This is a genomic window from Caulobacter vibrioides OR37, from assembly GCF_000372645.1.
GTDB lineage: Bacteria > Pseudomonadota > Alphaproteobacteria > Caulobacterales > Caulobacteraceae > Caulobacter > Caulobacter vibrioides_E.
Map to the genome: position 1 here is coordinate 1 of NZ_APMP01000022.1, position 57,671 is coordinate 57,671.

The 57,671-nt window shown below is 65.2% G+C and carries 48 protein-coding genes; 29 read left to right on the forward strand and 19 right to left on the reverse strand.

The features are described 5' to 3' along the window. Positions 1 to 114 precede the first annotated feature (114 nt). Entirely contained in the window at positions 115 to 1,206 is a 1,092-nt protein-coding gene (locus OR37_RS14960; protein WP_004621619.1) for a glycosyltransferase family 4 protein, read from the reverse strand. Next, positions 1,206 to 2,039: a UDP-2,3-diacylglucosamine diphosphatase gene (locus OR37_RS14965; RefSeq protein ID WP_004621621.1), complete on the reverse strand. Its 834-nt coding sequence runs from the start codon at positions 2,037 to 2,039 to the stop codon at positions 1,206 to 1,208. Before OR37_RS14965 ends, OR37_RS14960 begins: the two co-directional genes overlap by 1 nt. A gap of 261 nt (positions 2,040 to 2,300) precedes the next feature. Here OR37_RS14965 and OR37_RS14970 point away from each other — a divergent pair, with 261 nt between their 5' ends. After that, positions 2,301 to 2,930, forward strand: coding sequence for a TetR/AcrR family transcriptional regulator (locus OR37_RS14970; protein WP_004621624.1), 630 nt, complete (start codon positions 2,301 to 2,303; stop codon positions 2,928 to 2,930). Between the two features lie 3 nt (positions 2,931 to 2,933). Here OR37_RS14970 and OR37_RS14975 read toward each other — a convergent pair whose 3' ends face one another. After that, a complete protein-coding gene (locus OR37_RS14975) occupies positions 2,934 to 4,046 on the reverse strand; it encodes a pyridoxal phosphate-dependent aminotransferase (protein ID WP_004621626.1) in 1,113 nt (370 codons plus the stop codon). A 109-nt stretch (positions 4,047 to 4,155) separates the two neighbouring features. Next, entirely contained in the window at positions 4,156 to 4,623 is a 468-nt protein-coding gene (locus OR37_RS14980; RefSeq protein ID WP_004621628.1) for an Lrp/AsnC family transcriptional regulator, read from the reverse strand. 122 nt (positions 4,624 to 4,745) lie between these two features. Between OR37_RS14980 and OR37_RS21865 the strand changes: the two genes are divergently transcribed. The 5 genes from OR37_RS21865 to OR37_RS15005 all read left to right on the forward strand — a co-directional run bounded on the left by OR37_RS21865 (position 4,746) and on the right by OR37_RS15005 (position 10,695). Further along, on the forward strand, positions 4,746 to 4,991 hold the full coding sequence (locus OR37_RS21865) for a DUF6356 family protein (RefSeq protein ID WP_004621631.1): 246 nt from the start codon (positions 4,746 to 4,748) through the stop codon (positions 4,989 to 4,991). Continuing rightward, positions 4,988 to 6,001 (forward strand): putative sulfate exporter family transporter, encoded by a 1,014-nt coding sequence (locus tag OR37_RS14990; RefSeq protein ID WP_004621632.1) that lies wholly within the window; start codon positions 4,988 to 4,990, stop codon positions 5,999 to 6,001. The genes OR37_RS21865 and OR37_RS14990 overlap by 4 nt, the downstream gene beginning before the upstream one ends. 66 nt (positions 6,002 to 6,067) lie before the next feature. Then, entirely contained in the window at positions 6,068 to 7,522 is a 1,455-nt protein-coding gene (locus tag OR37_RS14995) for an amino acid permease (protein ID WP_004621634.1), read from the forward strand. Positions 7,523 to 7,620: 98 nt separating this feature from the next. Then, on the forward strand, positions 7,621 to 8,769 hold the full coding sequence (locus OR37_RS15000) for an acyl-CoA dehydrogenase family protein (RefSeq protein WP_004621636.1): 1,149 nt from the start codon (positions 7,621 to 7,623) through the stop codon (positions 8,767 to 8,769). 303 nt (positions 8,770 to 9,072) lie between these two features. Continuing rightward, positions 9,073 to 10,695, forward strand: coding sequence for a globin-coupled sensor protein (locus tag OR37_RS15005; protein ID WP_004621638.1), 1,623 nt, complete (start codon positions 9,073 to 9,075; stop codon positions 10,693 to 10,695). 107 nt (positions 10,696 to 10,802) lie between these two features. Here the strand turns inward: OR37_RS15005 and OR37_RS15010 are convergent, their stop codons facing one another. Further along, on the reverse strand, positions 10,803 to 11,114 hold the full coding sequence (locus OR37_RS15010) for a hypothetical protein (protein WP_004621640.1): 312 nt from the start codon (positions 11,112 to 11,114) through the stop codon (positions 10,803 to 10,805). Between the two features lie 345 nt (positions 11,115 to 11,459). Between OR37_RS15010 and OR37_RS15015 the strand changes: the two genes are divergently transcribed. From OR37_RS15015 to OR37_RS15075, 13 genes are all read left to right on the forward strand, one after another. After that, positions 11,460 to 13,430 carry a methyl-accepting chemotaxis protein gene (locus tag OR37_RS15015; RefSeq protein WP_004621643.1) on the forward strand — a complete coding sequence of 657 codons (1,971 nt, stop codon included), beginning with the start codon at positions 11,460 to 11,462 and terminating at the stop codon, positions 13,428 to 13,430. Then, on the forward strand, positions 13,427 to 13,714 hold the full coding sequence (locus OR37_RS15020; protein ID WP_081612963.1) for an STAS domain-containing protein: 288 nt from the start codon (positions 13,427 to 13,429) through the stop codon (positions 13,712 to 13,714). The genes OR37_RS15015 and OR37_RS15020 overlap by 4 nt, the downstream gene beginning before the upstream one ends. Further along, positions 13,711 to 14,076: a response regulator gene (locus OR37_RS15025; protein WP_004621646.1), complete on the forward strand. Its 366-nt coding sequence runs from the start codon at positions 13,711 to 13,713 to the stop codon at positions 14,074 to 14,076. The genes OR37_RS15020 and OR37_RS15025 overlap by 4 nt, the downstream gene beginning before the upstream one ends. Before the next feature lie 70 nt (positions 14,077 to 14,146). Then, on the forward strand, positions 14,147 to 16,417 hold the full coding sequence (locus OR37_RS15030; protein WP_004621648.1) for a chemotaxis protein CheA: 2,271 nt from the start codon (positions 14,147 to 14,149) through the stop codon (positions 16,415 to 16,417). A 3-nt stretch (positions 16,418 to 16,420) separates the two neighbouring features. Next, positions 16,421 to 16,888 (forward strand): chemotaxis protein CheW, encoded by a 468-nt coding sequence (locus OR37_RS15035; RefSeq protein ID WP_004621649.1) that lies wholly within the window; start codon positions 16,421 to 16,423, stop codon positions 16,886 to 16,888. Then, positions 16,888 to 17,769 carry a CheR family methyltransferase gene (locus OR37_RS15040; RefSeq protein WP_004621652.1) on the forward strand — a complete coding sequence of 294 codons (882 nt, stop codon included), beginning with the start codon at positions 16,888 to 16,890 and terminating at the stop codon, positions 17,767 to 17,769. Before OR37_RS15035 ends, OR37_RS15040 begins: the two co-directional genes overlap by 1 nt. Continuing rightward, entirely contained in the window at positions 17,769 to 18,803 is a 1,035-nt protein-coding gene (locus tag OR37_RS15045) for a protein-glutamate methylesterase/protein-glutamine glutaminase (protein WP_004621655.1), read from the forward strand. Before OR37_RS15040 ends, OR37_RS15045 begins: the two co-directional genes overlap by 1 nt. Before the next feature lie 4 nt (positions 18,804 to 18,807). Then, entirely contained in the window at positions 18,808 to 19,197 is a 390-nt protein-coding gene (locus tag OR37_RS15050) for a response regulator (protein ID WP_004621657.1), read from the forward strand. After that, positions 19,194 to 19,757, forward strand: a complete 564-nt coding sequence (locus OR37_RS15055; protein WP_004621659.1) for a chemotaxis protein CheD — start codon at positions 19,194 to 19,196, stop codon at positions 19,755 to 19,757. Before OR37_RS15050 ends, OR37_RS15055 begins: the two co-directional genes overlap by 4 nt. A gap of 5 nt (positions 19,758 to 19,762) precedes the next feature. Continuing rightward, positions 19,763 to 20,146, forward strand: coding sequence for a hypothetical protein (locus OR37_RS15060; protein WP_004621662.1), 384 nt, complete (start codon positions 19,763 to 19,765; stop codon positions 20,144 to 20,146). Positions 20,147 to 20,151: 5 nt separating this feature from the next. Then, the gene (locus tag OR37_RS15065; RefSeq protein WP_004621664.1) at positions 20,152 to 20,754 is read left to right on the forward strand and encodes a response regulator; all 603 of its coding nucleotides are present in this window, start codon (positions 20,152 to 20,154) and stop codon (positions 20,752 to 20,754) included. Continuing rightward, positions 20,751 to 21,221, forward strand: a complete 471-nt coding sequence (locus tag OR37_RS15070) for a hypothetical protein (protein WP_004621666.1) — start codon at positions 20,751 to 20,753, stop codon at positions 21,219 to 21,221. Before OR37_RS15065 ends, OR37_RS15070 begins: the two co-directional genes overlap by 4 nt. Positions 21,222 to 21,498: 277 nt before the next feature. Next, on the forward strand, positions 21,499 to 24,594 hold the full coding sequence (locus OR37_RS15075) for a TonB-dependent receptor (RefSeq protein WP_004621667.1): 3,096 nt from the start codon (positions 21,499 to 21,501) through the stop codon (positions 24,592 to 24,594). 87 nt (positions 24,595 to 24,681) lie between these two features. Here the strand turns inward: OR37_RS15075 and nagA are convergent, their stop codons facing one another. The 4 genes from nagA to OR37_RS21870 form a co-directional block, all read right to left on the reverse strand. After that, entirely contained in the window at positions 24,682 to 25,818 is a 1,137-nt protein-coding gene (gene nagA, locus OR37_RS15080) for an N-acetylglucosamine-6-phosphate deacetylase (RefSeq protein WP_004621669.1), read from the reverse strand. Continuing rightward, positions 25,818 to 26,891 (reverse strand): SIS domain-containing protein, encoded by a 1,074-nt coding sequence (locus tag OR37_RS15085; protein ID WP_035017508.1) that lies wholly within the window; start codon positions 26,889 to 26,891, stop codon positions 25,818 to 25,820. The genes nagA and OR37_RS15085 overlap by 1 nt, the downstream gene beginning before the upstream one ends. Positions 26,892 to 26,934: 43 nt before the next feature. Continuing rightward, a complete protein-coding gene (locus OR37_RS15090) occupies positions 26,935 to 27,678 on the reverse strand; it encodes a GntR family transcriptional regulator (RefSeq protein WP_004621673.1) in 744 nt (247 codons plus the stop codon). A 64-nt stretch (positions 27,679 to 27,742) separates the two neighbouring features. Next, on the reverse strand, positions 27,743 to 27,811 hold the full coding sequence (locus tag OR37_RS21870; RefSeq protein ID WP_106404392.1) for a hypothetical protein: 69 nt from the start codon (positions 27,809 to 27,811) through the stop codon (positions 27,743 to 27,745). 127 nt (positions 27,812 to 27,938) lie between these two features. On the opposite strand from OR37_RS21870, the gene OR37_RS15095 reads away from it, so the two are divergent. The 6 genes from OR37_RS15095 to OR37_RS15120 all read left to right on the forward strand — a co-directional run bounded on the left by OR37_RS15095 (position 27,939) and on the right by OR37_RS15120 (position 39,926). After that, positions 27,939 to 30,710 carry a TonB-dependent receptor gene (locus tag OR37_RS15095; RefSeq protein WP_004621675.1) on the forward strand — a complete coding sequence of 924 codons (2,772 nt, stop codon included), beginning with the start codon at positions 27,939 to 27,941 and terminating at the stop codon, positions 30,708 to 30,710. A gap of 240 nt (positions 30,711 to 30,950) precedes the next feature. Next, positions 30,951 to 33,245, forward strand: a complete 2,295-nt coding sequence (locus OR37_RS15100; RefSeq protein ID WP_035017502.1) for a beta-N-acetylhexosaminidase — start codon at positions 30,951 to 30,953, stop codon at positions 33,243 to 33,245. 13 nt (positions 33,246 to 33,258) lie between these two features. Continuing rightward, complete coding sequence (gene ptsP, locus OR37_RS15105; RefSeq protein WP_004621679.1) at positions 33,259 to 35,772, forward strand: phosphoenolpyruvate--protein phosphotransferase; 2,514 nt, start codon at positions 33,259 to 33,261, stop codon at positions 35,770 to 35,772. 23 nt (positions 35,773 to 35,795) lie between these two features. Then, entirely contained in the window at positions 35,796 to 37,589 is a 1,794-nt protein-coding gene (nagE, locus tag OR37_RS15110; protein ID WP_035017509.1) for an N-acetylglucosamine-specific PTS transporter subunit IIBC, read from the forward strand. Positions 37,590 to 37,620: 31 nt separating this feature from the next. Beyond that, positions 37,621 to 39,213, forward strand: coding sequence for a tryptophan halogenase family protein (locus OR37_RS15115; RefSeq protein WP_004621683.1), 1,593 nt, complete (start codon positions 37,621 to 37,623; stop codon positions 39,211 to 39,213). Then, positions 39,210 to 39,926: a DUF6445 family protein gene (locus tag OR37_RS15120; protein WP_004621686.1), complete on the forward strand. Its 717-nt coding sequence runs from the start codon at positions 39,210 to 39,212 to the stop codon at positions 39,924 to 39,926. Before OR37_RS15115 ends, OR37_RS15120 begins: the two co-directional genes overlap by 4 nt. Before the next feature lie 9 nt (positions 39,927 to 39,935). Here the strand turns inward: OR37_RS15120 and OR37_RS15125 are convergent, their stop codons facing one another. Then, the gene (locus OR37_RS15125) at positions 39,936 to 41,126 is read right to left on the reverse strand and encodes a DUF1501 domain-containing protein (RefSeq protein ID WP_004621689.1); all 1,191 of its coding nucleotides are present in this window, start codon (positions 41,124 to 41,126) and stop codon (positions 39,936 to 39,938) included. Between the two features lie 10 nt (positions 41,127 to 41,136). Further along, on the reverse strand, positions 41,137 to 42,648 hold the full coding sequence (locus OR37_RS15130) for a DUF1800 domain-containing protein (protein ID WP_004621690.1): 1,512 nt from the start codon (positions 42,646 to 42,648) through the stop codon (positions 41,137 to 41,139). Positions 42,649 to 43,248: 600 nt separating this feature from the next. On the opposite strand from OR37_RS15130, the gene OR37_RS15135 reads away from it, so the two are divergent. Further along, the gene (locus OR37_RS15135) at positions 43,249 to 44,559 is read left to right on the forward strand and encodes a WcaI family glycosyltransferase (RefSeq protein ID WP_081612960.1); all 1,311 of its coding nucleotides are present in this window, start codon (positions 43,249 to 43,251) and stop codon (positions 44,557 to 44,559) included. A 1-nt stretch (position 44,560) separates the two neighbouring features. On the opposite strand, the gene OR37_RS15140 is transcribed toward OR37_RS15135, so the two are convergent. Further along, entirely contained in the window at positions 44,561 to 45,673 is a 1,113-nt protein-coding gene (locus OR37_RS15140; protein ID WP_004621694.1) for a glycosyltransferase family 4 protein, read from the reverse strand. A 7-nt stretch (positions 45,674 to 45,680) separates the two neighbouring features. Then, the gene (locus tag OR37_RS15145) at positions 45,681 to 46,619 is read right to left on the reverse strand and encodes a glycosyltransferase (RefSeq protein WP_004621696.1); all 939 of its coding nucleotides are present in this window, start codon (positions 46,617 to 46,619) and stop codon (positions 45,681 to 45,683) included. A gap of 375 nt (positions 46,620 to 46,994) precedes the next feature. On the opposite strand from OR37_RS15145, the gene OR37_RS15150 reads away from it, so the two are divergent. Both OR37_RS15150 and OR37_RS15155 read left to right on the forward strand, forming a co-directional pair. Then, a complete protein-coding gene (locus OR37_RS15150) occupies positions 46,995 to 48,047 on the forward strand; it encodes a hypothetical protein (protein WP_131368832.1) in 1,053 nt (350 codons plus the stop codon). Continuing rightward, positions 48,044 to 49,390 (forward strand): lipopolysaccharide biosynthesis protein, encoded by a 1,347-nt coding sequence (locus OR37_RS15155; protein ID WP_004621699.1) that lies wholly within the window; start codon positions 48,044 to 48,046, stop codon positions 49,388 to 49,390. The genes OR37_RS15150 and OR37_RS15155 overlap by 4 nt, the downstream gene beginning before the upstream one ends. A 65-nt stretch (positions 49,391 to 49,455) precedes the next feature. On the opposite strand, the gene OR37_RS21695 is transcribed toward OR37_RS15155, so the two are convergent. Continuing rightward, positions 49,456 to 50,547 (reverse strand): hypothetical protein, encoded by a 1,092-nt coding sequence (locus OR37_RS21695; protein WP_131368833.1) that lies wholly within the window; start codon positions 50,545 to 50,547, stop codon positions 49,456 to 49,458. A 151-nt stretch (positions 50,548 to 50,698) separates the two neighbouring features. Here OR37_RS21695 and OR37_RS21700 point away from each other — a divergent pair, with 151 nt between their 5' ends. Further along, a complete protein-coding gene (locus OR37_RS21700) occupies positions 50,699 to 50,881 on the forward strand; it encodes a hypothetical protein (protein ID WP_131368834.1) in 183 nt (60 codons plus the stop codon). On the opposite strand, the gene fcl is transcribed toward OR37_RS21700, so the two are convergent. The 5 genes from fcl to OR37_RS21130 all read right to left on the reverse strand — a co-directional run bounded on the left by fcl (position 50,873) and on the right by OR37_RS21130 (position 57,290). Further along, a complete protein-coding gene (fcl, locus tag OR37_RS15160; RefSeq protein ID WP_004621701.1) occupies positions 50,873 to 51,820 on the reverse strand; it encodes a GDP-L-fucose synthase in 948 nt (315 codons plus the stop codon). The genes OR37_RS21700 and fcl overlap by 9 nt on opposite strands. A 9-nt stretch (positions 51,821 to 51,829) precedes the next feature. Beyond that, the gene (locus tag OR37_RS21120) at positions 51,830 to 52,717 is read right to left on the reverse strand and encodes a beta-1,6-N-acetylglucosaminyltransferase (protein WP_004621702.1); all 888 of its coding nucleotides are present in this window, start codon (positions 52,715 to 52,717) and stop codon (positions 51,830 to 51,832) included. Between the two features lie 42 nt (positions 52,718 to 52,759). Further along, positions 52,760 to 53,836, reverse strand: coding sequence for a GDP-mannose 4,6-dehydratase (gene gmd / locus OR37_RS15165; protein WP_004621703.1), 1,077 nt, complete (start codon positions 53,834 to 53,836; stop codon positions 52,760 to 52,762). A 336-nt stretch (positions 53,837 to 54,172) separates the two neighbouring features. After that, positions 54,173 to 55,273: a glycosyltransferase gene (locus OR37_RS21125; RefSeq protein WP_131368835.1), complete on the reverse strand. Its 1,101-nt coding sequence runs from the start codon at positions 55,271 to 55,273 to the stop codon at positions 54,173 to 54,175. Positions 55,274 to 55,706: 433 nt separating this feature from the next. Next, positions 55,707 to 57,290 carry an endo-1,3-alpha-glucanase family glycosylhydrolase gene (locus tag OR37_RS21130; protein WP_165570622.1) on the reverse strand — a complete coding sequence of 528 codons (1,584 nt, stop codon included), beginning with the start codon at positions 57,288 to 57,290 and terminating at the stop codon, positions 55,707 to 55,709. Positions 57,291 to 57,671 lie beyond the last annotated feature (381 nt).

Sequence of the window (57,671 nt, forward strand, 5' to 3'; positions counted from 1 at the left end):
CAAGCCCTACGGTCTCCGGGGTCGCCCGGCCGCTCCGTCGCCTCCCCATAGACCTTCAGCGGCTGGCCGCGTGAAGCGGCGAAGCCGTGCTTTTGTTGAAACGCGAACCGTCCTTTACGCCGCCGTCTTCTTCCGAAGCCGCGCCAGCCGGCGCAGGCGGCGCCAGAAGCGGGTCTTTTCGGGTTCGGGGTAGGGCTGCAGGTTGCGGAAGAATTCCTCGGCGCAGGCGCGCCACGAGAACTTCTCGGCGAACTTGCGGACCACGACGCGGTCGAGGTCCAGGCAGGCCAGGCAGGCTTCCTTCAGGCCGTCGGTCTGGCCCGGGGCAAGGACGCCGGCGTTCGAGCCTGGGATGATGTCCACCGGACCCGGGGCCGAGAAGGCCGCCACCGGCACGCCGGCGGCCATCGCCTCCAGGATCACCAGGCCGAAGGTGTCGGTCAGGGACGGGAAGCAGAAGACGTCCGCGCCGCCGAAATAGCGCGCCAGCTCGTCGCCGAACTTGGCCCCCAGGAACTTCACCTCGGGATATTTCTCGGCCAGTTCCTCGCGCTGGGGACCGTCGCCGATAACGACCTTGGTGCCCGGCAGGTCGAGGCTGGCGAAGGCCTCGATGTTCTTCTCGACGGCCACGCGGCCGACATTGAGGAAGATCGGGCGCGCCAGGCCCTCGAACGGATCGGGATCGCCCGGCTGGCGCGGCTTGAAGATGTCGGTGTCGACGCCGCGCGACCATGGGGAGAGGTTGCGGAAGCCGTGCTTGGCCAGCTCGTCGCGCATGGTGGGCGTGGCCACCATCAGACGGCCCGACGGCTTGTGGAACCAGCGCATGTAGGTGTAGCCGGCCGCCAGCGGCAGCGGCAGGCGGGCCGAGACATATTCGGGGAACTTGGTGTGGTAGCTGGTCGTGAACGGCAGCTTCCACTCCAGGCAGATCCGGCGGGCGGCCAGACCGATGGGGCCCTCGGTGGCGATGTGGATCGCCTCGGGCTCGAACGACTTGAAGCGCTCCTGCACCGGCTCATAGGCGCCGATGGCCAGCTTGATCTCGGGATAGGTGGGCAGCGGGAAGGTCGGGAACTGTTCGGGGCTGACGACATCGACCTCGTGGCCCATGGCGCGCAATTCCTCGACCACCCGGGTCAGGGTGCGGACCACCCCGTTGACTTGAGGTTCCCAGGCGTCGGTAGCAAGCAGAATGCGCATCAGGCGGCGGCCGGCTCCGGCAACGGCTCTTCGGCGGCGGACTTGCCCAGCGACCGGGCGCGGTCGATCACCGACCACGACCGCTCCTTGGCCCATTCCAGGATCTCGAGCTTGCCGTCGGCGTGCTCGACCAGGGCCGTGCAGCTTTCCACCCAGTCGCCGTCATTGACATAGGCGATGCCGTCGATGTCGCGCATCTCGGCCTTGTGGATGTGACCGCAGATCACGCCGTCGACGCCGCGGCGACGCGCTTCGTCCGCCACGGCGGCCTCGAAGTTCTCGATGAACTGCAAAGCGTTCTTCACCTTGACCTTCAGATACGCCGAAAGGCTCCAGTAGCCGAACCCCAGGCGGCGACGCGCGCGATTCACCAGAGTGTTCAGCATGAGGATGGTTCTATAGGACCAATCTCCGAGGAAGGCGAGCCACTTGGCGTGCTGCACGACGCCGTCGAACTCGTCGCCATGAACGACCAGGTAGCGCTTGCCGTCGGCGGCCTCGTGGATCACGTCGCGGGCCACGATCACGCCGCCGAAGTGCGTGCCGCAGAAGTCGCGGACGCGGTCGTCGTGATTGCCGGGCACGTAGATGACCTCGGCGCCCTTGCGGGCCATGCGCAGGATCTTCTGGACCACGTCGTTGTGGGCCTGGGGCCAGTACCAGCCGCTGCGCAGCTTCCAGCCGTCGATGATGTCGCCGACCAGATACAGCTTGTCGCACTCGATGTGGCGGATGAAGTCCAGCAGCAACTCGGCCTGGCAGCCACGCGTGCCCAGGTGCAGGTCGCTGATGAAGACGGAGCGGTAGCGGCGAACGGCGACGTCGGCGCTCATGGTCGAACCCCCGTTGAGGCGCCGCGAGATCGTTCCGTCCCCGGATCGGAAGATGGCGGCCAACGGCGAGCGATTAAGCTGATTGCGTGTCGCTTTGATGAAATGTCGACCTGGCCTTTTACCCGTTGTTTACCCGCGGCCGGTCGGGAATTGCTCAATTTCAGCGCATACGTCAAAAGGCGCGCGCTTGCGGCGCCGCTTTCGCCGCCGGCGCGGTTACGGACTGTTGCGGTGCAGCATCCCTCGCACTAGATCACCCCGATGGACGCCGCTCGCCTCGCCAAGGACACGCCGAAGTCGCAGAAGACGCGCGCGCGGATTCTGGACTGCGCGATGCGCCTGATCGCCGAGATCGGCTATCACGCGGCCACCAATCCGGCGATCGCCGACGCCGCCGGCCTGACGCGCGGCGCGATGCTTTATCACTTCCCGACCCGCGAGGCCCTGGTCGAGGCCGCCGTCGCCCATATCCAGGCCGAGCGCTCGACCCTGTTCCGCGCCGCCGCCGAGAACCTGCCGGCCGGCGCCGACGTCACCGAGCACGCGATCGACAGCTATTGGGACCTGCTGCACTCGGTGCCCTTCCAGGCCTTCGCCGAGCTGGAGGCCGCCGGCCGCGTCGATCCGGCGATCCGCGCCCTGCTGGCCCCGGCCCAGGCCGAGTTTGACCGCGCCCAGGCCGGCGATCACTTCCTGAAGATCCTGCACGCCGGCGCCGGCCCGCGCTTCCAGGCCAGCCGAGACCTGGCGCGATTCATGCTGGAGGGCCTGGCCCGCTCGACCCTGACCTACGACAAGGACGGCCGCAAGGAGCGCCTCCTGGCCGTGATCAAGCGGGCGACGCACATGCTGAACCGCAAGGGCGACATCCAGGACCTCTGGCCGGAATAGGCGTCAGGCCTTCAGCGCCTTGGGCAGCACCTGGGCGAAGATGTCCAGTTCGGCGGGCGTCGCGGTGCCGACCCGAATCCAGGTGGGATGGCGAGGGCTGTCGAACACGCGCACCTCGACGCCCATCGCGGCCAGGGTCTTCTGGAAGGCCAGGTTCGGTTTGCCGCTGTCGACGAAGACATAGGTGCCGTGCGAGGGCAGGTAGGCCAGACCATTTGCCCGGCAGATGGCGTAGATCTTCTCGCGGCAGCCTTGCAGATAGGCCTTGGCGCCGGCCAGATAGGCTTGGTCGCCGTAGCAGACGGTCGCCGCCGCCAGGCCGGGGCGGCCCTTGTGAGTGGGGATCAGGCTCTTCAGCGTCCGCACCCGGGCCTCGGGACCGGCGATGAAGCCGACCCGCAGGCCGGCCATGCCGTAGACCTTGGAAAAGGTGCGGGCGACGATCACGTCGTGGCCGGCGCGAACCAGGTCCATCATCGAGTGGCGGACGGGGTCGGGGCTGATCTCGATATAGGCCTCGTCGACGATCACCGGACAGGTCTTGGCGACCTCGACGATGAAGGCCCGCAGAGCGTCGGGATCCAGCAGCAGGCCGGTCGGATTGTTCGGATTGCAGACATAGACGACGCCGGCCTTCACGGCCTTGGCGCGTTCGGCCAGGGCCGGCAGGTCGATCTGGTGATCGGCGGCGACGGGAACCCATTCCAGCTTGGCGCCCTGGCGCTCGGCATAGAGCAGGGGCGTGGCGTAGCTGGGCTGGGCCGAGACGACGGGGCCGGTCTTGGAAAAGGCGGTCGACAGCAGCGACAGCGCCTCTAGCGAGCCGTTGCACAGGCCGACCTGCTCGGGCTTGAGGCCGTCGCGGGCCGCGATCAGCTTGACCAGCGGCGGCTCCAGCGTCCAGGCGTAATACGGCGTCTCCAGCAGGGCGTCGGCGGCGGCCTTGCGGGCGGCCGGGGAAGGGCCGAACGGATTTTCGGTGACGCCCAGATGGGCGCGGATGGCCGGCGGCGCGTTCGGATCGACCGAGGTTTCGGCCCCAAGCGCCAGGGCGGGGGTCAGAGCCGGCGCCAGGGCCGCGCCGCCGATCAGCAGATTGCGCCGCGTCGTGTCCATGATCCGCTCTCCAGCTCGGTCTAGATTTTTATTTTCGCGGAAAGCCGGCGTCCGCCTTTCCGCGCGATGCTCTAGTTGCCGCCCGTTGGTGACAGCCTCAAGACGCTCCTCACGTCAGGCTTATCGGCAAAGCCGTCGTGAACTTGATCTGCTCCATCGCGAAGCTGGACGAGACGTCGGTCAGCGGGGCGGTGGCGATCAGGCGCTTGTAGAAGCGGTCATAGGCGGCGATGTCGCGCACGACGACCTTGAGCAGATAGTCGACGTCGCCGCTCATCCGGTAGAACTCGATGACCTCGGGCAGGGCGCGGGCTCCGGCGGCGAAGGCGTTGAGCCATTCCTCGTCATGGCGGCCGGTCTTGACGGCGACGAAGACGGTCAGGCCCAGATCCAGCGCGTCGCGATCCAGCAGGGCGACCTTGGCGGTGATCACGCCGCTGTCCTGCAGGCGCTTGACCCGCTTCCAGCACGGGGTCTGGCTCAGGCCCACCCGGTCGGCGAGTTCGGCGATCGGGACGGTGGCGTCCTCCTGCAGGATGGCCAGCAGGCGGCGGTCGATATGATCGAGATCAATCATCTCGCGATCCAGTGTGCTAGAGAACGAAATTCTCCGTATCGCGGAGTTGATAACCTTTCAAACCATGTCTTTCTCCGAATCTCGCCCATCCTAGGAGGCCTCGGTCATCTAGCGGGGCGTCCATGGACCTGTCGTTCACCCGTCATCCCAAGTCGGTCGGCGAAACCTATGGCGAGCACATGGGCGTGGCGTGGAGCTTTGGCTTCACCCTGCTCGGCGCGGGCCTGGCGTGTCTCGTCCACGGCATTCTGCCGTTCGCCTTCGAGCGCACGGGCAGCCAGACGGTGCGCCGCCTGAACGAGCGGCTGTCGAACCGCTGCGCCAAGGCCGACGCGCACTTCGCGGCGGGCGAGACCGTCCGGGGATGACCGCCGCCGCTCTGCGCGTGAGCGCCAATCGCCTGGGTCCCGGCGTTATCGCCGGCCTGCTGCTGGCCGTGATGGCCAAGCTGCTGTCCCAGAACATGCATGCTCCCGCGCCGCTGATCGCGGTGGTGCTGGGCATGATGCTGGGCGCGATGGGCCTGCAGGCCCAGCTGGGCGCCGGGCTCGATCTCTTCGCCAAGCCGGGTCTGCGCCTGGGCGTGGCCATGATGGGGGCCCAGATCAGCTGGGCCGAGCTGGCGGGTCTGGGCGGTTCGGCCCTGCTGGCCAGCGGCGTGGTCGTGCTGGGCGGCCTGGGCATCGGCGCCTTGGCGGGAACGGCCCTGGGCCTGCCCTTCGCCGAGGCCCTGATCGCCGCCGCCGCCTGCTCGATCTGCGGCGCCTCGGCCGCCCTGGCCGCCTCGCAGGCCGCCCCGGCCAGCCCCGCCAACCAGCGGACCACGGCCCTGGTCATCGTGGGCGTGAACCTGCTGTCGACCGTCGCCATGCTGGGCTATCCGCCGCTGGCCCACGCCCTGGGCCTGACCGCGCACCAGTCGGGCGTGTTCTTCGGCCTGTCGATCCATGACGTCGCCCAGGTGGCCGGCGCCGGGGCCTCGGTCTCGCCCGAGACCGCTAGCACGGCCGCCCTGGCCAAGCTGTCCCGCATCGTCTGGCTCGGCCCGGCGGTGGTGCTGATCGGCGTGATGCTGACCCGAGGCGCGGAGAGCGATGGCAAGGCAGGCGCCTTGTCCCGGCTGAAGCCGCCGCCGCTGTTCGTCTGGGGCTTCGCCGCCCTGGCCGGCGCGCGGGGCCTGGGGCTGATCCCGCCGGCGCTGGTCTCCGCTCTGACCGCCTGCTCCAGCTTCCTGCTGCTGGCCGGCGTGGGCGCGATCTCGGCCAAGCTGGGCCCCAAGGCGCTGCTGGAGGTCAAGCCCCGGCTGGCGATCATGCTGGGCACGGTCACGCTGGCCGTCGCGGTCATGGCCTACGCGCTGACGAGAATATTCTTCTAATCAACGGCTCTTGGCGGGGCACGAAACCCGCTTCATGGTCCCCCCGAAGAGTCGGAGGAACCGCGCTTGAGCTTCTGGACCCGCCGCAAGGCGATCGACACCATCACCGCCGGCATCGACGGCGCGCATCAACTGAAGAAGACCCTGAGCTGGCCGCACCTGGTGGCGCTCGGGGTCGGGGCCATCGTCGGCACCGGCATCTACACCCTGACCGGCATCGGCGCGGGCCTGGCGGGGCCAGGCGTCATCCTGTCGTTCCTGATCGCCGGCGCGGTCTGCGCCTGCGCGGCCCTGTGCTACGCCGAACTCTCGACCCTGATGCCGGCGGCGGGCAGCGCCTACACCTATAGCTACGCGGCCATGGGCGAGCCCGTCGCCTGGTTCGTCGGCTGGAGCCTGATCCTCGAATACACGCTGGTCTGCGCGGCCGTGTCGGTCGGCTGGTCGGCCCACGCCCACGACCTGTTCAAGGCGGCGGGCTTCTCCGAGCTTCTGTTGAACGGGCCGCACGTCACGCTGCCGGGCGGCGGACATGGCCTGGTCAATTTGCCGGCCGTGATCATCTCGATGGCGGTGGCGGGGCTCCTGGCCATCGGCACGCGCGAGAGCGCCACGGTGAACATGATCCTGGTGGCGGTGAAGATCGTCGCCCTGATCATCTTCGTGGCGCTGTGCCTGCCCGTCTTCGATCCGGCTCACTTCACGCCGTTCATGCCCAACGGCTTCCAGGCGCACCTGCCGGCCGGCGCCGGCCCCGACGCCGCCAAGGTGGGGGTCATGGCCGCCGCCAGCCTGATCTTCTTCGCCTTCTACGGCTTCGACGCGGTCTCGACCGCCGCCGAGGAGACCAAGAACCCCAAGCGGGACCTGACCATCGGCATCGTCGGCTCGATGGCCGCCTGCACGGCCATCTACATGATCGTCGCCGCCGCCTCGATCGGGGCTTCCCGCGCCGAGGTGTTCTCCAAGAGCGAGGCGCCGCTGGTGTTCATCCTGGAGACGCTCAAGCACGGCAAGATGGCCCAGCTGGTGGCCCTGGCCGCCGTGGTCGCCCTGCCCACCGTGATCCTGGCCTTCATGTACGGTCAGAGCCGGATCTTCTTCGTCATGGCTCGCGACGGCCTGCTGCCCCGCGCCCTGTCGAAGGTCAACGCCAAGACCGGGACCCCGGTGCTCATGACCCTGTTGACCGGGGTGCTGTCGGCGGTGCTGTCGGGCTTCCTGTCGCTGAAGGACATCGCGGAGCTGGCCAACGCCGGCACCCTGGCGGCGTTCATCGCGGTCGGCGCGTCGGTGATCGTGCTGCGGCTGCGCGAGCCGGATCGCCCGCGCGTGTTCTCGACGCCGATCTGGCCGGTGGTCGCCCCGGCCGGCATCCTGGGCTGCCTCTATCTGTTCTACAGCCTGCCGGAAAAGACCCAGCGCTACTTCCTCTACGCCCATCTGATCGGCGCGGTGATCTACACCGCCTACGGGATGCGCAAGAGCGTGCTGGCCCAAGCGGAGAAGGCCCCAGGGTAAGGCTTCCATTCTCGGGGACCATCGCTACAGTCTCGGCAAAACAGATGTTTGACGCGCCCCCGCTTCTAGCGAGGGCGCTGGACACCGGGAGAACGCGCATGGCCCTCGATCTGGAAACCCGCGAGCAGTTGATCGACACGGTGGCGCGCTTCGTGGCCGAGCGGCTGCGGCCGATCGAGGCCCAGGTCGCCGAGAACGACGCCGTTCCAGCCGACGTGATCGAAGAGATGAAGGGCCTGGGCCTGTTTGGCCTCTCCATTCCCGAAGAGTACGGCGGTCTCGGCCTCGACATGGAGGAAGAGGTGCTGGTGGCCATCGAGCTGGGTCGCGCCTCGCCGGCCTTCCGCTCGGTCTTCGGCACCAATGTCGGCATCGGCAGCCAGGGTCTGGTGATGTTCGGCGACGACGCCCAGAAGGCGAAGTGGCTGCCGGGCATCGCCTCGGGCGAGATCATCACCTCCTTCGCCCTGACCGAGCCGGAAGCCGGGTCCGATAGCGCCGCGGTGCAGACCCGGGCCGCGCGGGACGGCGACTTTTACGTGCTGAACGGCGCCAAGCGCTACATCACCAACGCCGGCAAGGCGTCGCTATTCACGGTGATGGCCCGCACCAATCCGGACGTGAAGGGCGGCGGCGGGGTCTCGGCCTTTCTCGTGCCGCGCGACCTGCCGGGTCTCTCCGTCGGCAAGCCCGAGAAGAAGATGGGCCAGCAGGGCGCCCATATTCACGATGTCACCTTCGACCATGTGCGCGTGCCGGTCGAGAACCGGTTGGGCGAGGAGGGCGAGGGCTTCAAGGTCGCCATGCAGGTGCTGGACCGCGGACGCCTGCACATCGCCGCCGTTTGCGTGGGCGTGGCCGAGCGGCTGATCGCCGACTGCGTGGCCTATGCCAGCGAGCGCAAGCAGTTCGGACAGCCCATCGCCAGCTTCCAACTGATCCAGGCGATGATCGCCGACAGCAAGACCGAGGCTCTGGCCGCCAAGGCCTTGGTTCTCGACGCCGCCCGAAAGCGCGACGCTGGCGCCAATGTCACCTTGGAAGCGGCGGCGTCGAAGCTGTTCGCCTCCGAAATGGTGGGCCGCGTGGCCGACCGGGCCGTGCAGGTGTTCGGCGGCGCGGGTTATGTCGCCGACTACGGGATCGAACGGCTGTATCGCGACGTCCGCATCTTCCGGATCTACGAAGGCACCAGCCAGGTCCAGCAACTGGTGATCGCTCGCGAGACCCTCAAGCGCGGGGGATAGGTCCGTTCCGCGCCGCGTTGAACAAGTCTCGACGCGGACGACCGAGCGGTGGGAATCCTTTCCCGTGATTTTCGACTGCGGTCGAATGTCGCGAAGCGTCGGATTGGGCGTGGTGCGGCTAGATGTCGCATTCCACAACAAATACGGACCTCTCTCCAGGGTTAAAGCGTCGGATTTCATTTGACGAACCTTGGGTGGAATGGTGGGCGTATGCGGCATACTGTCACTCGCGGAACGTGAATATTTAAGCCGTCGTTAAACATCCCATCCGAGCCTCGCCGTGGGCTTCGAAAGGAATGGGTGATGGGTCCGGATCACGCGATCGGCGAGCGAGTGGCGTTCATGGGATTGGACGACAAGGCGCGCGGAGCCCTGCGTGACTTGCAACCCGTCATTCACAAGACCATCGGCAAGGCGCTGGACGCCTTCTACGCCCGGGTGCGGGTCACGCCCGAGACAAGCCGCTTCTTTTCGGATGAGAGCCATATGCGGGCGGCTTCCGGCCGTCAGCAGTCGCACTGGCATGTGATCGCGCGCGCGGACTTCGACCAGACCTATGTCGACGCGGTCCGCGCGATCGGTCAGACCCACGCCCGGATCGGCCTGGAGCCGCGCTGGTATATCGGCGGCTACGCTTTGGTCAGCGAGCAACTGATCCGCGCGGTGATCGACGAGCAGTGGCCCAGGGGCTTCATCGCCAAAGGCGACGCGGCCAAGGCGGGCGAGTCGCTGAGCGCCCTGATCAAGGCGGTCCTGCTGGACATGGACTTCGCCATTTCGATCTATCTGGAGACGATCGAGCAAGAGCGTCAGCGCCTGGAAGCTCAGCGCCGCGAGAACGAGGCGGATCAGGCTCAGATGGTGTCGGCCCTCGGCGAGGCGCTGGATCGTCTGGCGCGCGGAGACCTCGCGGGGCGTTTGAACGTCGAGGTCAAACCGGAATTCCAGAAGTTGAAGGATGACTTCAACAACGCCGCCTCGATCCTCGAACAGGCGATGACGCGGGTCGCCGAAGCCACCGACGGCATTCGGTCCGGCGCCGACGAGATCAGCAGCGCCGCCGACGACCTTTCCCGGCGCACCGAACAGCAGGCCGCCAGCCTGGAAGAAACCGCCGCGGCGCTGGACGAGATCACCTCGACCATTCGCCGCTCGGCCGATGGGGCCAAGCAGGCTCAGGATGTCGTCGCCGGCGCCAAGGCCGAGGCCGAGAAGTCGGGCGTCGTGGTCGATCAGGCCGTCGCCGCGATGGGCGAGATTGAAACCAGCTCGCGCGAGATCGGCAACATCATCGGGGTCATCGACGAGATCGCCTTCCAGACCAACCTCTTGGCCTTGAACGCCGGGGTCGAGGCGGCGCGGGCCGGCGAGGCGGGCCGAGGCTTCGCGGTGGTGGCTCAAGAGGTGCGGGCCCTGGCCCAGCGCTCGGCCGAGGCCGCCAAGGAAATCAAGACCCTGATCGGCGCTTCGACCCGACAGGTCGGCGCCGGCGTGGAGCTGGTCGGTCAGACCGGCGAGGCGCTGCGCGGGATCGTTTCGAAGGTGGCCGAGATCGACGACCTGATCGTCCAAATCTCGTCCTCGGCCCAGCAGCAGGCCCAAGGCCTCAACGAGGTGAACACCGCCGTCAATCAGATGGACCAGGTCACCCAGCAGAACGCCGCCATGGTGGAGCAGACGACCGCCGCGACCCATTCGCTGAAGGGGCAAACCGCCGAACTGATCAAGCAGGTGTCCGCGTTCACGATTTCGGCGACCTCGCGGGCGGTGTCGCCGAGGCGCGATCCGGCTCCCGCGCCGGCGGCCGAGCGTCCCAGTCCGTCCCCGGTGGAACGCGCCGCGCCTCGCCAGCGTGTCGCGGCGTCGAGCGCGCGCGGCGGCGTCGCGGTCGCGGCGGCGGCCCCTAACGAATGGGAAGAATTCTAAGGTCCGGGCGCCGGAGATTCCGCATGTCAGGCGCGCTCCAGACAGCAGAACGCCCCCGCCGACCAGGTCGACGAGGGCGTTGTGTTTCCCCCGATCGGAAGAGACGCTTACGCGCCGCCCGGGAAGCGGAACGGAACCTTCACCGTGCCGGTCTTGGCGCCCATCGGCAGCTTTTCGGCGATGCACATCGCGGCCTTGTCGAAGCCCTTGCCGGCGGCGCTGTTGTCGACGACCTTGCAGTCCGACAGCTTGCCGTTCTCGGCGTTGCATTCCAGCATCACTTGCGCGGCGTCGCGCGTGTTGGCGAACTGCTGCAAGCAACGGCCCATTTGATCTTCGAAACCGCCGGCGGCCGAAGCGGCCTGGGCGACGAAAAAGCTGCCAGCGACTCCCGCGGCAATAGCGATCGGATATTTCATCCCGCTGCTCCTAGTAAAAGTTTTCCGTCCGGCGGACGACGCGTCAACTGGACGCATCAGCAACTTCTCAGGAGCGAGTTAAAAGAATCTGATCGGATAGATGATATTCCGAATTTACTTAATGGTAACCATGAACAGGTTGTCGGAGCGGTCCCACTTCGCGCGAGATTCTATATAGATTCTCCGTACTCTGACCTGCGACCAATTGCCCTTATCTGGACGTCCGGAGCACTTCTCGCGAAATCGGCTTTAACCAAGTCAGAGTCTGTTAGGACTCTATCGGGAATATCTCGCTTCAGTTTCGCGATCCGTGCGCACGGATCGCTGGTTGGAGGGGACCTCGCGATGAAACGGCTCCGTCTCGTCGATTTACCGTTGATCATCAAGATCGGCTTCGCGCCGGCTTTCGCGCTGCTCATGCTGGCCTTGATGGCGGGCGGAGCGGTCATTGTTCAGAAAAGCCAATCCGCGGCTTTGAAGCAGGTCGTTGAAAACGACATGCGCGAGAATATGGCGATCCAAAAGATCTCCAAGCGCATCTCCAACATCAATGGCGAACTCTACACGGTCCTGACGCACAAGGCCGGCAACATCGACGTCGCCAAGAACGACGCGCGCATGGCCGCGGTGCTCAGCGAGACGGACGCGGTGAAGAAGGAGCTCACCGCTCTGAAGGCCAAGCTTCCGGCCGAGGAACAGCCCAAGATCGCCGAACTGATCAAGCAGCTCGACGAATGCCGCAGCGCGATCGACACGGTCAGCGGCATGATCGGCGTCGACTTCAACATGGCCGTCGGGTTCATCGCTCCGTTCGAGGAGCAGTACGCCAAGATGACCGGCACGCTGGATCAGGTCGTGGCCGCCGCCAACAAGCGCGTCGAGGCCGAGACCGCCAAGCGTCAGGCCGAGGCCACCGCCGCGATGAGCGTCACGATCGTGCTGTCGCTGATCACCCTGGGCGCCGTCGCCGGCCTGGCCTGGATCACGGTGATGACGACCCGCAAGTCGATCAACGACATCGCCGCCGCCACCGACAAGCTGTCGAAGGGCGACAACACCATCGATCTGGAACGCATGAGCCGCGGCGACGAACTGGGCGCCATTGTTTCGGCCCTGAAGGTCTTCCGCGACAACCAACTGCATCTGGAGCGGCTGCGCGCCGAGCAGGAGAAGACGGCCGCCCTCACCGCCGACGAGCGTCGCGCCAAGGAAGCCGCCGCCGCCGCCGCCGCGCAGGAGGCCGCCACGGTCGTCAGCAACCTGGCCCAGGGCCTGGAGAAGCTGGCCCAGGGCGACCTCACCTTCCGCGTGACCGCCGATTTCCCCGGCGACTACCGCAAGCTGAAGGACGACTTTAACGCCGCGATGGGATCTCTGCAGGAGACGATGAAGGTCATCGCCGCCTCCACCGACGGCCTGCGCACCGGCGCCGACGAGATCGCCCACGCCTCCGACGACCTGTCGCGCCGCACCGAACAGCAGGCCGCCAGCCTCGAAGAGACCGCCGCCGCCCTCGACGAGCTGACCGCCACCGTGCGTCGCACGGCCTCGGGCGCCCGCCAAGCCTCCGACGTCGTCTCCACCACGCGCGGCGAAGCGACGCATAGCGGCCAGGTCGTGCACCAGGCAGTCTCGGCCATGGGCGAAATCGAAAACTCGTCCAAGCAGATCAGCCAGATCATCGGGGTCATCGACGAAATCGCCTTCCAGACCAACCTCTTGGCTCTGAACGCCGGCGTCGAGGCCGCCCGCGCGGGCGAGGCCGGTCGCGGCTTCGCGGTCGTCGCTCAGGAAGTGCGCGCCCTGGCGCAGCGCTCGGCCGAGGCGGCCAAGGAGATCAAGGCCCTGATCTCCAGCTCGACCCAGCAGGTCAGCCAGGGCGTCAGCCTGGTCGGCCAGACGGGCGAGGCTCTGCAGCGGATCGTGGCGAAGGTCGGCGAGATCGACGCCCTGGTCACCGAGATCGCGGCTTCGGCCGCCGAGCAGGCGACCGGTCTGAATGAAGTGAACACCGCGGTGAACCAGATGGATCAGGTCACCCAGCAGAACGCCGCCATGGTCGAGCAGTCGACCGCCGCGACGCACTCGCTGAAGGGTGAAACCGCCGAGCTGGTCCGCCTGATGGCCCGCTTCCAAGTCGGCGGGTCCTCGTCCTACAGCCGCCCGGCGGTCGCCGACGCGGCCCAGCACGCCCCGGCGCGCAACCCGGTGGCCGAGCAGCAGGCTCGTCTGAACGCCTTCGCCCGTCCCGGGCGGACCAGTGGTTCGGCGGCGGTCGCTCAGGCCCCCGCCACGGATGGTTGGGAGGAATTCTGATGGCCGCCATCGCGCTGCCTGAAAACCTGGACCTCAAGGCCGCCGCGCCTCTGAAGGCGGCTCTCGTCGAGCGGCGAGGCGCCGCGATCGAGATCGAGGCGGACAAGGTGCGCCGCCTGGGGGGGCTTTGCCTCCAGGTGCTTCTCGCGGGCCGCAAGGCCTGGGAGCAGGACGGCCAAGTGTTTTCCATCAAGGGGCCGTCGGAGGCCTTCGTCGAAACCATCCGTCTATTCGGCGCCGAAGGGGCGCTCCTCTCGGCGGAATTCCAAGGAGCTGAATCGTGACGCAGACGATTCTCACGGTCGATGATTCCCGGACCATGCGGGACATGCTGCGCATGGCCCTCGCCGGCGCCGGCTTCAATGTGGTCGAGGCCGTGGACGGCGAGCACGGTCTCGAAGTCCTGTCGGCCCATCGTCCGGACGTGATCATCACGGACATCAACATGCCCAAGCTGGACGGCTTCGGTTTCATCGAGGCGGTGCGCGTCGACGACGACTACCGCGCCATCCCGATCCTGGTCCTGACCACGGAAAGCGATCCGGCCAAGAAGCAGCGGGCCCGCGAAGCCGGGGCCACCGGCTGGATCGTCAAGCCGTTCAACCCGGAAAAGCTGGTCGAAGCCATTCGCCGGGTCGCCGCCTGAGGCTGATCAAGGCGGGGCTTCGGCGCCGCTGATGAATACTCGTTGTTAGACGCAATTGGGACGTGCCGGAATGGACGAGCTAGAGGCCATCAAGGTCACCTTCTTCCAGGAATGCGAGGAGCTCCTCGCCGACCTCGAAGGCGGTCTCTTGGCCATGCAGGAAGGGGCCGGCGACCTCGAGACCGTCAACGCCGTGTTCCGCGCCGTCCACTCGATCAAGGGCGGCGCCGGGGCCTTCGGCCTCGAGCCGCTGGTCCGGTTCGCGCACGTGTTCGAGACCCTGCTGGACGCCGTGCGCGGCGGCTCGGTGCCCAATACGGTCGAGCTGGCCGCCGTCCTTCTGCGCGCGTCCGACATCCTGGCCGACCACGTGAGCGCCGCGCGGGGACTGGGCGACGTCGACATGGCCGCCTCGGCCGCCATGGCCGCCGAGCTTGAGCAATGGACCGACCCCAACGCCGCTCCGGCCGCCGCGTCCGCGCCGGCCCCGGCCGTGCCGGTCGCCGAGGACGTCCCGCCCGCCGTGGTCGCCGATGACGACGCGCTGGAGGACGACGATCTGGGCTTCGTCTTCGTGCCGCAGACCATCACGGTCGAGGCCCAGGCCGCGGACGCCGAGCTGATCCCGAGCAATGTCTGGACGGTGTCGATCCGTCCGAAGTCGGATCTTTATCGCAAGGCCAACGAAACGGCCCTGCTGCTGCGCGAGCTGAACCGCCTGGGTCCGATCAAGGCGACGCTGGACGACAGCGCCTTGCCGCCGCTGGAAAGCCTGGACCCCGAAGCCGCCTACGTCACCTGGAGCGTGCGCGTCGAGACCGACGAGGACGAAGCCGCGATTCGCGAGGTCTTCGAATTCGTCGACGGCGACTGCGAGCTCGAGATTTCTCGCGGCGAAGGCTCCGTCGATCAGGCCATGGCCGCCTTGCTGACGGTCGCCGAGAGCGCTCCGGCCGTCGAGCCCGCCGCGCCGGCTCCGGTCGAGATCGCGCCTCCGGCCCCCGTGGCCGAGGTCGCCGTCGCGCCGCCCGCGGCCGAGCCGCCCAAGCCCGCCGCTCCCGCCGCCCCTCCCGCGGCCGCGCCGGCGGCCCAGAAGGCCACGCCCGTCGAAGTGCCAGGCCCTGGCCAATCGGTCATCCGCGTCGATCCCGAGCGTATCGATCGCCTGATCGACCTCGTCGGCGAGCTGGTCATCAACCAAGCCATGCTGGCCCAGCGGGTCGGCGAATACGGCATCGCCCCGTCCTCGAACCTGGCCATGGGTCTGGATGAGCTGGAGCAGCTCACCCGCGAGATCCAGGACAGCGTGATGGCCATCCGCGCCCAGCCGGTTAAGTCGGTGTTCCAGCGGATGCCGCGCCTGGTCCGCGAAGTCGCCAACATGACGGGCAAGCAGGCCCGCCTGGTGATGGACGGCGAGAACACCGAGGTCGACAAGACGGTCATCGAGCGTCTGTCCGACCCGATCACCCACATGCTGCGCAACGCCATCGACCACGGGCTGGAAAGCCCCGAGGAGCGCAAGGCGGCCGGCAAGAATCCCGAAGGCGTCGTGCGCCTGGCCGCGTTGCACCGCAGCGGTCGGATCGTCATCGAGGTCTCCGACGACGGCAAGGGCATCAACCGCGAGCGCGTCTTCTCGATCGCGGTCAAGAAGGGCCTGATCACGCCGGACCTGCAGCTGTCCGACGAAGAGATCGACAACCTGATCTTCCTTCCCGGCTTCTCGACCGCCGACAAGATTTCCGACGTGTCCGGCCGCGGCGTGGGCATGGACGTGGTCAAGCGCTCGGTGCAGGCCCTGGGCGGCCGCATTTCGATCGCCTCGCGTCCGGGGCAGGGCTCGACCTTCACCCTCAGCCTGCCCCTGACCCTGGCCGTTCTCGACGGCATGGTGGTCGACGTGGCGGGCGAGACCCTGGTCGTGCCGCTGGCCGCCATCGTCGAGAGCCTGCGTCCGAAGCCGGAGGAAGTGCGTCCGCTGGGTCCGGTGGGTTCGGTGCTGGCGGTTCGCGACAGCTTCGTGCCGCTGATCGATGTCGGCCTGACCCTGGGCTATCGCGAACAGAGCCCGCACCCGACCGACGGCGTCGTGCTTCTGGTCGAGGGCGAGGACGGCTCGCGCGCCGCCCTGGTGGCCGACGCCATCCACGGCCAGCGCCAGGTCGTCATCAAGTCGCTGGAGCAGAACTACCAGCAGGTCGAGGGCGTCGCCGCCGCGACCATCCTGGGCGACGGCCGCGTCGCGCTGATCCTCGACGTGGACGCCACCATCGCGATGCGTCGCCGGGAAGGCGGCGCGCCTCGCCCCACCGAGCCCGCTCTCATCGCCGCGGAGTAAGTCATGACCGACCATGCCACCGCCACCGGCGCTGACCGCCGGGAACTGATTTCCTTCCGCGTGGGCGAGCAGGAATACTGCGTCGACATCATGGCCGTTCGCGAGATCCGCGGCTGGAGCCCGGCGACCGTGCTTCCGCAGTCGCCCAGCTTCATGCGCGGCGTCATCAACCTGCGCGGCGCGGTCCTGCCGATCATGGACCTGGCGGCGCGCCTGGGCATGTCGGTGATCGAACCGACCGTCCGCAGCGTCTTCATCGTGGTCAAGGCCGGCGACCGCACGGTCGGTCTGCTGGTCGACGCGGTGTCCGACATCCTGTCGATCAATGACGGCATGATCCAGCCGACCCCCGACATGGCCTGCGACGCCGTCCGCAACTTCGTGCGCGGCATCATCTCGATCGAGGGTCGCATGATCAGCGAGATCTCGCTGGACCGCATCCTGCCGGAACGCGAGGCCATGGCCGCCTGATGACCTTGGCTTCTCCCTCCGTTTCGGACCGCCGCGATCCCATCGTCGATGGCGAGTTCGCGTTCACGTCCCAGGACTTCAAGCGCATCGCCGCGCTGCTCTACGATCTGGCGGGCATCAGCCTGCCCGACAGCAAGGCGACGCTGGTCTATTCGCGTCTCGCCAAGCGCCTGCGGACCCTGGGCCTGCGGTCGTTCAGCGACTACTGCGCCTTCGTGTCCAGCGACAAGGGCCACGACGAGATCCAGGAGATGCTCCGGGCGTTGACCACCAACGTCACGCGCTTCTTCCGCGAGCCGCACCATTTCGACGATCTGCGCGCCAATGTGCTGGAGCCGATCGCCGACCAAGTGCGCGCCGGCCGTCGCCTGCGTCTGTGGTCGGCCGCCAGCTCGTCGGGCCAAGAGCCCTACTCGATGGCCTTCACCGTGCTTTCGGTGTGGCCCGACGCCGCGAACCTCGACATCCGGATCCTCGGCACGGACATCGACACCAACGTGCTCGCGACCGGGCGCGCGGCCGTCTACGACGAAAGCTTGCTGGAAGGCATCCCCGCCGCCGCGCGCGGCCAATACTTCGAGCGGGACCCTTCCGATCGTCGCAACTGGCGGGTCTGCGAAGCCGCCCGAAGCCTGGTGGCCTTCCGTGAACTGAATCTCAACGGTCCGTCGTGGCCTATGAAGGGACCGTTCGACGCCATCTTCTGCCGGAATGTCGTGATCTACTTCGATGAACCTACCCAGGAACGCGTCTGGAGCCGCTTCGCGCCGCTCGTCGCGCCGGGCGGGCGTCTGTATGTCGGCCATTCCGAGCGCGTTGGCGCCTCGATCACCGCGTTCGAGAGCTGCGGCCTGACCGCCTATCGTAAGGTCGGACACTGATGAGCAAGATACGAGTTCTCGTCGTCGACGACTCCGCCACGATGCGGAGCCTGATTTCCGCGGCCCTCAATCGTGATCCGGGTATCGAGGTCGTGGGCGGCGCCGGCGACCCGTTCGAGGCCCGGGGCATGATCAAGGCCTTGAATCCCGACGTCGTCACCCTGGATATCGAGATGCCGAACATGAACGGCATCGAGTTCCTCGAGAAGATCATGCGCCTGCGGCCGATGCCGGTGGTCATGGTCTCGACCCTGACCCAGGCCGGCGCGGAAATGACGCTGCGGGCCCTGGAACTGGGCGCGGTGGATTGCGTGGGCAAGCCCGCCGACGCCACCGGCACTCAGGAGGCCCTGGCCGAAATCGTCGCCAAGGTGAAGATCGCGGCTCGCGCCTCGGTCCGCACCAACGCCGGCGCCGCGCCCAGCGCCGCGCCCACGCGCCGCAAGGATTTCATGCCCTCTGGCGACATCGTGGCGATCGGGTCGTCGACCGGCGGGGTGGAAGCCCTGCTGTCGATCGTCACCCTGTTCCCCGAGACCTGCCCGCCGACGGTGATCACCCAGCACATGCCGGCGACCTTCACCGCCAGCTTCGCCGCGCGCCTGGATCGTTCCAGCGGCGCCAAGGTGCAGGAGGCCACGGACGGCGCCCTGCTGGAGCCCGGCAAGATTTATGTCGCCCCCGGCGGCGTGGCGCACCTGGAGGTCGTTCGCTCTGCCGGTCTGCGCTGCCGCCTGGTCCAGGGCGATCCGGTTAGCGGCCACCGCCCATCGGTGGACGTTCTGTTCAACTCGGTGGCCAACGCGGTCGGCGACAAGGCGGTCGGGGTCATCCTGACCGGCATGGGCCGCGACGGCGCTCAGGGTCTCCTGGCGATGCGCAAGGCGGGCGCCAAGACCCTCGGCCAGGACGAGGCCTCGTGCGTCGTCTACGGCATGCCCCGGGCCGCTTTCGAAATTGGCGCGGTGGAGAAGCAGGTTTCCCTGTCCTCCATGGGCCAGTCCATTCTCGATCTGGCCTCCGCGAGGCGATGAACCCATGCCCCAAGCAAGCTCCATCTCCGTTCTCGTGGTCGACGATCAGTTGACCATGCGCGCCCTGATCCGAAACGCCCTCCAGCAGATCGGTTTCAAGGACATCCGCGAGGCGCCCGATGGCGAGGAGGCTCTGAAGAACCTCCTGGCCAAGCCCGCCAATCTCGTCATCTCGGACTTCAACATGCCGAAGATGGACGGTCTGGCGCTGCTGCGCGCCGTGCGGTCGCACCCGCCGATCCGCCAGACCGCCTTCGTCATGCTGACGGGACGCGCCGACCGTGAGCTGGTCCAGCGCGCCGTGCAGTTCGGGGTCAACAACTACTGCGTCAAGCCCTTCACCGTGCAGGGCTTGAGGGAGAAGATCGAACAGGTGTTCGGACAGCTGACATGACGCACATCTCCCCCAACGACGACCTCGAACGGGCGACCAAGGTCCACGTGACCCAGGGCGAAAGCCATGTGTCGACCGACCCCAACGTGGTCATGACCACCGTGCTGGGCTCGTGCATCGCCGCGTGCATCCGCGACCCCCAGGCGGGCGTGGGCGGCATGAACCACTTCCTGCTGCCCGACGCCGGCGACGGCCGCGGCGGCGACGCGGTCCGCTATGGCGCCTACGCCATGGAACTGCTGATCAACGACCTTCTGAAGCGCGGCGCGCGCCGTGAGCGTCTGGAGGCCAAGATCTTCGGCGGGGCCAAGCTGTTCGACGGGCTCTCCGACGTCGGCGCCAGCAACTCGGCCTTCGCCGAGCGGTTTCTGCGCGACGAAGGCATTCCGATCGTGTCGTCCAGCACCGGCGGGGTCTCGGCCCGACGCGTCGAGTTTTGGCCGACCTCCGGCCGGGTGCGCCAGCGCCTGGTGGCCGTGGACAACGCGCCGCAGGACGTCCGTCGTCCCGTTCCGCCGCCGATGCCCGCCGCCTCCAGCGGCGACGTCGATCTGTTCTAACCATCATGAGCGCCGCGCCGCTGCCTTCGCCGTCGACCGTCCCCGCCGAGAACCATCTCCCGGTCGGCGAGCTGTCGCGGCGCCTGGCGGCGGAGCTGGCCTCGGCCGCCGCCATATGTCGCGACTGCGAGCACCTGGCCGGCGACCTGGCCAAGGGCGGCGCCACGCTGGCCAATCTGAGCCGCTTGCAGGCGCTGGATGAACTGAGCCAACGGCTGCACGGCTTGTCCGAGGTGCTCGAGCGCATTGGCCACCACGCCTCGGGCGAATGGAATGTCTCGATCGACCCGCTGCTCAGCGGCCTGGGTCTGGCCGACATGGTCGTCAGGCTGCGCGCCGAGGAGCGTCCGGACGGCGCCGCCGATCCTGGCGAACTCGATTTCTTCTAGGGCTGATGACCGAAGCCCTTCTCCCCTCGCAGCGTATCAATCTCGAACGGGCCACCGTGCTCGTTCTCGACGACAACGGCGCGTCCCTCGATATCCTTTCCCAGGTCGTGGCCGGGTTCGGGGTCAAGCAGATGCATCGCGCCGAGAGCGTCGTCGACGCTCAGAGCCTGATCCGCACCAAGACCTTCGATCTCGTCATCAGCGATGTGCAGATGCCCGTCACCGACGGCATCGAGTTCATCGAATGGCTCAGGCGGGAAGGCGGCGAGACCAATCGCTATGTGCCGGTCATCCTGGTCACCGGCCACACCCGCACCACCCAGATCTTCAAGCTGCGGGACGCGGGTTCGAACTACGTCGTGGCCAAGCCGATCACCCCCAAGGTGCTCCTCGAGCGCATTTTTTGGGTTGCCCGCGAGGATCGGCAGTTTATCGAATGCGAGACCTACATAGGACCTGATCGTCGCTTCAAGCACGAAGGGCCCCCGCCGGGAACGGACGGGCGGCGGAAAGACGATCTACCGGCGGAGGTGGGCGAGGCGCAGACGCCCAACATGTCGGACGACGAGATTGCCAACATGATGCGCCCAGCGAAGGTGCAGATATGACCGTCCGCAAGTTTCAGCCGCCGAACCGCCTGGCCAAGATGATCAAGGAGCGGGGTGGAATCCTGGCCAAGGACGCGATCGCCGCGGCCGAGGCCGGGGTCGAGAGCCTGCGCGAGTCGTCGCTGGCGAATCTGGACGCCACGATCGCGGAGATGGAACGCCGCTTCGGCAAGGGGGCGGAGGGCCGGGACGCCGAGAGCTTCGAGGCCCTCTACATCCTGAGTTCGCGCATCATCGACGTCAGCATCTTCGTCTCGGACGTCGGAATCGATCGGGCGGCTGTGTCGCTCTGTGGTCTGGTCGATGGTTTCGCCGAGAGCGGCGCCTGGCGCTGGGACGCCGTCGACGTCCATCTCAACGCCCTGCGCCTGCTGCGTTCGATCGGGGCCCAACTGCCCGCCGAGCAGCGCGAGGCGATGCTGGCCGGCCTCCATCAAGTCAGTCGTCACCGACCCGACGAGGGCTGACGCCCCGTCCCTGTGACAGAACGCCGCTCTGTGTCGGAAACGCAACGCGCGGTACGACTCGAATCCCTGTGACCGTTTTGTGGCCTTGTGAGTGGTCTCGGGCTTTGTTAGCAAGAGTGCCACCGGTGTCACACGCCATGGTCTGGATATGACACCGGTATCAAAAATGAAGACTTCATAAGGCCGGGGGCGGTGTCGCGGGAAGGACGCGGGACCGAAACGAAGGCCAAGGCGGCGGCGACGTCGCCGTCCAATGGTCGATACGGGAGGAGGTTCTATGTCCAAGACTACCAAGGGACGCGTGCGCGCCCTGCAGTACGGCGTCTCCGGCGGCGCCCTGGCCCTGGCGATGGTGTTCGCCGGCGGCGCGTCGGCCCAGACGACCCCAGCTTCATCGCCGGCTCCAGCCGAAGACCAGATCGAAGCGGTCGTGGTGACCGGCTTCCGCGCCTCGCTGGCCAACGCCCTCGACATCAAGCGTCGCGAGAACGACCTGGTCGACGTCATCAAGGCCCAGGACATCGCCGACTTTCCCGATCTGAACCTGGCCGAGTCGCTGCAGCGCGTGCCGGGCGTGTCGATCGACCGCGACGGCGGCGAAGGCCGCACGATCACCGTTCGGGGCCTGGGTCCCGACTTCACCGTCGTGCGCCTGAATGGCCTGGAGGCCCTGGCCACCACCGGCGGCAAGGACACCTCGGGCGGCGCCAACCGCGGCCGTCAGTTCGACTTCTCGATCTTCGCCTCCGAACTGTTCAACAGCATCACGGTCCGCAAATCGAGCTCGGCCATGAACGAGGAAGGCTCGCTGGGCGCGATCATCGACATGCAGGCCTCGCGCCCGTTCGACTTCAGCGGTCCGGCCCTGTCGATGGGCGCCAAGATCGGCTGGAATGATCTGTCGCGTAAGAGCGACCCTCGCTTCACCTTCCTGGCCAGCAATCGCTGGGACACCGGCATCGGTGAAGTGGGCGCTCTGATTTCCGTGGCCTACGCTCAGCGCAAGACCCTGGAAGAGGGCTCCTCGACCGGCCGCTGGGAAAACCCGTCGGTGCCGTTCAACTCGTCGACCGCGTTCCCGTTCTGGTCCAGCACCACCAGCCTGGCCGGCTCGGGCTGCCCGGACACCAGCGCGACCGGCCCCAAGTCTCCCGGCGTCTATAATCCGGTGAGCGGCCCGCCGCTCAGCTGCTCGCAGATCGGCCAGACGACGGCCAGCACCAGCGCGCCGAGCGGCGCGGCCGCCGGCACGGCCAACAACCTCTGGCACCCGCGCATTCCGCGCTATGGCCGCCTGCAGTACGATCAGAAGCGCCTGGGCGTGACCGGTTCGCTGCAATGGAAGCCGAACGACCGCTCGACCCTGACCCTCGACGCGCTGGTGGCCAATTTCACCAACAACCGCGACGAGACCTATCTGGAAGTCATCTCGTTCAGCCGTCCCGGCGCGGGCCTGCCGCAAACCGACGTGGTCAACTTCCAGGCCGACAGCAAGGGCAACCTGATCAAGGGCACGTTCGACGACGTCGACGCTCGCGTCGAGTATCGCCACGACGACCTGAAGACCGAGTTCAATCAGTTCACCCTGACCTACGACACCAAGTTCGGCGAGCGCGGCCACTTCAACGCGATCTACGGCCAGTCGCGGTCGATCCAGTCGAACCCGGTTCAGACGACCTTCTCGTTCGACCGCTACGACACCGACGGCTACAGCTACGACTATTCGAAGAACGACAAGCTGCCGAGCTTCAACTACGGCTTCGACCCGACCAATCCGGCCAACTGGACCTACAGCCCCAGCGCCGCCCTGGGCGACCCGTCGCTGCTGCGGATGCGTCCCAGCAAGGCGACCAACACCTTCAAGACGTTCCGCGCCGACGTCGACTACGAGATCCTGAACGGCTTCAAGTTGCGCTATGGCGGCGACTACAAGGAATACGGCTTCTCGTCGTGGGAGCAGCGCCTGTATTCGCGCAACCTGTCCAGCACGGGCACGACCTTCACCGCCGAAGCGGGCTTCGCCCTGCCCGCGGGCGTGTCGATCGCCAACGTCTCGCGCGTGATCAGCGGCTTCGGACGCGGGCTGGACTTGCCCGCCGGCGTGCCGACCTCGTGGCTCGCGCCCGATCTCGACAAGCTGAAGGCCGCGATCGGCTATGACTGCAACTGCATCAACGCCAACGGCGACTTCCGCCTCAGCACCGTGAACCAGCTGGGCGCCGTCCGCGCGATCACCGAGAAGGACACCGCCTTCTATCTGCAAGGCGACTTCGACTACGACATCTTCAACATCCCGGTGCGCGGCAACTTCGGCGTGCGCTGGGTGAAGACCGAGCAGAGCGCCCTGGGTCACTATAACGCCGGCAACACGACGGTGACGGTGGCGACGCCGTTCGGCAATCTGTCCGAGCAGGTCGCCACGGACGGCGTGCAGACGGTCAGCCGCCAGTACACCAACACCCTGCCGGCCCTGAACCTCGCCGCCCAGCCGTTCGACAACTTCTACGTCCGGTTCGCGGCCGCCAAGACCATGACGCGTCCGCAACTGCAGAACCTCACGCCCGGCTATACCTCGATCAGCCAGTCGGCCCAGACGGTGACGCGCGGCAATCCCGACCTCGCGCCGATGCTGTCCAACAATCTGGACCTGACGTTTGAATGGTATCCGGACAAGGAAACCCTGCTGTCGGCCGGCGTCTTCCAGAAGGACATCAAGTCCTACATCCAGCAGCTGGCGGTGACGCTGCCCTATTCGGAGACGGGCCTGCCCACCAGCTTGTTGTCGAACGGCAATACCGTGGACACGCAATTCCTGGTCACCACCCAGGTCAACAGCCAGGGCGGCAAGCTGCGCGGCCTGGAGCTGAGCGCCCAGAAGCCGTTCAGCTTCCTGCCGGCTCCGTTCGACAAGTTCGGCGCCATCCTGAACTACACGCACGTCCAGAGCGACATCCAGTACGTGATCGCTCAGCCGACCTTCACCCAGGCCACGCCGGGCGGTCCGCGCGTTCAGACCAAGCCGGCCGTGCTGCTGACCCAGCCGCTGATCAACCTGTCGCCCAACGCCTTCAACGCCACGCTCTACTACGAGAACGGTCCGCTGAAGGCGCGCATCTCGGGCTCGTATCGCGACCCGTACCTGATCCAGGTGGCGCCGTCGGCGACCAACAACAACGACATCCGGACCAAGCAGAAGACCTTCAACCTGGACTCGCAGATCAGCTACCAGCTCAAGAAGTTCACGGTGACGCTGGAAATGATCAACCTGACCGACCAGGCCGACAGCAAGATCGACGACTCGGTGCGTCAGGCCTCGGAAGAGTACACGCACTACGGGCGCCAGTTCTATCTGGGCGTGAAGTACAAGTTCTAGACTTCGGTCTGAATTGAATAAAGAAGGGGCGCTGACCGCGAGGCCAGCGCCCTTTTTCTATCTCGGCCTATTGATTGAATTCCATCTTTAGGACGAAACCCCGTCGATCCACGTGGCCGTGACGTTCAACTCATCGTCCAGCAGGCAAAGGTCCGCGGCTAGTCCGGGCGCGATCCGGCCGCGCTGGCCATCCAGGCCCAGGAACGCGGCGGGGGCGGCCGAGGCCATCATCACCGCCTCTTCCAGCGAGAGGTCCAGCATCCGCGTGGCGTTGCGCACCGCGCTGGCCATGTCGAGGTCCGAGCCGGCCAGGGTGCCGTGGTCGTCGACACAGACCCCGTCGACGACGCGGATGTGGCGGCCCTGAAGGTCGAAACTCTTGTCGGTCATGCCGACGGTCGGCATGGCGTCGGTGACCAGCATGAAGCGATCCAGCGGCCGGGTCCGCAGGGCGATCCGCAACGTGGCGGGTTCGACGTGGCGGCCGTCGACGATAAGGCCGGCCCAGGCCGTCTGGTTCTCCAGCACCGCCCCGACCACGCCCGGCTCGCGGCTGGTCAGCGGCGACATGGCGTTGAACAGGTGCGTCACGCCGGTGAGGCCGTGGTCCAGCGCCTGTCGCATGGTCTTGTACAGGGCGTTGGTGTGGCCGGCCGCGACCCGGACGCCGGCCGAGGCCAGGCGCTGGATCATCTCGGGCGTGGTCCGTTCGGGGGCCAAGGTGACCAGGGTCTTGCCGACCTTCAGCGAGGACAGCAGCGCCAGGGCTTCGTCGTCGATGACGCGGAACTTGTCGGCGTCATGGATGCCCTTGCGCTTGGGGCTGAGGAACGGGCCCTCGATATGGATGCCCAATACGCCTGGCGCGCCTTGGGCGATGGCCTGTTCCGTGGCGCGCAGGGCTTGGTCGACGACGGAAAGGTCATCGCTGATCAGGGTCGGCAGGAAGCCCGTCGTGCCATAGCGGCGATGAGCCGCGCCGATGGCGGCGATCGCCTCCACGGTCGGTGAGTCGTTGAACAGAACGCCGCCGCCGCCATTGACCTGAGTGTCGATATACCCCGGGACCAGCAGGCCGCCGTCCAGGTCGCGGCGTTCCGCCTCCGACGGGATCTGGGCCGTGTCGACGAGGCCGGCGATCTTGCCGTTCCGGATCAGGACGGCCTTGCCGTCGACGACGCCGGCGTCCGTCAGGACGCGGCCGTTGAAAAGCGCGGCCAGCATCAGACGGTTTCGGTCACCTTGTTGAGGTGCGGCGGGCTGTCGGGGTCGTAGCCACGCGCGACCGACAGCGCGTTGGCCATGCGATAGAAGCTCTGGATCATCAGCACCGGCTCGAGGACGGGATGAAGCGACAGGCTGGGCAGGACGCCCGGGCCTTCTTCCCCCGGCGCCGCCAATAGCACATCGGCGCCGCGATCGCGCAGGCCCTTGGCCATTTCGTCGACGCTTTCGCGGCTCTCGTCGCTCTGGGCGAAGACCAGCGCCGGGAAGCCGTCCTTCACCAAGGCCATCGGGCCATGCAACACCTCGGCGGCGCTGAAGGCCTCGGCGTGCAGGCCGCAGGTCTCCTTGAACTTCAACGCGGCCTCCAGGGCGGCGCCGAAGCCGACGCCGCGTCCCAGGACATAGAGGTTCCGCGCCAGCTTCAGCCGCTCGACGGCGGGCGTCCAGTCCAGAGCCCAGGCCTGGGCCAGGGCGGTCGGCAGGCTGGCCAGCGCCTCCGTCAGTTCGGCGTCCTCGGTCCAGGCGGCGATCAGTTGGACCAGGGCCGCCAGCGCCGCGATATAGGACTTGGTGGCGGCGACCGAGCGCTCGGGACCGGCGTGCAGCGGAATTACCTCGTCGGCCAGTTCGGCCAGGGGGGAGTCCGTGACGTTGACCAGGGCCACGGTATAGGCGCCGGCGGCCTTGGCGGCGCGGACGGCGGCCAGCAGGTCCGGGCTCTTGCCCGATTGCGAGATGGCCAGATAGAGCGCGCCCTCCAGGTTGGGCGAGGCGTCGTAGACCGAGCTGACCGACAGGCCGGCCGACGAGGTCAGGACGCCGGCCTTGGTCTCGATCAGATAGCGGCCGAAGGTGGCGGCATGGTCGCTGCTGCCTCGGGCGCAGGTGACGACGACGCGCGGCGGGTTTTCGCGCAAGCGCTCGGCCAGGGCCTCGATCTTGCGCGCGTTGGCGGCCAACTGGGCGGCGACGACGCCCGAGGCCTGGCCGGCTTCCAGGAACATCCGGGTGGATTCGGGCGACAGCCGCCCCGGGGCGGGGGTCTCAGGACGGGTCAAGGTCGCCTCCAAGTTCAACTCCAAACGCTTCGGCGCCAACGGCGCGCCGACGGTCTCAGGACAGGGAATTCAGTTCCGCAACGAAGTCGTAGGCGTCGCCGCGGTAATAGGATTGCGTGACCTCCACGGCCCGGCCGTCCCGCAGGAAGCCGCGTCGCTCGATCAGCAGGCCCGCGTCCTTGACGGGAACGCCCAGCAGGTCGGCCTGTTCGGCCTGGAACAGCACCGCGCGTAGCCGCTGCAAGGCGCGCACGGGCCGATGCCCGGTCGTCTCCAGCGCCTCGTACAGCGAGGTGCCGACCACCTCCGTCGAGGGCAGGGCGAAGGCGGCGATGGTGGTGTACTCGACGGCCATCGGCGCTCCATCGGCGTAGCGGATCCGGGCGAAGCGATAGACCGGGGTGCCGGGCGACAGGCCCAGGGTCAGCGACTCCTCGGGAGTCACCTGGCCTTCGGCGCGACTGATCCATTCGCTACGCGGCACGCGGCCGCGCGAGATCATGTCCTCGGTGAAGGACGAGAGCTTCGAAAAGCTCTTCTCGACCCGGGCGGCGACGAAGGTGCCCGCGCCCTGGCGGCGGGTCAGCAGGCCTTCGCTGACCAGGCCGTCCAGAGCTTTGCGCACGGTGATGCGCGAGATCTTGAACTCGTCGGCCAGGTCGCGCTCCGCGGGCAGGGCGTCGTCGGGCGACAGCACCTTCTTCTGGATCGCCTCGCGCAAAGCGCGCTGCAGTTGCTTGTAGAGCGGCGCGTGATCGCCGGCGGCGTCGAGCCTTCCAATCCGGTCCGCGAACGTCACCCTTCGATCCTCCCCGCGCAAATCCTCGGCGCCGCGCGCTCTCGTCGATAGCATATGACCATTTTCATACCAATAAGAACATGGTCTGCAATTGGTTTCTTTTTGGCCTTGTCATCCGAAAAATTTCCGTCACAGTTCCCTCCCGAGGCCTGAGAAGCGCCACTTTCTGCGGAACCTCCCGGAAAATTGGTATCAAATTGGGCTTTAGGGGTTCGGCTCCGGGCTCGATGGCCCGGCAAAAAATGGGGAGAAGCCGAGTTATGAACGCATTCCACAAAATCCTTCTGTCTACGTCGGCCTCCGCGCTGGCGGTGGTCATGGCCGCGCCGGCCATGGCCCAGGATAAGGCCAACACGGTCGATGAAGTCGTCGTCACCGGCATTCGCGCCTCGTTGCAGGCCTCGGTTCAGGCCAAGCGTAACGCCGACGCCGTCATCGACGTCATCACCGCTGAAGATATCGGCAAGTTCCCGGACAAGAACGTCGCGGAATCGCTGCAGCGCGTCCCGGGCGTGACCATCCAGCGCGAGTTCGGCGAAGGCGAGCGAATCTCGATCCGCGGCGCCGCGCCCACCCTGAACCGCACCCTGTTGAACGGTCACTCGGTCGCCACGGCCGACTGGTTCATTCTCGACCAGCTGAAGGCCAGCCGCAGCTTCAACTATCTGATGCTGCCGTCGGAAATCGTCGGCAAGGTCGAGGTCTTCAAGAGCCCGGTCGCCAATATCGACGAAGGCGGCGTCGGCGGCACGGTCAATGTTCACACGCGCAACCCGCTGGACCTGGCGCCGCTCAGCGTCTCGGGTTCGATCCAGGCCTTCCATGACGAAAAGTCGGGCAATACCGACCCGACCGCCTCGGCCATGCTTAGCTGGCACAACGCCGACAAGACGTTCGGCGTGCTGGTCGGCGGCATCTATGACAAGCGTCGCATCCGTCGCGACGGCATCGAGGTGCTGGGCTATCAGCCGGTCAGCAACGCCTCGGGGACCGGAAGCAACATCACCGGCATCCCGGCCGGTCAGACCTTGATCGCGCCCAGCCTGATCGGCTCGTCGCTGTTCACCCAGACCCGCGAGCGCAAAGGTCTGAACTTCGGCGTCCAGTACTCGCCCAACGACAAAATCGATATCAACGTCACCGGCCTCTATTCCAAGATGGACGCCGACAACTTCAATCAGAACTACATGGCCTGGGTCAGCCAGAAGATCGGCGCCCTGGGCACGCCCGGCTCGCAGTTCAACGTGACCAAGGCCGACAACGGCACCGCCGTGGCCGGCAACTTCAACGCGGTCGGCGGCAACGGCGTGGTGTTCGACGCCATCGACCGCCTGGCCCATACCAATGTGGGCTCGATCGACTTCGACGGCGTCTATCGTCCCAACGACGATTGGAAGCTGCACGGCCGCGTCGGCTACACCAAGGCCAAGGGCGCCACCGACCTGCAGCCGTTCTGGGAAACCAACGCCCCGACCGGTCTGAGCTATGACCTCTCGGGCGGCGTGCCGAAGGTGTCGTTCACCAACATCAATCCGACGACCGCCAGCGATACGATGCCGCTGGGCTGGGCCTCGGCCAATACGACCGTCAACACCGACGACGAGTTCTACACCTTCGTCGACGGCGAGCGCTTCGTGGACGCCGGCGCCTTCAAGTCGATCGCGTTCGGCCTGAAGTACACCGACCACGATCGCGACGTGACCCAGACCTATGGCCAGCGCCGCGCCCTGTTCGGCGCCACCGCCTGCAACGGCCACCCCTGCACCCTGGCCGATGTGGCCGGCGGCGTTACGCCGGGCGACTATCTGGACGGCATCAAGACCGCGGGCGTCCTCAGCTCGTACCTGACGGCCGACAAGAACAAGATCGAGGCCATCTACAAGGGCATGGGCGCGGCGACGGTCTATGACCCGAACAATCCCAATGTCGGCGGCTGTATCGGCCTGGTCAATTGCGACCACTTCGGTCCGCTGGAAAGCTTCACCTTCAACGAAAAGACCTTCGGCGGCTACGCCATGGGCAATCTGAAGGGCGACAACTGGCGCGGCAATGTCGGCGTCCGCGTCGTGCAGACCAAGATCGAGACCACGGCCTGGCGCGTCGGCGTCTCGGCGGGCACCCCGGGCGCGATCAACAATCCCTTCGGCCTGATGGTCCAGACCACCGGGACGAAGAAGTACACCGACATCCTGCCGTCGGCGAACTTCTCGTTCGACGTCAAGGACGACGTGGTGCTGCGTCTGGCCGCCGGTCGCGTGATGGCGCGTCCCGACTACGCTCAGATGGCCGGCTTCACCTCGCTGACCGAGTCGCTGCTGACCGCCACCGGCGGCAACCCCAAGCTCGATCCGTACCGCGCCAACCAGTACGACGCCTCGCTGGAGTGGTACTTCAAGCCGCAAGCCATCCTGGCGGTCGACTTCTTCTACAAGGACATCTCGACCTACATCGTCCAGGGCGCGACGGTCGAACGCCTGCCGCTGCAGGCCTCGGCGACCGACCCGCGCGTGCTCAACGCGGCCAACAACTGCGTGGCCCAGAGCGCCGGCCTCTACTCGTGTAACTACAGCGTCGGGCGTCCGGTGAACGTGTCGGGCGGCGAGACCAAGGGCGTCGAGGTCAACTTCCAGATGCCTCTGGCCTATGGCTTCGGCGTGCTGGCCAACTATGCCTATACCGACGCCAGCTCGAGCAGCAACGTGCCGGTGCCGTCGACCTCGAAGCACACCTTCAACGTCAGCGGCTACTACGAAAACGACCGCGTCAGCGCGCGCCTGTCCTATAACTACCGGTCCAAGTTCTTCGTCGACTACGACGCCGAGCGCGGCTACCGCCAGCTGTGGTCGGACTCGCTGAAGTCGCTGGACGCCTCGGTCAGCGTCAACGTGACCCAGAACGTCTCGCTGAACTTCGACGCGACCAACCTGACCGACGAGAAGCAGACCGATTACTACGACAACGACCCGAACCGTCCGGCCCGTCTCTACAAGAACGGCCGGGCCTTCTTCGGCGGCGTCCGCTTCAAGTTCTAATCCTCCCGGCGCGCCGGGACCTTCGCCCGCCTCGGCGGAGGTCCCGGACCCTTCTTTGGGAAGCGCATGAATTTGCATCGCGCGCGGCTTGGTTCAGGATCAGCCGATGACCCGCCTCGACCGCGCCGACCGCGACAGATCCCCTCCTGACCGCAAGCCTGGAGCTGGGGCGGGGCAGCCTGGTTGTCCCGCCCGCTTTTTTGTGACGCCGCTACAGTCGCCGATTTCCCGCGAGGCCGCGTGATCATGACCCCGCTCCGCACCGCCGCTCTCTCGGCGATCGTCCTGGCCGCCGCGTCCGGGGTCCAGGCTCGCGAGAGTTCGGGCCTCACCCTGACCCCCGCGCCCGCCAAGGCGGTTCGCGCCGAGGGGGCCTTCCAACTTTCCGCGGCCACCCGCATTCACGTCGCCCCGGGCGATCGCGAGGCCAAGGGCGTGGCGTCGCAACTCGCCGACCTTGTCCAGCGCTCGCGAGGCTTCAGACCGCTCGTTGTCGAGGGCGCGCCCAAGGCGGGCGAGGCCGCCATCGTCTTCACGCGCCAAGGACCGGCCGGCGAGGCCTACAGGCTCGACATCGCGCCGACGGGCGTGACCATCGCGGCGGCCCAGCGCGCCGGGCTGTTCTATGGCGCCATGTCGGTGTGGCAGCTGGCCACGCCGGACGAGGCCAAGGGCGCGGTCGCCCTGCCGGCGGCGTCGATCGAGGACGCCCCGCGCTTCGCCTGGCGCGGGCTTCTGGTCGACAGCGCCCGCCACGTCCAGTCGCTGGAGACGCTCAAGGCGATCATCGACGTGATGGCGGCCCACAAGCTCAACACCTTCCATTGGCATCTGGTCGACGACCAGGGTTGGCGGCTGGAGATCAAGACGTACCCGAAGCTGACACAGGTCGGCGCCTGGCGCGTCGATCCGGGCGCCGCGCGCGCCTATCCCAAGTACGGCGGCTTCTACACCCAGGACCAGGCGCGTGAGCTGGTCGCCTACGCCGCCGCGCGCAACGTCACCATCGTGCCGGAGATCGAGACGCCCGGCCACGCCCTGGCGTCGATCGTGGCCTATCCCCAGCTGGGCTCGGCCGCGCCGGATGCTCGTCATATGGGCGACTGGGGCGTCTTTCCCTGGATCTACAACATCGACGAGTCCACCTTCGCCTTCCTCGACGACGTCTTGAACGAGGTGATGGACATCTTCCCCTCGACCTTCATCCATGTCGGCGGCGACGAGGCGGTCAAGGATCAGTGGAAGGCCAATCCGAAGATCCAGGCCCGCATGAAAGCGTTGGGCGTCGCCGACGAGCACGCGCTGCAAAGCTGGTTCATCCAGCGCGTGGGCCGGTCGCTGGAGAAGCGCGGCCGCCGCCTGGTGGGCTGGGACGAGATCCTGGAAGGCGGTCTGGCGCCGAACGCGACCGTGATGTCCTGGCGGGGCGTCGACGGCGCCATCGCCGCGGCCAAGCAGGGTCATGACACGGTGCTGTCCCCGCACCCGACCCTCTATCTCGACAATCGCCAGAGCGTCTCGCCCGACGAGCCGACCGGCCGCGGCAAGGTGATCAGCCTGAAGGACGTCTACGCCTTCGATCCGGCGCCGGCCCAGCTGAGCCCGGACGAGCGCAAGCATATCCTGGGTGTCCAGGCCAACGCCTGGACCGAGCACATGCAGACCGACCGGCTCGTGGAAGAAATGGTCTTCCCGCGCGCCATCGCCCTGGCCGAGCGCGGCTGGACGCCCGACGCCGCCGCCAGTTGGGACGACTTCGCCCAACGCCTGCCCGCCGAGATGGCGCGGCTGAAGATCCTCGGCGTCAGCGCGGACACCGTGCCGTTCGAGCCGCTGACGGCGCTGAGCCAAGCCGAAGGCGGCGCGGTCCAGCTGGCCCTGGCCAATCCGCTGGCCGTTGGCGAGGTCCGCTACACGACCGACGGCAAGGCGCCGACGGCGGCCTCGGCGGTCTACGCCGCGCCCATCGCTCCTCCCAAGGGCGCGGTGGTCAAGGCTCGCACCTTCGTCGTCGGCAAGCCGCTGGGCCGCGAACGGACGGTGACCGTCGATCCGATCGCGCTCCAGACCCGGGTCAGCGGCCAGCTGAAAAGCTGCACCGACAAGGTGCCGATCAAGATGATCGATGACGCCCCGCGCGCTTTCGACAAGCGCGCCCGCTTCCAGGTCGACATCCTCAATCCCTGCTGGATCTGGGAGGGCGCCCGCCTGGACAAGGGCGCGCTGATCACCGCCCGCGTCGGCCAGATCCCGTTCAACTTCCAGGTCGGCCAGGATCGCGACAGGATCCCGTTGCGCGCCCCCGCGACCCCCGAGGGCGAGCTGGAAATCCGCGCCGGCTGCTCGGGCGAACGTCTGGCCGCCATTCCGCTGGGCAAGGCCGCTCGCGACCCCGGCCTCTCGACCATCACCGGCCGCCTGCCGGCGCGTCCCGGCAAGACCGATCTTTGCCTGACCTTCACCGCCAAGAGCGTCGATCCTTTCTGGGTGATCGACCGCGTGACCGTGAAGCCGTCGGCAGCGTCCCAGAACTAGAAGAGCGCCGCCCGTGTCCAACCTTGTTCTTTCCGCGCCGCTGAAGGGCTGGATCGCGCCGCTCGACGAGACGCCCGACGCGGTGTTCGCCGAGCGCATGTTGGGCGACGGCCTGGCGATCGATCCGCTGGACTCGACCCTGCACGCCCCCTGCGACGCGACGGTGGTCACGGTGCATCGCGCCCGTCACGCCGTGACCTTGCGCGCCGCCAACGGGGCCGAGATCCTGATGCATGTGGGCCTGGAGACGGTGGCCCTGAACGGCGAGGGCTTCACCGTCTTCGTCAAGGAAGGCCAGGCCGTGAAGGCCGGCGACAAGCTGCTGGCCTTCGACCTCGACCTTCTGGCCCAGAAGGCGCGCAGTCTGATCACGCCGGTGGTGGTGACCAATCTCGACGCTTTCACCATCGTGCGCCGCGACCAGGATCGCGAGATCGGCGTCGGCGACTTCCTGATGGAGCTGGCGCCGCTTGGCGAGACGGCCGCGTCCAGCGTGGTCGAGGCCGACGAGGTCTCGCGCGAGGTGATCGTTCCCCTGGTCCACGGCATCCACGCGCGTCCCGCCGCCCGTATCGCCGAGACGGCCCGCGACTTCACGGCCGAGGTCGCGCTGGCCGCCGTCAACCGCCGAGCCAGCGCCAAGAGCCCGGTCGCCGTCATGTCCCTGGCCATCCGCCACGGTGACACCGTCCAGGTCGTGGCCTCGGGCCCGGACGCCGGGGCCGCCGTCCAGGCCGTCGCCGCGCTGATCGAAGGCGGCATGGGCGAGGGCGGTCCGGTTCCGGCCAAGACCTCGGCAGGCGCGGTCTCCGAGCCGGTCGGCCCGGTCGAACCGCCCCGCGACGGCGTGCTGAAGGGCGTGATGGCCGCGCCGGGTCTGGCCATCGGCAAGGCCGTGCGCCTGGCCGCCGCCGACATCGTCGTGCGCGAGCAAGGCGAAGGCGTCGCCGAGGAGGAGGCGGCCCTGGCCGCCGCCCTCGCCAAGGTTCGGGCCCGTATCGAGACGGCCGCCGCCCAGGACGACGGGCGCGGCGGCGACAAGGCGCGCAAGGCCATCCTCGGCGCGCACCTGGCCTTTCTGGAGGATCCCGAACTGGCCGCCGGGGCCCGTCGCCTGATCGGTCAGGGCAAGAGCGCCGGCCACGCCTGGCGCAAGGCCGTGGGCGGCTATGTCGAGGCCCTGCGTGGCCTGGGCGACCGCCGTCTGGCCGAGCGCGTCGACGACCTCATCGATCTGGAGCGCCAGGTGCTGCGCGCCCTCAGCGGCGAGGAGGACGAGGGCGCGGTGTTGCCGCCCGGCGCGATCCTGCTGGCCGACGAACTTTTGCCCTCGCAGCTGATGGGGGTGGATCCCGGCGCCGTGGCCGGCTTCGCCACCGCGCGCGGCGGCCCGACCTCGCATGTCGCCATCCTGGCCGCCGCCATGGGCGTTCCGGCCCTGGTCGCGGTGGGCGGAGCCGTGCTGGGCGTCGAGGACGGCGCGACCCTGATCCTCGACGCCGATGGCGGGACCTTGCGCGTGGCGCCGGACGCGCCGGCGCTCGAAGCCGCGCAGACCACGCTCGCCCAGAGGCAGCAGCGCAAGGCCGCCGCCAAGGCCGCCGCGCACCAGCCCTGCGTGACCAAGGACGGCGTTCGCATCGAGGTGTTCGCCAATACCGGCTCGGTCAAGGACGCCGAGGCCGCCGTGGCCAACGGAGCCGAGGGCTCGGGCCTGTTGCGCACCGAGTTCCTGTTCCTTGATCGCGAGACCCCGCCGGACGAGGACGAGCAGGCCCGCCAGTACCAGGCCGTCGCCTCGGCCCTGGACGGCAGGCCGCTGATCATCCGCACCCTGGACGTCGGCGGCGACAAGGCCGCGCCGTACCTGCCGATCCCGGCCGAGGAGAACCCGGCCCTGGGCCTGCGCGGCGTTCGCGTCAGCCTGTGGCGGCCGCATCTCCTGAAGACCCAGCTCCGCGCCATCCTGCGCGTCGCCCCCCTGGGCCAGTGCCGGATCATGGTTCCGATGGTCGCCAGCCTGGACGAGCTGCGCGCCGTCCGCGCCGTACTGGACGAGGCCAAGCGCGAGCTGGGCGTGGTCGAGACGATCGAGCTGGGCGTGATGATCGAGACGCCGGCCGCCGCCGTCACCGCCGACCTGATCGCCGCCGAGGCCGATTTCCTGTCGGTCGGCACCAACGACCTGACCCAGTACGTGCTGGCCATGGACCGAGGCAATCCCGAACTGGCGGCGCGGATCGACGCGCTGCATCCGGCGGTGTTGCGGATGATCGACCAGACCTGCAAGGGCGCGGCGCGGCATCGTCGCTGGGTCGGCGTCTGCGGCGGACTGGCCTCGGACGTCGTCGCCACGCCGATCCTGCTGGGCCTGGGCGTCACGGAGCTTTCGACCACGGCGTCGATCGCGCCGGAGGTGAAGGCCCGCGTCCGCGACCTGTCGCTCGACGCCTGCCGCGACCTGGCGCGACGGGCGCTTGACCAGACCACGCCCGAGGCCGTCCGCGACCTCGCCAAGGCCCTGTAGAGGCCGGGATCCGCATCATGAAGATGAAGTCTCCGCTCGAGATCCTCCAGCCGCTGGGTCGGGCCCTGATGCTGCCGATCGCGGTGCTGCCCATGGCGGCCCTGCTGCTGCGCATCGGCCAGACCGATCTTCTGGGCGCGCCGGGCCTGGCCGCCGCCACGCACGGCCTGTCGCTGACCGTCGCCAACACGTTCGGCGCGGCCGGCGGCGCGATCTTCGGAAGCCTGGGCCTGATCTTCGCCATCGGCGTGGCCGTCGGTCTGGCGCGCGAGAACCATGGGGCGGCGGGTCTGGCCGGCGTCGTCTGCTATGTGATCGCCACCAAGGGCGTCGACGCCCTGATGGTCGTTCCGCCCGAGGCTGCGGCCAAGGTGGTCGCCAGCGCCAAGGACCTGGCGGCGGCGGCCTGGAAGGCCAAGGAGATCGGCAAGCTCTCGATCCCGGTCGGCATTCTGTCGGGTGTCATCAGCGGCTGGCTCTATAACCGTTACAGCAACGTCAAGCTGCCCGAATATCTCGCCTTCTTCGGCGGACGGCGCTTCGTGCCGATCGTGGCCGGCCTGGCCGGAGTGCTGCTGGCCCTGGTGTTCGGCTTCAGCTGGCGATCGCTGGAAGCCGGCGTCGATGGCCTCAGCGGACTGGTCACGGCCTCGGGCGACCTTGGCCTGTTCGTCTATGGCCTGATGAACCGCCTGCTGATCGTCACGGGCCTGCATCACATCCTCAACAACGTGGTCTGGTTCATCCTGGGCGATTTCAACGGCGTGACCGGCGATCTCAATCGCTTCGCGGCCGGCGACAAAACCGCCGGCGCGTTCATGAGCGGCTTCTTCCCGGTGATGATGTTCGGCCTGCCCGCCGCGTGCCTGGCCATGCTGCACACCGCCCGGCCCGAACGCCGCAAGGCCGTGGCGGGCATGTTGGCGTCGCTGGCCCTGACCTCGTTCCTGACCGGCGTGACCGAGCCGATCGAGTTCACCTTCATGTTCCTGGCCCCGGCGCTCTACGCGATCCACGCGGTGCTGACGGGCCTGGCCATGGCGCTGATGGACATGCTGGGCGTGAAGCTGGGCTTCGGCTTCTCGGCGGGCCTGTTCGACTATGTGCTGAACTTCAGCAAGGCCACCCGACCGCTACTGCTGATCCCGGTGGGTTTGGTTTATGGCGCGATCTATTATGGCGTCTTCCGGTTCGCCATTCAGCGTTTCAACCTCAAGACCCCCGGCCGCGAGGACGAGGAGGCTGTCGCCGTCGAGACCGTCGTCACCGGCGGCGGGCGCGGGGCCGACTTCCTGGCCGCCCTGGGCGGCGCGGACAACCTGAGTAGCGTCGACGCTTGCACGACGCGGCTGCGCCTCATCGTCGTCGACCAGGGCGCGGCGAGCGAAGGGGCTCTGAAGGCCCTGGGCGCGCGGGGCGTCGTCCGGCCGTCCGACAAGGCGCTGCAGGTCGTGCTGGGGCCGATCGCCGACACCGTGGCCGGCGAGATCCGCGCGGCGATGGGGGCGGCGCCCGTCCCGGCGATCACGTCCGCTCCGGTCAAGGCCGCGCCGTCGGCGACGCCCTCGGCCGAGGACGATCGCGAGGCCGAGGCGCTGCTGGGCGCCCTGGGCGGGGCGGCGAACCTCGAGAGCGTCGGCGCCTGCTCGAGCCGTCTGCGCCTGGTGGTGGCCGACCGGGGCGCCGTCAGCGAGCCGGCCCTCAAGGCCCTGGGCGCGCGCGGCGTCGTCCGGATCGGCGACAAGGTGGTCCACGTGGTTCTAGGGCCGAAGGCCGAACGGATCGGCGAGGCGGTTCGCCGCCGGCTGCCGGCCTGACCGCCGACGCGTCGCTTAAAGGGAAGGTCTCGTGAACAAGCCGATCGACGACATTTTGATCGTGGGCGGCGGCACGGCCGGCTGGCTGACCGCCGCCTATCTGGCCCGACGGCTGGGCGGTCTTCGGCCGGATGGGGTGCGGATCACCCTGATCGAGTCCAGCGAGATCGGCATCATCGGGGTGGGCGAGGGCACGTTCCCGACCATCCAGAACACCTTGCGCACGATCGGGATCGACGAGGCCCAGTTCATGCGCGGGGCCGGGGCGACCTTCAAGCAGGGCATTCGTTTCGTCGACTGGAAGACCGCGCCGAAGGACGGCGTCCATAGCCACTACTACCATCCGTTCGCCAGTCCGCGGCTGCTGAACGGGGGCCTGGATCTGGCGCCCTACTGGCTGTTGGGCGCGGCGGGCGACATTCCCTTTTCCGACGCCGTCACCCTGCAGGACAAGGTCTGCGAGGCCGGCCGCGCGCCCAAGCGGCTGGACGATCCGCAGTACGGCGGGCCGATGGCCTATGCCTACCATTTCGACGCCGGAAAACTGGCGAACCTGCTGCGGGATGTCGGCAAGCTGACCGGCGTCAAGCACCTGCTGGGCAATGTGACCGCCGTGAACAAGGCTAAGGACGGCGCCATCGCCTCGATCGCGACGGCCGAGCACGGCGAGCTGACCGCCGACCTCTATATCGACTGTACGGGCTTCGCCGGCGCGTTGATCGGCAAGGCCATGGGCGGCGAATGGATCGACAAGAGCGACACTCTGTTCGTCGATCGGGCTCTCGCCATGCAGGTTCCCTATGACCGGCCCGACGCGCCCGTGTCGACCACGACGATCTCGACCGCTCACGAGGCGGGCTGGACCTGGGACATCGGCCTGCCGGAGCGACGCGGCGCCGGCTATGTCTTCTCAAGCCGCCACACCAGCGAGGATCGCGCGGAGGAGATTCTACGCGGTTATGTCGGCAGGGCGGGGGATGGCCTGACGCCGCGCCTGCTGAAGCTGAAGGTGGGCCACCGCGCCCGGCACTGGATCAAGAACTGCGTGGCCGTGGGTCTGTCGGGCGGCTTTCTGGAGCCCCTGGAATCGACCGGCATCGTGCTGATCGAGGCCGCCGCCTACATGCTGGCCCGCAACCTGCCGCGTCATGGCGGTTTCGAGGCCGCCGCCCGGCAGTTCAACCAGGCCATGACCGATCGCTACCTACGGGCCATCGACTTCATCAAGCTGCACTACTGCATCAGCCAGCGGGCCGACAACGCGTTCTGGACGGATAACCGCGACCCCGCCTCGATCCCCGAAACCCTGCGGGATCATCTGGAGATGTGGAAGCACCGGCCGCCCAACATGTTCGACTTCCCGAACCTGCACGAGAGCTTCAAGTACTTCAATTACCAGTACATTCTCTATGGCATGGGCTATCCGACCCAGGTCGATCCGGCCGCGCACGACCATGTCGCCCTGGCCCGCGCCGACTTCGCCCGCGTTCAGGAGGCGGGCAAGCGCGCCGCCGCCGGCCTGCCCGATCATCGGCTGCTGCTGAACGCGGTGCATGGCCGAGGCTTCTTAAGCCCGGCGCCGGCCCCGGGCCTCGCCGAGGTCGGTGAGACCGTGCAACGGTGAGCGAGCTCGTCTTCGAGCCGCGCACCGATCCTCGCGCCGAGCGCCTGGAGGTCGGCTCCGCCCGGACCCCGATCCTGATCCTGGACGGATTGCTGGGCGGCGGCCAGGCGCTCGTCGATCACGCCGCCGAGACCGCCGTCCTGGCGCCGGTCAAGCCGGCGGCCAACTTCTATCCCGGCGTGCGCGCCCCGGCGCCGGCCGCCTATGTCCAGGCCTTGGTGCGGACCTTGCGGCCCTACCTGGCCGAGACGTTCGGGGTCCCGCCCGGGGGGCGGGCCGGGGTCAGCTGCGCGCTGTCGATGGCCACCTTGCCGGCCGACCAGGCCAGCCCCGCCCAGCGCCTGCCGCACATCGACACGCCGGAACCGAACCAGCTGGCGATCCTGCATTATCTGTGCGGGCCCGATCACGGCGGCACGGCCTTCTATCGCCATCGCGAGACCGGTCTGGACGTTGTCGACCCCGAACGGTCCCAGGCCTTCTTCACGACCTTGCGCCGCCAGATCGATGCTGGGCCCATCCCGCCGGGCTATATCCGCGCGTCCGGAGCGCTGTTCGAAAGGATCGGCGCGGTGGAGGCGGCCTTCGACCGGATCGTGGTCTATCCCAGCCGCCTGTTGCACGCGGGCATCCTGCCCGACGCGCCCGTCTCGCTCGACCCGCGCGAGGGGCGGCTGACCGTGAACACCTTCTATCGCTACGAAACCGCCTGAACGCGCGGATCAGGTCAGGCTGAAGCTGCGAAGCGTCTCGCCCGGGAAGACCCGATCGATATTGGCCTGGGTCAGGCCGAAGCGCCGGGAGACCAGGTCCGCGCAGATGCTCCGATAGCTGGAGAGCACGCGCAGGTCGCGCCGGTCGTTCAGCGTATCGGCCGCCAGCCTGACCTGATCGCCCGCCATCCGGCCACCTCGGACCGAACCGCCCAGCACCCAATAGACGCTGCCGTGACCATGGTCGGTGCCCTTGTCGCCGTTCTCCTTGAAGGTCCGGCCAAACTCCGACAGCACGACGACTGTGGTCTTGGACCACGCATCCGGCCCCATTTCGTCGGCGAGGCCCGCCAGGCCGCGTCCCAGCTGGCCGATCCGGTCGGCCAGGACGCCGGTCGCGCCGCCCTGGTTGACGTGGGTGTCCCAGCCGCCGACATCCATGAAGGCCAGGTTGTAGTCGGTCTTCATCAGGCGGGCGACGCGGCGGGCGGCCAGTTCGAAGCCGCTGGGCGAGACCGCGTTTCGGTTGGCGGCGATCATCTCGCCGGCGAGCGCCGAGTAGGCCTTGTCCCGAACCGCGAAGCCCTCGTCCACGGCCGCCTGCAGGGCCTGGCCCTTGTACATCTGCTCGATCAGCCGGGCCTGGCGGTCGTCGACGCCGGGCTTGTTGACGCTGGCCACCGAGATGTTCGGCACGGCGGTTTGGCCATGGAAGGTCAGGGGCGGCTGCGAGGTGAAGGCGATCGGACGCGATCCGGAGAGCTGACCGGCCAGGCGCGCCATGAAGCCGGAGCGGTAGTCGCGCGGGCCGGCGACCAGCTGGCCCAGCTCGATCGTGTCCTGGGTCTCGAAGTGGCTGCGAGTCATGTCGTCCGTGCCGGCGAACGGCACGAAGGCGATCTGCTTCTTCTGCCACAGCGGATAGATGCTGTCCTTCAGCGCCGGATGCAGGCTCCAGTCGTTGTCGAGCGGCAGGGCCGCGTTCGGATTGGCCGGATCGGGCCGGGCGATCGCGATGGTCGGGCGGCTCTGGTAGTAGAAGTCGCTGTAGGTCGGGATCACCACGTTGACGGCGTCATAGCCGCCCCGCAGGAAGATCACGAGGAAGCGCTGATCGGTCGCTGGGGCGCTCCAGGCCTGGCCTGTGACGGCGGCGGCCGAGAGGCCAAGAGTAGCGGTCAGGAAATCACGTCGACGCATGGCGGCGGCCTCATCGATGCAGGAACTCGGGGGAAGACAGGAAGAAGGTGTTCCACTCGGCCGGCGACTTGGCCTGGGCCAGGGCGGTCTGGGTCTGGGGACTGAGGTGGTCTTTCGTGCGCGCGTAGTAGAGCGCGTTCTGCAACTGCGGGAAGGCCGGCTGGTCCTCGCCGCCGTCGGGCTTGAACAGGCCCGATGAACCGGAGCCGATCTGCCGGGCCAGCTCGAACATCGCCGTCAGCTGGCCAGGACCGGACCAGGCCGTGTCCTCCAGCGGATAGCCGTCGGGCGTCTCGCGGCCGTAGAGGCTCTGGCCCAGCCGGTCGATCCAGCCGCGCATCGGGCCGGTATTGGCGATCGGGTGGCCGTCATAGGCCAGGCGGACCGCCGAAACGACATAGTGGACCGGGTCCTTGACCTTCTTGCCGAGCGAGGCCTTGAAGGCGTCGGAATGGAAGAGCGTGTTGAGCGTCTCGGCGATGTCGCCGTCGCTGCGCAGGAAGGTGGCGCTCATCTTGTCGACCAGCGCGGGCGGCGCGTCGCCGATGAAATAGAGGGCCAGCTTGGTCGAGATGTGCTTGGCCGTGGCCGGCTGGCGAGCCAGGGCGTCCAGGGTGGACTCGAATTCGGAGAGGCCGGTTCCGGAGATCTTGCGCCCCAGAACAACCTTCTCGCCGAAGTCGTGGCGGGCCGGGTTGAACTCCATCAGGCCGCGCCGGACATAGAACTCCTGCTGCTGGGGCTTCAGCTTGGGCGGATCGGGATTGAGGCTGACGCCGACGCCGGTCAGCACCCGCGCCATCTGCTCGACGTCCTGCTGGCTGTAGCCCGAGCCGACGCCCATGGTGTGCAGCTCAAGGATCTCGCGGGCGTAGTTTTCGTTGATGTGCCCGACCGCGTTCTGGTCGTTGTCCAAATAGCGCAGCATGGCCGGATGCAGGTCGGCGGCCTTCAGCAGGTCCTTGAACTTGCCCAGCGCGTGGGGGCGGATGGCCTGGTCTTCGTAGTCGCCGACCATGGCGCGGATGTCGCGCTTGTCGGCCTGGACGTTGAAGTGGTTGAACCAGAACCAGGTCATCTGCTCCTGCAGCTGGTTCGGGGAATAGAGGTCGCGCAGCAGCGACCGCGACGCCGCCTGCTGACGCAGGTCGTACATGGCCTTCTGATAGGCCGACTGCGCGGCCTGGCGTTCGGCCGGGTCCTGCAGCTTGCCGGCCGCCTTGCCCTGGGCGTCCATGTCGACGACCAGTTTGGCCACCGGCGTCGTCGAGATCCGCAGGGCGTCGATCTGCGCCTGGACCGGCGCGGGCAGGGCGGCCTGGGCGGACGGATGCAGTTGCTGCTTGAGCCAGCGCTCCGGCCCCACCCGCTCGGCCTCGGCCACGCTTTGCGAGGTGTCGCCCCAGGTGACGCGATCGACGAGCGGGGCGACGTCCGGCGTCGAGGCGGCGAATGCTCCTCCCGGCGCGCTCCCGGCGATCAGCGCGGCTGCCAGAACCAGTTGCGTTTGGCGTGCGACCATGGCGGGCTCCACTCTCGTTCTCCGCGATGACAGCCTTGGTACAACGCGTGGCGATACCAAGGCCGGCGGCCGCGGCTACGGGATATAGAACGGGGGGGCGATGTGATTCCGTCGCTGGGCGGTCGCGACGGCGGTGGGGGCGGCGCAGTCAATCCTTACGCTTGGAGCTTAAATTGGCTTTGAGCGCTGACGGCGGGCCTGCAAGCCGCTAATACCTATCGAAAGAATGTTCGTCGTGTTCCGCTAAATCGGAGTAGCGACCGATCGGGCGGCTAGAGTGGGGTGTCTATTTCTAATGGCTGAAGAGCCCAAACGTCGGCGGTTGCGTCAAAAAAGAAGCTCCACGCGAGCGAAGCTGCGTCAGCAGGCTAAGATTCAGAAAATAATTTGGATTTCTATTTCGGCTGCCTTAGGGGTTGCCATCGTTGCGATATTTATTCGATACGCCATGCTGTCCGCTGATTAGTGTTTATGCATATTTCCATCATATCATAAATTTAAAGGATAATTTTAGGTTTGTATCTATGTGCATGAATATTATTTGATGTGTTTTAATTCATTTCTCTGAGGTTTTTGGGGGCATTGGGCGAAGCTGATCTCATGCAAGAGTCCGATGTAAGGTTCATGCCGTCTAAGGCTTTGAAAATACTGGTCGTGGGCCTTAACTACGCCCCCGATTTCATTGGCATACCGAAATATACGACGGAGTTGTGTGAGGAGCTTGCGCGACGCGGGCATGAGTTAAACGTCGTGACAGCGCCGCCTTACTATCCTTCTTGGACCATTCCGGCGGCCTATCGCGGTCTGTGGCGGTCGGAAAGGCTGAATGGTGTTCAACTGACCCGGGCGCCATTGTACGTGCCGAAGAAGCCCAATGGCTTGACGAGGCTGCTGCATCATCTGTCTTTCGCGGTGACATCGCTTCCGTCCGCGGTTCTGAATGCCATGACGAAGCGCCCGGACATTGTTCTCGCCGTGGCGCCGTCTCTTATGTCGGCGCCGGCGGCTCTGCTTGCCGCGAAGTTGTCCGGCGCTCGATCATGGCTGCACATCCAGGACTTCGAAGTCGACGCGGCGTTCGAATTAGGAATGCTGAGAGGAGATACCGCGCGACGTTGGGCGGAGCGGCTTGAACGATCCTTGTTGGCCGGATTCGATCGCATCTCGACGATTTCCGAAAGCATGCGGCGCCTCCTTATTCGCAAGGGGATAAGCGAGGATGTGGCGCTGGAAGTCCGCAATTGGGTGGATGTCGACGCCGTCACGGCCTGGCCGAGTAGCAACACATCCTACCGCGCGGCGCTTGGGATCCCGATCGATCACATTGTCGCGCTCTATTCGGGAAACATGGCCGGCAAGCAGGGCCTGGAAGTCCTGGCCGAGGTGGCCGCGTTGCTCGAGGCGCGGTCAACCAAGGTCACGCTGCTGCTGTGCGGCCAGGGGCCGCTGAAGGGCGTGCTGGAGGCGGCATGCGCGGAACGCGGCAATGTCCGCTTTCTGGATCTGCAGCCGACCGAGATGTTTTCCGAACTTCTCGCGACGGCGGATATCCATCTGTTGCCGCAGCGCGCGGAGGCCGCTGATCTGGTCCTGCCGTCCAAGCTAACAGGCATGTTGGCGTCCGGTCGCCCCGTCGTCGCGATGGCTGGCGCGGGGACGGGCCTCGCGATCGAGGTCGAGGGCTGCGGCTTAGCCGTCGCGCCGGGCGACGCGATCGCGATGACCGATGCGATTCTGCGTCTGGCGACCGAAGAGACCCTTCGCCGCGACTTCGCCGTCGCCGCGAGAGCGCGCGCCGAGCAGCGCTGGCGGCGGTCGTCGGTGATCGATGGCCTGGAGGCCGAGCTTTTCAAATTGAGCCATCTCGCGCGCGGCGCGGTCTCCCCCTCACCCGCGCCTCGGGCGGGATAGATCAGGTAAGACGCGACCCGTCCGTCCCGATCCTTGAGGTCAAGGCGCTTAGCGCGGCCAGGCTCTCGCGTCGGTGCTTCTCGAACCACGATCGCGCCGCCGACCGTGTCGCCGTTCTGAGCTCGCCATCGGCGCTGAAAGCCGTCAGCCACGCAAGAGCGCCCTGCTGAAACGTCTCTTTCGGCCATATGGCGCCCGGCGCGCCGCCGTGGTCGCAGCCGATGCAGCCAATATCGGTTGAAAGCACCGCCGCGCCCTGCGCCAGGGCCTCGAGCAGAACCAGTGGCTGAGCTTCGTTCGCGTATTCGGTGGGGAACACGAAGGCGTCGATCGAGCGGTAGAAGTCCAGCTTCTTCTCTCCGTAGACGGGGCCGAGCCAGACGAAATCCTTCGGGTAATCGCGGGCGGCCGCCTCCATGGCCCGAGCCACCGCTGGGTCGTGACATGGCCCGGCCATTTTCGCCGCCACCGAGACGCCGTCCTGACGAAGCGTCCTGAAGAGATCGATAAATCTCAGCGCGCCCTTTTCCTGGGACAGGTTGGAGAGGTGGCCGATGATCAGGTCGCCGGCGTCACGCGGCGCGAGGGAATGCTCGTCGACCATGAAGCCGTTCGGCAGCACGAACGCGGCGGCCTTCGCGGTCTCCCAGGCTGTTCCATAGCGGGCGGCGAAGCGCTTGCCCATCTCCTCGCAGAGGAAGATGTGGACTGCGCCGCGAGGGGCTGATCGGATCAGCCGCTCCATCGCTGGAGAATGGCGGTCTATATAGGAGAAGTTATGGTGATGGAAATAGACGCCATATCCAGCCCATCGAGCGCATAGCGTAATCAAGATATTGATGTAGAGGCCGCTGTTGCTGTCTGTCGGCAGATAAAGAATGGACGCGCCGCTCTGTCTCCAGGTGAAGATTTTCAGGCAGGCGGAAAGAGATCTTGCGGTGCGGACGAGCATTTTCGCCGCGGTGGAGGTTCGGACGGGCGGACCGATATTGGCGGCGCCGCGCAGGAGGCCTTGGTCGCGGAAGAGTTCGACCATCCGCTGGCTCACCAGCGAGAGGCCGGTCACCGGAGGGGGCAGCTGCGCGACCGCGACGATCTGGGGGCTGTCTTTCACGGTGAGATCAGGTCGCGAAGCGCGCGAAGCCGATCCGCGCCAGCACGCGCTTGATCCGGTGATTGCGCAGCGCGTGGGTTCCCCTCAGGGCGCGGCGGAACGCGGCTTCGGCCTCCGGATCGACGACGACCCGGTCCGGCAGCGTGGGGGGCTCGGAGCCTTCCCACAGGAAGGGCGCGGGCGCGGTGACGAAGCGTTTCAGCGGCCCGAGACTGTTGTGGGTCGCCGTGCCGTCGAAGCCGATGTTGCGCACCAACGAGCGGGGCGGCATCAGCGTCAGTCCGTTGTTGCGGAAGACGCTCCACGACCAGCGGATTCCCCAGCTGTCCAGCTTCCCGCTCATCTGCTTTTCCAGCATGTCCGAGAACGGATAAACCCCATCGGAGTCGAAAGCGCGGCGCACGGACGGGTCATCCCGCACCGCCCGCCAGCCCGAGGCGGACGCATCGAATTTCGCCCGGGCCCGCGCCCAGGTCGCCCATCCCCACGTCGTCGCGAAATGCTGAAAGCCGCCGGTCTCGCGCCGCGCCAGAAACGGCGAGCGATATTGGTAGGCGCTGATCTGCATGACGTCCTCGGCGGCCTCGTAGGCGTCGAGGCCGCGATTCAGCCAGGCGAGGGCCGCGGGCTGCAGGATCAGGTCGTCCTCGATGACGATCACGCGGCCCGCGCGTTGCGTGATCTCGGTCACGGCCTCGATGATCGAATTGGCGAGCCCGACATTGTTGGGGCGCTCGACGATCGTCATGTTCGGGGTCTTGCGGGCGCGCAGCAGCCGCCGAACCTCCGCCACGTCGTCGCTGTCGGAGGGACCCCGGGGGCCGTCCGAGTAGGCGATGACGTCCGAGGCCGAGAACTCCGGGCAGCGTTGCAGAGCTTCCAGCGTCGCCGCGAGATGGCGCGGGCGACGAAAGGAGAAGATAGCGATCGGAGCTAAACCGCCCATTTTTCTTCCTTGCCCTTGAGCGGCCGAGATGCGCGAAGCAAGATATTCTTAGGGCGGAATAGAGAGGGTGTAAATCCCTAAGCATATTTTCACTGATAGATAACGCTTTGATTGTAATTCATGGTTATAAAAATTAAACTATGGAGAAGTTGGAAATGAAGTAAACGGTAAAAATTCACGAATGACGCGTTATTATTTTGAATAATAGTTTGGCACATTTCTGTTAATATGATTGATGTGCCGGGGTAAGCCAATCATGAAATATAATTTTGAATGAAGTTTTCATAGCGTTATTTTTAAGCGACGGGCTGGTGAATTTTTCCTGGCCCATGTTGAGTGCTTGTTTTGAAGTGCCCGTCGCGCTAGCAGGAAACGGTGACGGCGATCTTGCCTGTTACAGATGGTTTTGCGTGGGGCATGACGCGGCTTTTGATCGTCGTCGATGGTGAGGACGGGCACCGTCGCGAATTTATCGCTCTATTTCAGCAAATGGCCGCCAAAGGCGGGGCCGAGGTCGAGACAAGGCGTCTTCGTTTCTCTGACGTATTGAGTTCGAAGGCCATCTTTTCGCCAATGCTCGAAGAGCACACGCTGGGGTTTCTTCTCGTGGGCGTCCTGCGCGCTCTACTGGGAAAGCGCAGTTGCGCGCTGCTTTTTCGCCCTGGGGAAGTCGTGCGCTCCAGCGCGCCCAAGCATGTGCTCAAGCGCATTTTGCTGAGGGCGATAAGGGGCCTGCCGCTTATCACGATCATCACCATCATGCCGTTCGAACTTGATCCGGCCTTCTCCGCGATCGCGGATGACTGGATCCATGATCCGCAGCTCTGGGATCTTGCGCCGAGCTCGGATGACGCGGCCACCGGGCTCGCGGACGATATCCGCGCGGCCTCTGGAGGGCGGCCGGTCATGGTCGCTCTGGGCGCGCAGAGCCGAGACAAGGGCTTCGATTTTCTGTCGGATGTCTGGGACAGACATCCCGCCGCCAGAGAGCGGTGGCTCTTTGTCGCGGCCGGAAAAATCTCTGGCGCGTCGAGGGAAAAAGCGCGCCGGTTCGCCGAGCAAGGCGGGGTTCTGATCGACCGCTTCGTGAGCGACGCCGAGCTGAAGGATCTCTATAACGAGGCCTCGATGGTCTGGGGGTGTTATGCTCCGGAATACGACCAAGCCTCGGGCATTTTTGGGCGCGCGGTGCAGCTGGGCAAGCCGGTGATGGTGCGCGACGGCGCTTACGTTCAACGGTTGGCGCAAATCCTCGACCATCCGACCTTGGCGGCGCCGTGGGACGACACCGAGGCCGTGGCGAGGCTGCTCTCCACGCCCCCCCCGGCGGTGGAAGCTCCATCGGCCAAGGTGAGGGCCATGCGGCGGCGAAGCGCCGAGGTGCTATCCCGCGCGCTTGGCGTGCCCATGGCGGAGAGCACGCTGTGACCACCGGAGGTTTGAAGCGCAACGCGGTTTGGAACCTATTGGAGGTTCTGCTTTCAAGTCTTGTCCTGTTCGTTCTGTACCGCTTGATCCTCAAGCACCTGGGCGTCGCTTCACTCGGCGTCTGGTCGCTGGTGCTGGCGACCACGTCTCTGGCGCGGGTGGCCGACCTGGGCGCGTCCGGCGGCTTGGGACGGTATGTCGCCGTCTCGCAGGCCCGAGGGCAGGGCGGGGAGGAGGCGCTCGTCTATGTGGAGACGGCGCTCTTGACCAATACGGCCTTCTATCTGGTTTTGGGGTTCGTGCTGTATTGGCCCGCGTGGTGGGGGCTTGGCCTCAGCATACACGGTCCAGCGCTGGAGCAGGCCCGGTCGCTGCTGCCCTTCGCCATCGGGTCGTTCGTGCTGCAGAATATCGCCAACGTGTTGACCGGCGCGCTGGTCGGCTTCCATCGATCCTACCAGAAGAGCATGTTGATGCTCGTGACCTTGATGGCGCAAGCGGGTGTCGCCGTGGCCTCCGTCAAGACCCTGGGTCTGCGGGGCGTGGCCCTGGCGCAGATCGTCCAGTACCTGCTTCTGACCGGCGCGGGATGGTTTCTCGTCGCGCGCGCGGCGGGCAAGACGGGCTTCGTGCTGCCATGGCGCGTCCGCATGGCGCCCCTCCGGGAACTGATGGGTTTTGGGCTACGCTTGCAGGCGCTGAATATCGCCAGCTTCCTGTTCGAACCTTTCACCAAGTTCGCCTTCTCGTCGCTGGGCGGGTTGAGCGCGCTTGGCATGTACGAACTCGCCTCGAGAGGCATTTTGCAGGTGCGCCAGCTCGTTGTCGCGCCCGGCCAGAATCTGCCGCCGCTTTTCGCGGCGGCGTATGAGCGCGACGCCGCCGAGATGCGGAGAATATACGAGAGCGCTCTAACGGTGATGGCGGCGGCTTCCGGCATTTCAATGCTCGGGATGGCGGTTGGCTCTCCGCTGATCAGCCTGGTCTGGCTGCATCATGTGGATTCTCTGTTTATCGTGTTCTCCTGCATTCTGGCGGCAGGCTGGTTCTTCAACACCGTCTCGGCGCCGGGATACTTTCTTGGCATAGGGACGGGGCGGCTCAGGTGGAATATTGTCGGGGGGCTGATCAGCACTCTCGGCAGTCCCGCGCTCGCGTTGCTACTTGCAAAGCCGTTGGCGGGTGTGGGCGTCGCAACGGCAGCGATGACCGCCACCGGCTGTGGGGCCGTTTTCACGTGGCTGATGAACTGCCGCTCGCTCGGGGTGCCAGTTATGCCATCACATTATGCATGGACACGCCTTTTGACGCGTATTGCGGGTGCGGGGACCAGCAATTCTTAATACGGACGGAAACCTGAGCCGCGACGTGATGCGGTGACGTTAGCCGCATCACGTCGATCGAAGCCCTAAGTGCTAACCTGTGGTGGCCTTTCCCGAAGCCGCGTCTCGGCCAGCGAGAGAAGGTGACAGGACAACACGGTCAAGGCTACTGGACCCAAGATGGACATCAGGGATCCGCGGAAAAGGATGGCCGCGAAGCCGGCAAGTGTGGCGCAGAGCGCCATAGTATGAAACCTGCCTTGATTGAAATTCGCGGTTCTATCGACCGCTCCCACAATCAGACCTGTCGCCGCGCCTGCGAAGATAAGCCCCAGCCAACCGAAATCGGAGAATATTTCTCCTGGCATGGGCGCTGAAATGTTGGAATACGAATATCCGTTCTTCAGAGCGGCGATTGATCCAGTTGGATAAGATTTGCCCTCCCACATCTCTCTAGGAATAAAGAAGAGTGCCGATGAAAGGAGTTGCTTACCAAGTTGAATGCCGTCTCGGGATATCCAGTTGTATATATTGATGACGGATTGGAAGCTGTCCAGATCTCCCGAGTAAATAATATAATTTCCAGGCGAAAAGGAAAAATCCTTCCTGACATTTCCTCGCGTAAGGTGGTCGATGTACGGAAATAACGTCAGGACCCCTATGGGGTAAAATACAATAGAGAATATTTTCTTGAAATACGCGGATAGTGGATAGAATAGTATGAAAATAGATATGATATAACCAAATAGAACGAACCTTGCTAGGGCTGGTGGGAAGTTCACAAAAGAAAAAACAACGATAGATATCAGTAAAGATATAGATGATGGTGGTGATTTGATTTTTCCAAAAAGGTGAAATGATAGTATAAGTGCGCAGAACGACAGGGATCGAGAAAGTTGTATCTCGGCCTGCTTGGTTGGGTCGAGGGCGATGCCGAAACCTTCTCGCCGAAAGTTCACGAATTTGTCGATGCCGATTACGGATGCGATGGCCAGCGATAGCAGACAAAGTCCAAAAATCAGCAAAAGCGCCGAACCTGGGGAGAGGGTCGTGGCTTTCGGATTCGCGCGTTGCTGCTTTGGGAGTGCCCAGGCGAGCGCGCACCCCGCATTGAAGGTCGTGCAAAACATGAGGGTGATGGCAGCCGCCGCAGTGACGGACGTCTCATCGTAGCTCATGCGGTAGAATGGAAAGAAGCCGTTAGCAGATTGGAATATTCCTGGAATTATAAGAATAGAAACTAGATATAGATTGGAAAATATCTCGAACCATTTAACGTCTGGCTTATTTATGCTTGAATATAGGCCATATACGCACGGGGCCAGGGACATGGCCAATATAACCCGGGCGGTTGAGTATGAGTTTCCAAAAAAGAATGATAGAGAAAGTACGATAGCGGAAGCCGCCATGGAAATTGATATGGCGGATATGGATTTGGTAATCCTAATATTTGTCGCTTTACTCATAATTTCTTCTATTTTTAATTTCTGCCTGCGTGCAGCATTAGAGTGAATTTCTATAGTATCTGTACGTTCTCTCTAGGCCCTCCCGTAGCGAGATCTTCGGCTTCCATCCCATCCCCCTAAGCTTGTCCGCGCTCATCAACTTCCTCGGGGTGCCGTCGGGCTTGGACGTGTCGGTGATGATCTCGCCCTCGAAGCCCACAACCTCGCAGACCAGCCGCGCCAGCTCAAGGATGGTGATGTCCTCGCCCGAGCCGACATTGACGTGCTCGAAGTCGGAATAGGTCTTCATCAGGAACACGCAGGCGTCGGCGCAGTCGTCGGCGTTCAGGAACTCGCGGCGCGGCGTGCCCGTGCCCCAGATCGTGATGCTGTCGGCGCCGGCCAGCTTGGCCTCGTGGGCCTTGCGGATCAGGGCCGGCATGACGTGGCTGCTGTTCAGATCGAAGTTGTCGCCGATGCCGTAGAGGTTGGTCGGCATGGCGCTGATGAAGTCGCAGCCGTGCTGCTTGCGATAGGCCTGGGCCAGCTTGATGCCGGCGATCTTGGCGATCGCGTACCACTCGTTGGTCGGCTCCAGCGGGCCGGTCAGCAGGCTGTCCTCGGTGATCGGCTGCGGCGCGAACTTCGGATAGATGCATGACGAGCCGAGGAACAGCACCTTGCCGACGCCGCTGCGCCAGGCCGCGTCGACGATGTTCGTCTCGATGACCAGGTTGTTGTAGAGGAAGTCGGCCGGATAGGTGTCGTTGGCCAGGATGCCGCCGACCTTGGCCGCGGCCATGAAGATGGCGTCGGGCTTGTTCGCCGCGATCCAGGCCTCGACGGCGCTCTGGCGCTCGAGGTCGAGGACGTCGCGGCCGGCGGTCAGGATCTCACAGCCTTCCGAGGCTAGGCGACGCACGATCGCCGAGCCGACCATGCCGCGATGGCCGGCCACCCAGACGCGCTTGCCCTTGAGGGGAAAGATGACTTGTTCGTCGTTCATGGCTGCGCTCTAGTTTCCGTCTGCCGCTTGATCGATCTTATCCAGCAGGCTGGACGATGACTTGGTGTCGACCTTCCTGAAAAAGAGCTTTCTGGATTGTATTATTTCTTCCAAGTCGTCTTCTTTGAAGGTTCTGCTTAGGCTGCGGTCTATCAAATGTATATTCGCGGTCAAGAAAACGCCTCGCTCGACATTCTTTATCGGGGGCGAGCATTTTTCACTCAGGTGTGAACTATGAACAACGGAGTGGAAGAATGATTCGTCTGGCGCAAAAGTGAATCGGAAGAAATTGACAATATCCGGTCTCGTTTCGAATATTCTTAGTGCGTACTCCGCGATTTCCTTCCGAAGGACCCACCATTGAGATCCGTGATAGAGCACTAGATCTTCGGGCTTCCTCTTCGATATCAAGCCGAGCGCTGCATTAAGGATTTTTCTGATGGCCTTTTCCGAAAAGCGCCCCAGGGAATTTCCGGATATCTGCCTTGGAAGTATGCCATCTCTCCAAACCCGCTTAGCCAGCAGATTTTTGAGGTGAGGAGATTCTGAGGCGCGGAAGCAATTAATTGAGCTCAATTCCATCTTGGAAATGGATTCGTTGATGGCATTTATATTTTTTGCCGGGTAGCAAGATCCCGAGAGAAGCGCCAGTGTTTCGACATTGCTATATTTGAGAAGCGCGGCTCTTATAAGTTCTATAGTTGCCTCGACCATCGAAAATCCAGCCCAGTAAACCGCCTTTCTCTTGGTAATGAATTCAACCCCGTCTATTGATGGCGGAGAGCCGGACTTCAAGTCCCAATGCACAAAGATGGGGTTAGGCTTTAGTCTTTGTGTCAAACGCCTGAGGTGCGCCTCGTCGCCATGCGCGAGAACTAGAAAGGCGATCTGGTTCAAGGGAGCCTCCGCGACTATCCGTGGGGCGAAACTTTGGGCTGCCTATTCCGCGTTCCTGCGCTGCTCCCGGGCGACATTGATCATGTCGGCGGCGACCATCTCGGCGCAGAGCTGCTGCCACTTGGTTTCGTGCACCCAGCCGAGCTTGGTCTTGGCCTTGGTCGGGTCGCCGATCAGCAGCTCGACCTCGGTCGGGCGGAAGTAGCGCGGGTCGACCTCGACCAGGACCTTGCCGGTCTCGGCGCAGGTTCCCTTCTCGTCGACGCCGGCGCCCGACCAGGTGATCGTGATGCCGACTTCCGAGAAGGCCTTGGTCACGAAGTCACGCACCAGGGTGGTCTCGCCGGTGGCCAGGACGTAGTCGTCCGGCGTGTCCTGCTGCAGCATCAGCCACATGCCGCGGACATATTCGCGGGCGTGGCCCCAGTCGCGCTTGGCGTCCAGATTGCCGAGATAGAGCTTGTCCTGGAAGCCCTGCTTGATGGCCGCGACGGCGCGGGTGATCTTGCGGGTGACGAAGGTCTCGCCGCGCAGCGGGCTCTCGTGGTTGAACAGGATGCCGTTGCTGGCGTGGATGCCGTAGGCCTCGCGGTAGTTGACCACGATCCAGTAGCCATAGAGCTTCGCGGCGGCGTAGGGGCTGCGCGGATAGAAGGGGGTCTTCTCGCTCTGCGGCACTTCCTGGACCAGGCCATACAGTTCCGAGGTCGAGGCCTGGTAGAACCGGGTCTTCTTCTCCAGGCCCAGGATGCGGATGGCTTCCAGCAGGCGCAGGGTGCCGGTGGCGTCGGCGTTGCTGGTGTATTCCGGGGTCTCGAAGCTGACCTGGACGTGGCTCTGGGCCGCCAGGTTGTAGATCTCGTCCGGCTGGGTCTGCTGCACGATCCGGATCAGGTTCGTGCTGTCGGTCATGTCGCCGTAATGCAGGATGAAGCGCGGGTTGGCTTCGTGCGGATCTTGGTAGATGTGCTCGAGGCGGCCGGTGTTGAACGACGACGAGCGCCGCTTCACGCCGTGGACCGTATAGCCCTTCGCGAGCAGCAGCTCCGAAAGATACGCGCCATCTTGCCCGGTCACGCCCGTGATGAGCGCGACCTTACCATTGCTTTCCACCGTCATCAGGTCCCCACCTTCAAGAACGCGGCTATTCAGCCTTGCGTAAGGGCTCTTTAGCGGAAGCTTTTGGCCGATGCGACTCCAATGTCGCGGCGTCGACGACAAAAGCTGCCATTGAGCGTGAAATAGGCGTCGCGCGCCATCATAGATATTTAACCAAATGGACAGCGCAAAGACATTCGGCGCCCGTCCTTTCGGCGCGGCTCATTTGTGAAGAGATCGAGGAGAAGATCTAACGGGGATTTCGTCGACCGAGACGAGAGGCGCGCTATACCTAAAGCCGTCTCCTTCGACGCCCGCTCCGCGCGGAAGGCCGAGCGCCCGGTTGAGAGGGGGCGTTCAGAGGCGCGGCGACCGTGGTCGTGATTTCGCCTGGGTCGAGACCGCGCCAAGCAGCTGCCTGACGCCGTTCACGAAATCGCCCACATCTCCCAAGGAAGCGCTATCGGCCGCGGCCTTGGCCATCTCCGTCCAAGTGGATTCACTGGACGAGAGGAGACGCATGAAAAAGGCGAGGCCTTCGGCGTTTGACGGTTCGAACACAAAGCCGTTTATCCCGGTTTTGACCAAATGGTCGCGCGCCCCGCAGTTGTCGGACACCAGAACCGGCACGCCCATGGAAAGCGCCTCGGGAATAACCTGGCCGAATTGCTCTTCGGTGCTCGGCAAGATGAGCGCGAGGCTCGTCGCCAGGGTGCGGCAGACCTCTTCAGTCTGAACAAATCCCTTGAACTCGACCAAATTCGATAGGCCGAGATCTTGGCTAAGCGCTTTCAGTTCGCTTTCGAGGGGCCCCGAGCCGCAGATCACTAGCCGTCGCGGCTTGTTGGCGCGAGCTAGGATGGCCAACGCTCGCAGAGCGAGCGCGATATTCTTTTTGGGGATCAATCGCGCGACGATGGTGAAATGGCGATTGGCGAAATCCTCGCCGCCCGGAGCCGGAGCTGAATTCGCCAAATGACGGATTCTGGAAACAGAAACCGCGTCGTATCCAAGGGCAATGTGGTGACGTTGGATGCCGAGAAAACGTAAATAATCCGCGGAGCGTTGGCTGGCGGCCAAGGCTCCCTGATAAGGTAGAAGGAAAAAAGTCTTTACCGCTTCACGCCAAAGGTCGCGCCTATAGTCGTCGAACTTAGAATCATTCATCGTAAAAGTCTTGATTCCAAGCGCGCGAACCATGAATGCCGCGAGCAAAATTTCCGGTCGTTGGTAATGGCAAAAGAATACTGCTTGGGGTCGATTAGACGCTATGGCGGAGATAATTTTCCAAGGCGACCAAGGGTCTCTTTCTTCCGGAGAAGAGAGTGTTATCTTTTTGAAAGAGTTGCTGGACTCGCTAATCCAGTCATAATCACTGCTTCGGCTAAGGATTTCCAGGCCGATGACGGGGATTTCGGGAACGTCCCGGGCGAGCGCCTCGCAACGATCGACATGCAATGGGCCGAAATTTTCCCAAACGAAGATTATTGGCCGATGGCGAGCTAAATGGTTCACGAGCGGTCCTCGGCGTCGCCGCTGGGGATTTTATCGAGCGCGCCAACGTCCGAGATAAAATGGCAAGGCGACGCGCCCCCCGAGCCATCGGCGAGCAATCCGTGGTTGAGCTGCGGGGCGGTGCGGGAGTATTGGTGTCTTCGGACGCTTAGCTCGACGACGATAGCCGCTTGCATTCTAGGCTCGACCAATATCTCCCGGCGCGGGGGAACAGCGCTCGACGACTAGGAAAGTCGCACGAGAAAGACGTCGCCGAGGCGTTGGGTCCTCCTGCAAATATTGTGAATTTCTTATAACGCCGCTATCGCGGGTTTTGGCGATGCCTTGGTGCGCGGGCCGAGACTATCGAGCGCGCCAAGATTTCGAAGACGCGCGGCTACGAGATGGTAATCGGCCGGCGTAGGGACGAACCAGAGCGATAAAGGAGATCCTGGTAGTCGGACGTGGAGCGTGTCGCCCATCCGCCGCTCAGCTCGGCGACCAATTTTTCACGCCGGGTAATCTTGAATTTCGGAGTTCCAAGCGCCCAGGGGATGCGAAGGCGTTGGATGCCGGAACCGACATCCAAATAGGTATTGTTAATCCATAGACGTGCGGGGCGAGTTAAAAACGCCAGCATCTCGATCTCGTCGTATGGACCGTCAGAACCTGCCTGAAGGTGAAATCGGGGTGCGGTTTGCAAGGCGCCGGTGCCAGCGGCGCCCGTTTGCTCCAGCCTGTAGAAGTAATAGAAGGCATCGCGCTCTATCGTTGGCGGGCTCCCTCCCTTCCACCAGCTGAGGTGGTATCTGGCTACATCCGAATAGCCGAATTGAGTCTGTGTAGAGGGTTGGATCGCATGGCCCTCGGCATAGTCATTCCAAGTGCCGATCACCAAGTATCGACCGGTCCTGGCTCGTGCGAAGTCGAAGCCCGCGATGAGGTTCCGACTCCCGCGCGCCTCGCAATAGACCTGCGATCTCGGTCGATGATCTTGAGGCATGACTTGCGCGGCGAACTCTAGTTTGTTCGCGGCGCAGAAGTCAGCAGCCGTGTTCATGCTGCTATCGTGATCGAAATCGGAGATTTTATTTCCGCGCCAGACCGAAATTCCTGATGCGAGGCCGGCATAGCTCTGGATTGAATGGATATCCAGGAACGTGGGAAGGAAGAAGACATCCTCTCCAATCCTTGAGATTATAGAGGCCCAGCGAGAGGGGCCTATCGCTTCCGGCCTGTAGCAGCCCACGACGAGTTTTCCATCTGAGTGGCGTAGAACTGGTGAGGCGGAGCGGAAGGCATTAAAATAGTCCGCCACTTTTTGATCGCTTAAACTGGAAATGCTATCGCAATCGATAGAGAGCATAATATTAAATGAATTAAATTGGGTGGCCGCGGATATCATGATTTGAGTTTTTGAGTGTGCGGAATAGTCGCCTGCCTCGTTCATCTGAAAGCAGTCGATTCCCATGCGCTTTGCCATGGTGATTTCGTCTCTGGCGTCCGCGATGCGCCAATCTTCGCGCGTGGAAGTGATCGCTGGCCGGGGAAGGGGGCGGTTTCGCACATACCCGCCGTAAGCGCGGTGAATGCCGCGCTCCCCATTCGGCGATAGGTAGCCGGACTCATAATAATCGTCGGGCCAGTTCTTATTATCTATAGAGCGCGGGAAGAAATGCCAGTGAGCTATGGCAATCCGATTTGGATTTATATCTAACTTTCCGGACGGATATAGATTTTCATTATCATCTATATCGTGATCAGAGAGATAATATGATTCTGCGTGGTCGTTTTTGTTGCCGGATTTTGTTGTAATTAATTCTAGAATATATTTCGATAAAGAAGCGGCGCCCATGCCGTATAGCGCTTGTCGACGCGTCGAAGTTTGAGGGGGCTCGCAGCCAAAAGCCCATTGGCTTTCCTTGAAGCCGCCTGGCGATAGGGGGAACGATTCAAGGAAATTGCCTCCTTGGTTGTTCATGCGTGGGACTGAAAAGCAGCGTTTATTCATAACGACGACGATTGCTAGTTATCGCCATGCGTGGAACGTTCGGCATGTCGTCCATGGTCGATCCTATTGCTCGCGATACGGCTGTTCGTGGCTGGATGGGGTGTTCCTGGAGAGTTTTATGCTCAGGGAAAGAACGAAACCAGCCTTGGTCGACTTCTATATTGGGCAGATCGCCGTCGGTAGTGTTCACAAAAGGATCCAGTCTTCGTGGCCGCGCCAGCGTTGAACATCCGCGCCGCCATGGCGGGCGGCTTGGGTCACTGGATATCGACGGGCGATAATCGCCGTTCGCGGGCAAAAGGGCGTGATTATCGAGGGCGGGCTGGTAGTTTTATGACCACACAAGTCCAT

Coding starts and splice junctions, on each gene's coding strand:
- OR37_RS15065 (WP_004621664.1), top strand. CDS start 20,152: ATGACCGAAGCCCTTCTCCCCTCGCAGCGTATCAATCTCGAACGGGCC.
- OR37_RS21695 (WP_131368833.1), bottom strand. CDS start 50,547: ATGAGCTACGATGAGACGTCCGTCACTGCGGCGGCTGCCATCACCCTC.
- OR37_RS15135 (WP_081612960.1), top strand. CDS start 43,249: ATGCAAGAGTCCGATGTAAGGTTCATGCCGTCTAAGGCTTTGAAAATA.
- OR37_RS15000 (WP_004621636.1), top strand. CDS start 7,621: ATGGCCCTCGATCTGGAAACCCGCGAGCAGTTGATCGACACGGTGGCG.
- OR37_RS15145 (WP_004621696.1), bottom strand. CDS start 46,619: ATGGGCGGTTTAGCTCCGATCGCTATCTTCTCCTTTCGTCGCCCGCGC.
- OR37_RS15005 (WP_004621638.1), top strand. CDS start 9,073: ATGGGTCCGGATCACGCGATCGGCGAGCGAGTGGCGTTCATGGGATTG.
- OR37_RS15015 (WP_004621643.1), top strand. CDS start 11,460: ATGAAACGGCTCCGTCTCGTCGATTTACCGTTGATCATCAAGATCGGC.
- nagE (WP_035017509.1), top strand. CDS start 35,796: ATGAAGTCTCCGCTCGAGATCCTCCAGCCGCTGGGTCGGGCCCTGATG.
- OR37_RS14960 (WP_004621619.1), bottom strand. CDS start 1,206: ATGCGCATTCTGCTTGCTACCGACGCCTGGGAACCTCAAGTCAACGGG.
- OR37_RS15040 (WP_004621652.1), top strand. CDS start 16,888: ATGACCTTGGCTTCTCCCTCCGTTTCGGACCGCCGCGATCCCATCGTC.
- OR37_RS14965 (WP_004621621.1), bottom strand. CDS start 2,039: ATGAGCGCCGACGTCGCCGTTCGCCGCTACCGCTCCGTCTTCATCAGC.
- OR37_RS15050 (WP_004621657.1), top strand. CDS start 18,808: ATGCCCCAAGCAAGCTCCATCTCCGTTCTCGTGGTCGACGATCAGTTG.
- nagA (WP_004621669.1), bottom strand. CDS start 25,818: ATGCTGGCCGCGCTTTTCAACGGCCGCGTCCTGACGGACGCCGGCGTC.
- OR37_RS21865 (WP_004621631.1), top strand. CDS start 4,746: ATGGACCTGTCGTTCACCCGTCATCCCAAGTCGGTCGGCGAAACCTAT.
- OR37_RS15095 (WP_004621675.1), top strand. CDS start 27,939: ATGAACGCATTCCACAAAATCCTTCTGTCTACGTCGGCCTCCGCGCTG.
- gmd (WP_004621703.1), bottom strand. CDS start 53,836: ATGACGGTGGAAAGCAATGGTAAGGTCGCGCTCATCACGGGCGTGACC.
- fcl (WP_004621701.1), bottom strand. CDS start 51,820: ATGAACGACGAACAAGTCATCTTTCCCCTCAAGGGCAAGCGCGTCTGG.
- OR37_RS15130 (WP_004621690.1), bottom strand. CDS start 42,648: ATGGTCGCACGCCAAACGCAACTGGTTCTGGCAGCCGCGCTGATCGCC.
- OR37_RS21130 (WP_165570622.1), bottom strand. CDS start 57,290: ATGAACAACCAAGGAGGCAATTTCCTTGAATCGTTCCCCCTATCGCCA.
- OR37_RS21700 (WP_131368834.1), top strand. CDS start 50,699: ATGGCCAATATAACCCGGGCGGTTGAGTATGAGTTTCCAAAAAAGAAT.
- OR37_RS15070 (WP_004621666.1), top strand. CDS start 20,751: ATGACCGTCCGCAAGTTTCAGCCGCCGAACCGCCTGGCCAAGATGATC.
- OR37_RS14970 (WP_004621624.1), top strand. CDS start 2,301: ATGGACGCCGCTCGCCTCGCCAAGGACACGCCGAAGTCGCAGAAGACG.
- OR37_RS15035 (WP_004621649.1), top strand. CDS start 16,421: ATGACCGACCATGCCACCGCCACCGGCGCTGACCGCCGGGAACTGATT.
- OR37_RS15125 (WP_004621689.1), bottom strand. CDS start 41,126: ATGCGTCGACGTGATTTCCTGACCGCTACTCTTGGCCTCTCGGCCGCC.
- OR37_RS14975 (WP_004621626.1), bottom strand. CDS start 4,046: ATGGACACGACGCGGCGCAATCTGCTGATCGGCGGCGCGGCCCTGGCG.
- OR37_RS14980 (WP_004621628.1), bottom strand. CDS start 4,623: ATGATTGATCTCGATCATATCGACCGCCGCCTGCTGGCCATCCTGCAG.
- OR37_RS15045 (WP_004621655.1), top strand. CDS start 17,769: ATGAGCAAGATACGAGTTCTCGTCGTCGACGACTCCGCCACGATGCGG.
- OR37_RS14990 (WP_004621632.1), top strand. CDS start 4,988: ATGACCGCCGCCGCTCTGCGCGTGAGCGCCAATCGCCTGGGTCCCGGC.
- OR37_RS15060 (WP_004621662.1), top strand. CDS start 19,763: ATGAGCGCCGCGCCGCTGCCTTCGCCGTCGACCGTCCCCGCCGAGAAC.
- OR37_RS15010 (WP_004621640.1), bottom strand. CDS start 11,114: ATGAAATATCCGATCGCTATTGCCGCGGGAGTCGCTGGCAGCTTTTTC.
- OR37_RS15075 (WP_004621667.1), top strand. CDS start 21,499: ATGTCCAAGACTACCAAGGGACGCGTGCGCGCCCTGCAGTACGGCGTC.
- OR37_RS15030 (WP_004621648.1), top strand. CDS start 14,147: ATGGACGAGCTAGAGGCCATCAAGGTCACCTTCTTCCAGGAATGCGAG.
- OR37_RS15055 (WP_004621659.1), top strand. CDS start 19,194: ATGACGCACATCTCCCCCAACGACGACCTCGAACGGGCGACCAAGGTC.